The organism is Microvirga arabica (assembly GCF_016811235.1).
GTDB lineage: Bacteria > Pseudomonadota > Alphaproteobacteria > Rhizobiales > Beijerinckiaceae > Microvirga > Microvirga arabica.
On sequence record NZ_JAFBID010000003.1, the window covers coordinates 110,449 to 166,241 of the forward strand.

Sequence of the window (55,793 nt, forward strand, 5' to 3'; positions counted from 1 at the left end):
CGCACGCGCATCTGCTGCTCCAGATCGACAGGGTTGAACTGGTAGGTCATGAGGTCGCGCTTCTCGATGCCCACCCCATGCTCGCCGGTGAGACAGCCGCCGACCTCGACGCAGAGTTTCAGGATGTCCTCGCCGGCCTTCTCGGCCTTTTCCATCTCGCCCGGCACGTTGGTGTTGAACATGACAAGCGGATGCAGGTTGCCGTCGCCCGCATGGAATACGTTGGCGACGCCGAGCCCATAGGACTTCACGATCTCGTCGATGCGCTTGAGCACATAAGGCAGCTGGCCGGTCGGGATCGTGCCGTCCATGCAGATGTAGTCGGCGACGCGGCCCGTGGCGCCGAAGGCCGATTTGCGGCCCTTCCAGATCGCCGCGCTCTCGGCCTCCGACTGCGAGACCTTCATGGTCTTGGGCTTGAACGGTTCGGCGATGGCGACAATGCGGCGCAGCATGTCGTCGATCTCCTGGTCCGAGCCCTCGACCTCGACGATCAGCATGGCCTCCACGTCGAGCGGATAACCTGCATGGGCGAAAGCCTCGCAGATCTGGATCGCCGGCTTGTCCATGTATTCGAGCGCCACCGGAATGATGCCCGCGCCGATGATCGCCGCCACGCAGGCGCCCGCATCCTCCGCCTTCTCGAAGCCGAAGAGTGCTGGCCTCGCGCCTTCCGCCGCGCGCAGGATCCGCACCACCGCTTCCGTGACCACGCCGAGCTGGCCTTCCGAGCCGCAGACGAGGCCGAGGATGTCGTAGCCTGCGGCATCGAGATGTTCGCCCCCGATCTCCACCACGGTGCCATCGAGCATCACCAGGGTGACGCCCAGAAGGTTGTTGGTGGTCACGCCGTATTTCAGGCAATGGGCGCCGCCGGAATTCATCGCGATGTTGCCGGCAATCGTGCAGGCGAGCTGGCTCGACGGATCGGGCGCGTAGAAAAAGCCCTCATAGGCCACGGCCTGGCTGATGCCGAGATTGGTGATGCCGGCCTGTACCCGCGCGGTGCGCCCCTCGAAGCTCACATCGAGCACCCGGTTCATCTTGGCGACGCCGAGCACGATGGCGTCCTCCTGCGGGATCGCCCCGCCGCAGAGCGACGTACCGGCCCCGCGCGGCACCACCTTGACTCCATGGTCGTGGCAGAAGCGCATGATGGCCGAGACCTCCTGCGTGGTGGAGGGCAGCACGACCGCGAGCGGCATCTGACGGTAGGCGGTGAGGCCATCCGTTTCGAAGGCGCGGCGCTCATCCTCCGAGACGATCAGGGCCTCCGACGCGACAAGGCGCCCCAGCCCCTCGATGATCTCCCGCCGGCGCGCCAGAACAGCCTGGTCCGGTTTGGGAAATGCAATGGTCATGGAAGCCTCCTTTGAGGATCGTCGCCTGCGCCCGAGGAATGGCTACCTTAACAATAAGGCGGCTTTCCCCGTGAGCTTTTTCCAATAATGTAGAATCTCTCTAAGATGGGACAGGTGTCCAGCAAAGGAGTTTTTGATGCGTTCCTTCGTTCTATCCGCCGCGCTCGTCCTCCTCGGCCTCAATCAGGCCCAGGCTCAGGATGCCGCCGCCGGCGAGAAGGTCTTTGCCCAGTGCCGCGCCTGCCATCAGGTAGGCGAGAACGCCAAGAACGCCGTAGGCCCGGTTCTGAACGGCCTCTTCGGTCGCCCGGCCGGCACGGTGGAAGGTTACAACTACTCCCCGGCCAACAAGAACTCGGGCATCACCTGGGACGAGGCGGTTTTCCGCGAATACATCCAGAACCCGCGCGCCAAGATCCCCGGCACCAAGATGGTCTATGCCGGCCTCAAGGACGAGCAGCGCATCACTGACCTCGTTGCCTATCTCAAGCAGTTCAACGCTCAGGGCCAGAAAGCCACCCAATGAGCGCCATGCCCTTCCCCGCCCGCCCGGAAAAACCTCGGGTGGGTCTGTTCGTCACCTGCCTCGTCGACCTGATGCGCCCCTCCGTGGGTTTCGCCGCCGTGAAGCTTCTGGAGGATGCCGGCTGCACAGTCGAGGCACCGGTCCAGACCTGCTGCGGCCAGCCGGCCTACAACTCCGGCGACCGGGGCACCACGCGCGATCTGGCAATGCGCATGATCGAGGCGTTTCAGGGCTACGACTATGTGGTGGCCCCCTCGGGTTCCTGCGCGGGCATGATCAAGGCCCATTACCCGGAACTGTTCGAGGAGGATCCGAACTGGCGCGCCAAGGCCGACGCTCTCGCAACTAAGACCTATGAGCTCACGAGCTTCCTGGTCGATGTGCTCGGCGTCACGAAGGTAGACGCCTCGTTCAACGGTGCCGTGACCTATCACGATTCCTGCTCGGGCCTGCGGGAGCTCAAGGTGAAGACCCAGCCGCGCAGGCTGCTCGCCAGCGTGGAGGGCCTTACCCTCGTCGAGATGAAGGACAGCGACGTCTGCTGCGGGTTCGGCGGCACCTTCGCGGTGAAGTACAGCGACATCTCCGGCGCCATCGTCGAGGCCAAGGCCAAGAACATCGAGGAGGCTCAGGCCCCAACCGTGCTCGCGGGCGATCTCGGCTGCCTGATGAACATGGCCGGCAAGCTGAGCCGTGACGGCAGGCCCGTTCAGGTGCGTCACGTTGCCGAGGTGCTGGCCGGCATGACCGACGAGCCGCCGATCGGTGCTGCAAAAGCCGATGCGATCAAGTAGACATCATTCATGACCGTTCATTCCACCTCCCCTCAGTTCAAGCAGAATGCCGCGCGGGCGCTGAACGACGATCAGCTGCAGAAGGCGCTCGGCAACGTGAAGCAGGGCTTCATCGACAAGCGCCAGATGGCGGCCGACAAGCTGCCGGAATTCGAGGCGCTGCGGGACTCGGCGCGCGACATCAAGAACCACACGCTGGAACATCTCGACCTCTACCTCGAGGCTTATGAGGAGAAGGTGAAAGCGTCCGGCGGACATGTGCATTTCGCCCGCGACGCGGCAGAGGCCCGCGACATCATCCTGAGCATCTGCCGCGAGACGGGCGCGAAGACGGTGACGAAGGGCAAGTCCATGATCTCGGAAGAGATCGGGATCAACCACCACCTGGAGGCCAACGGCATCACGCCTGTCGAGACCGATCTCGGCGAATACATCATCCAGCTGCGGGGCGAGTTGCCGAGCCACATCATCGCCCCCGCCGTCCACCTCAACGCCACCCAGGTGGAAGAGGATTTCCGGCGCGTTCACACCCATCTCGATGCCAAGCGCGATCTCTCCGAGCCCGTGCAGTTGCTGACCGAAGCACGCGCCGTGCTGCGCGAGCGCTTCCTCGCGGCCGATGTGGGCATTACCGGCGCCAACTTCCTGGTGGCCGAGACCGGCACCTCGATCATCGTCACCAACGAGGGCAACGGCGATCTGACGCAGATCCTGCCCAAGACCCATATCGTGCTCGCGTCCATCGAGAAGCTCGTGCCGACGCTGGAGGACGTGAGCCAGCTCCTGCGCGTGCTCGCCCGCTCGGCGACGGGCCAGGAGCTGTCGGTCTATACCACCTTCTCCACCGGCCCCCGCCGCAGCACGGATGCGGATGGGCCGGAGAACTACCATGTGGTCATCCTCGACAACGGGCGCTCTTCCATGCTCGGCACGGCCTTCGAGGAGATGCTGCGCTGCATCCGCTGCGGCGCCTGCATGAACCATTGCCCGGTCTATCACGCGGTCGGCGGGCACGCCTATGGCTGGGTCTATCCCGGCCCCATGGGCGCGGTGCTCACACCCTCGCTGATCGGCGTCGACAAGGCGGGCCACCTGCCCAATGCCTCCACCTTCTGCGGCCGCTGCGAGAGCGTGTGCCCGGTGCGCATTCCGCTGCCCAAGCTCATGCGCCACTGGCGCGAGCGCGAATTCGAGCGGCACCTGACGCCCGCCACCGTGCGCTCCGGCCTCCAGCTCTGGGGCTTCTTCGCCAAGCGCCCGGCCCTCTATCGCTTCGCAACCCGCGCGGCGATGGGTGCGCTGGCCCTGGCAGGCCGCCAGCGCGGCCGCTTCGCGTGGCTTCCGATGGCGAAAGGCTGGACGAAATACCGGGACTTCCCGGCCCCGCAGGGCGAGACGTTCCAGCAGCGCTGGACGCGCGAGCGCAAGGGAGCCCGCGCATGAGTTCCCGCGACGACATCTTCGGCAACATCCGCCGCTCGCTCGGCGTGAAGGGCACCGAGACGATCCGGCGCCAGATGGTGGAGGATCGCCTGGAGCGCTCGCCCCGGGGCGTGATCCCCAAACGCGGACAGGTTTCCGGCGAGGAGCGGATCGCTCTCTTCAAGACCATGGTCGAGACCTCGCTGGCGACCGTCACAGAGGTCGCTTCCGCGGCGGAGGTGCCGCAATCCATCGCGCTCTTCCTGCGCAACCACAACCTGCCCGCGACCCTGCGCATGGGCGACGATCCGCGCCTGAAAACCATGCCGTGGTCGGATACCACCCTCGACATCGCCCACGGGCCGAGCGAGGGCCGCGACCTCAGCGCGGTGAGCCATGCCTTCGGGGGCATCGCCGAATCCGGCACGCTCGCGATGGTGTCGAGCGCGGACAACCCCTCGACCCTCAACTTCCTGCCCGACAACCACATCGTCGTCGTCTCGGCCAAGGACATCGCCAGCGACTACGAATCCGTCTGGAACCGGGTACGCTTCGCCTATGGCAAGGGCTCGATGCCGCGCACGGTGAACTGGATCACCGGCCCGTCCCGCTCCGGCGACATCGAGCAGACGCTTCTGCTCGGTGCGCATGGACCGAGGCGGCTGCATGTGGTGGTGGTGCGGGAGTGAGGTCAAATCTCAAGCCGCATTGCTGCATGGCGCGCAGCGGCGTCATAACCTTCTCTCGTCATCACCGGCCTTGTGCCGGTGATCCACGTCTTTGCCACCCACCCTCTCCATCCTCATCCTGAGGAGCAGAGAGAGGCAAACTGCTTGAAGGTGTGGATGGCCGGCACAAAGCCAGCCATGACGAGGTGAGTGTCATCCCCGGCGCACGAAGTGCGGGAAGGGGATCCACGATCAGGCTCAGCGCTATGAATTCCCTTTCCCTCCGCTGCGCATCCTTCCGGGAATGACACTGCCCCCTTTCCGCACGGGGCAGCCGCGCAGAACGTTCATGCCCCAGCCTTCTAAGGAACCGGCAGTCGACAAGCCCTCCAGCTGAGCCATAATCTCTTGGCAATGCAGGTGGAACGCTTGGAGACACGCATGTCCATCCCGACCCTGATCTTCCGCACCATCCGCTGGTCGGCCTGGGACGGCTGCGAGGCGGGGCTGGAACATTTGGATGTGCGCCCGGCCGATGGCGGGCTCGACATCTCCGGCGTGGTGATCGCCCAGGAGGAGGACGCCCAGTTCGGCCTTTCCTATCGCCTGAAGCTCGATGCCCTGTGGCACACGAAGGAGGTCCAGTTAAGAACCACTTCGGGCCATGTGCTGCATCTGGAAAGCGATGGTCGGGGACATTGGCAGGAAAACGGCCGAGACCGGCCGGATCTCCAGGGCTGCATCGACGTCGATATCCAGGCTACCCCGATCACGAACACCCTGCCGATCCGGCGCCTCGACCTGGACACCGGCGAGAGCATGGAGATCCGCCTCTGCTACATCACCCTGCCGGATCTGACTGTCTTTGCCTCGAACCAGCGCTACACCGCGATTGAGGCAGGCTCGCTTTATCGCTTCGAGAGCCTGGAGGACGACTTTACCGCGGACCTGCCGGTGGATGAGGACGGGTTCGTGCTCGACTACCCCGGCTTGTTCAAGCGCCTCGGCTGACCTGACTTTCCCCGCCGTGACATCTGGGCACAGGAGATAGCGCTGGCGCACACCTGTCTTTTCAGCTAAGTCTTTGAAATCGCATGTAGTTTTTAGTAATTCTAAACTAGAACACCAAATGATCGTCTGCTCCTGCAACATCCTCTCCGACGGTGATGTCAAAGCCTGCCTGAAGCCGGGACCGGATTGTCCCCGCACCCCGGCGCAGGTCTATCGTTGTCTCGGCTGCAGCCCCAATTGCGGGCGCTGCGCCCGGACGATCCGTGCCATCATGGATCAGGCCCTGACTGCGGCGGGCGTGGAGCCCATTGCCGCCTGCAACCGCGGCTGCTGCCCGACAACGCTGGAAAAAGCGGCCGCCGAACCCACCCTTTGAACAAAGGGGCTTCCACCCTAGTTCACAAATCCTCTAAGGAATGATCCGGCGCATCGGCGCCGTTTGGACGAGAGGGTAGGATGAAGGGTGATCCCAAGGTAATCGAGTATCTCAATCGCGGCCTGCGCAGCGAGCTGACGGCGGTCAACCAGTACTGGCTGCACTACCGGCTCCTGGACGACTGGGGCTACAAGGAGCTTGCGAAGACCTGGCGCAAGGAATCCATCGAGGAGATGCACCACGCGGATCGCTTCATCGAGCGCATCATCTTCCTTGAGGGCTTTGCCAACCTGCAGGTGCTTGATCCCCTGCGCATTGGCCAGAACATCCAGGAAATCCTCGAATCCGACCTCGCGGCCGAATACGAAGCCCGCAATCTCTACGGCGAGGCTGCCGCCTATTGCGACAGCATCGGCGACCGGGTGTCGAAGAATCTGTTCGAAGAGCTGATGGCGGACGAGGAAGGCCACATCGACTTCCTCGAGACCCAGATCAACCTCGTCGAGCAGATCGGCGTCGAGCTCTACGCCCAGAAGCATATCGGCGGGCTGGACGACGATCACTAAGCCCTCGCTCCACGAAACCAACCTCATCCTGAGGAGGCGCAGAGCGCCGTCTCGAAGGAGATTCTAGAGAGCACCGGAGACGCCCTACCCTTCGAGACGGATTGCTCACGCAATCTTCCTCAGGATGAGGCTTCTGGAGGAACTGAAGGCCCGCCACTGGCGGGCCTTTTGCTTGTCAGGTTGACTTCTTCAGGTTGACTTGGCGAGCTTGCCGGGCTCCTCGATGGAGGCGATGGGCAAGGTTACCAGCCGCAGTTCCGGATCGTCGGGATCGATCCGGATCGAGAAGCCGAGGCTGCGGCACATGTCGAGCATGGTGGAGTTCTCGCGCAGCACCTGGCCCTCGACCTCGCGCAGGCCCTCCGCCTTCGCCCACTCGATCATGAGCCGCATCAGCTCCCAGCCGAGACCAAGCCCCTTCAGATCGGAGCGGAGCAGGATGCCGTATTCCCCGGTCTCGTGGTTCGCGTCCGCATGGAGGCGCACCGCGCCCATCATCTCGCCCGTCTCCCCGTCGAAGGCCACAAACGCGATCGCGCGGGCGTAATCGAGCTGGGTTAGGCGGGCTAGGAAGGTGTGGCTGAAGTCCCGTACCGGCGCGAAGAAGCGCAGGCGCAGATCCTCCGGGGTGATCTTCTCGAAGAAGCGCCGGAACTCGTCCTCGTCCTCCGGGCGCACAGGCCGTACGAAGGCATTTTTGCCATTGCGCAGCCCGATGGTGCGCTCCCATTCCTTAGGATAGGGCCGCACCGCAAAGCGTGGATGGCCGCTGGCCTTGCGGGTCTCGGGCGCAACCGCCACGCGGGCATCGACGGCGATCACGCCGGTCTCGTCAGCCAGCAGCGGGTTGATGTCGAGCTCGCGGATCTCGGGGATGTCGGCTGCCATCTGGGCGAGCTTCACGAGGGTCAGGGCAATCGCCCCCTCGTCGGCCGCCGGAACGTCGCGATAGGCTTTGAGGCGGCGCGACACGCGGGTGCGGGCGATGAGATCATGCGCGAGCTTCAGGTCGAGGGGCGGCAGGGCCAGGGCCTTGTCGTTGATCACCTCCACGGCGGTGCCGCCGCGCCCGAAGAGCACCACGGGACCGAAGGACGGATCGTCGGCAATGCCCATGATCAGTTCGCGGGCCTTGGTTCGGCGCACCATCGGCTGCACCGTGACGCCGGTGACATGCGCCCCGGGCTTCAGGCGTGCCGCGCGCTCAAAGATGTCGGCGGCGGCTCTTCGCACCGCCTCCTCGGTGGTGAGATCGAGCTTCACGCCGCCGATGTCCGACTTGTGCACGATGTCCGGCGAGAGAACCTTCACGGCAACCGTTCCACCCTCCGCGATGATCGGGCGTGCGGCTTCCGCGGCCTCCTCCGGGGTCGTCGCGAGCACGACCGGCGCGGTGGGGATGTCGTAGCTTTTTAGCAGCGCATTGACCTCAAGCGGATCGAGCCAGCGGCGGTTCTGCGACACCACGTGATCAACGATGGCGCGGGCGGCTTCCGGATCCGGCTCGAAATCGTGCGGCAGGTCGTCGGGCGTCTCCATCAGCTGGTTCTGCGCCTCGCGGTAACGCACGAGCTGCATGAACCCGCGCACCGCATCGGCCTCCGTGGCGAAATGCGGAATGCGGGCCTCTTCAAACACCCGGGCGGATTCCGGATCCTCGCCAATCCAGGCGGCGAAGACGGGCTTCTGCCGGTAGCCCCTCGCCCGGTCCTTCTTCACAACATTCACAACGGAAGAGGCCACCTCCGAGGCCCCGGCGACGGCCGTCGGCACGTTGAGGATGAGAACCGCGTCGTTTTCCGGGTCAGTGAGCAGCGCCTCCAGGGCTCCCGCATAACGCTCAGGATCCGCATCGCCGATGATGTCGATCGGGTTCGCCTTCGACCAGGTCGGTGGCAGGATAGCATCGAGCGAATTGCGGGTGGCTTCTGAGATCGCGGCCAGCGTTCCGCCGAGATCCACCAGCCGGTCGACGGCGAGAACCCCGATGCCACCGCCATTGGTCAGAACTGCCAGTCGATTGCCAGGGAAAGGCTTCTGCCGTCCCAGCGTTTCCGCAGCGGCGAAGAGCTGGTCGAGATCAAGCACGCGCAACAGGCCGGCCCGGCGGAAGGCCGCGTCATAGACCGCGTCGGAGCCCGCCAGCGCACCCGTATGCGTCGCGGCCGCCTTCGCTCCTTGCGCATGCCGCCCAGCCTTGATCACCACCACGGGCTTCACACGCGCTGCAGCGCGGGCCGCGGACATGAACTTCTTCGCGTTGTCGATGGACTCGATGTAGAGCAGGATCGCCCGCGTGCCGCTGTCGGCAGAGAAGAAATCGAGGCAATCGCTGAAGTCCACATCGACCTTGTCGCCAAGCGACACGATGGCCGAGAAGCCCACATTCCGCTGCGCGGCCCATTCCACGAGTCCAGCCGCGATGGCGCCCGACTGGGACACGAGCGCCAGATCGCCGGGCTTGGCGCTATGAGCCGCAAAGCTCGCGTTCATCTTCGCCCGGGGAGCGAGCACGCCAATGCAGTTGGGTCCGACGATGCGAAGCCCATGGGCACGCGCCGCAATCCGAACCTGCTCGCTTAAGGAACCCTCGCCATAGCCCATGCCGGCCGTTGCCACGATGGCGACGCTCACACCGACACGCCCGGCCTCCTCGATCACGCCGAGCACCCTTTCCGGGGGCACCGCAACAACGACGAGATCGGGAACCTCCGGAAGCTCTGCCAAGGAGGGAAAGCACGGCCTCCCTTCGATCTCCACATGGTGGGGATTGACGGACACGATGTCTCCCTCGAACCCCCCGGCAATGAGATTGCGCAGGAAGGTCAGGCCGAGGGAGCCGGGTCGGGGGCTCGCGCCGACAACCGCGATGGAGCGTGGGGCGAGCATCTTGTCGAGGCGATAGGTGGACATAAGGATCCTTCGTCTCGTGGACATTCCGGGGCAGAGTAGGCCACCAGAACCTATTGCGGCCAGCTATAAGCGCAAGTCACCCCGGCGGCTTTGATCCATCGCACAGGATCACGAGCAGGTGTCAGCCGCATGAACGCGATGGATCACCGCCCTACCCGGCTTGATGGCGTGTCCATTGATAGTGAGCATCCGGGGTGCGTTCCTCGTTCCCGGAGCCGTCGGTCAGTTCCACAAGCCTGAAACCGTAGCTTTCATAGAACCGGCGCGCCTGCAGATTTGCCTGGAAGGTCCAGAGGTTCAGCTCCTGCGCGTCCTGCCGGGCAGCTGTCAGAAGGGCCAGCCCAACCCCGCGGCCATGCCATGTCGGGTCGACATAGAGATGATCGAGCCAATCCTGCTTCGAGACCGCAAATCCGATCAGCCGGCCTTCATTCTCGGCCAACCGGATCGTCGAGGATGGAAAGACGTGCCCCTCGAAGAACGCCAGATCCTCCTGCGGCGTGTGAAGCTCGGGCAGGTACGGGAGGCAGGTTCTGCGCACGTGGCGGTGTAGCTGGGCAACAGCCTTCATGTCGTCAGAGGAAGCATGCCGCAGAACGAAGCTGGACACTATTCAGCCCAAACCCGCGTCGGCGGGAAAATCACCTCGACCAGCGTTCCCTCGCTGGGCTGGCTGGAGATCTGCAGCGCTCCCTTGTTTGCCTCAACCAGGGCCTTGGTGAGAGGCAGGCCGAGACCCGTACCGCCGCGCTTGCGCGACGTGGCGAGCTGCCGGAAGGGTTCGAGAGCGGCCTCGACCTCCTCGGGCGTCATGCCGATGCCGGTATCGCGCACCCGGAAGGCCACCTCGCCCCGATCCGTCATGGCCGTGGAGACGATCACCTGCCCGCCCGCATCGGTGAACTTGATGGCGTTCGACACGAGATTGAGCACGATCTGGCGCATAGAGCGCTCATCGGCCACCACCGGCGGGAGCTTGGGCGCGAAGCTCATGCGCATGACGATGCGGTCACGGGCGGCCTGCGGCTGAAGCAGGGCGACACAGCTGGAGACCAGATCGTTCAAGCCTACACCCGTAAAGGACAGTTCCAGGCGTCCTGCCTCGATCTTGGCGAGGTCCAGAAGATCGTTCACGAGGCTGATCACATGGGAGCCGGAGGCGTGAACGTCCTTGAGGTATTCCTTGTAGCGATCGTTGCCGACCGGGCCGAAGCGCTCCTCGAGCATAACTTCGGCGAACCCGAGAATGGCATTCAACGGCGTGCGGATCTCATGGCTGATCTTGGCCAGAAGATCGGATTTCTGGGCGCTTGCTTCCTCGGCCGCATGCTTGGCGCCGATCAGTTCGCCTTCGGTCTTCTTGAAGGCCGTGATGTCCCGCAGCACGGCGCAGAACCGGCGCTCCGGACCGTCGCCGAGGCGGCCCATGGTCATGAAGAGCGGGATGGGCCCGCCTTGGCGCTCCCGGCCGAGCACCTCGCGCCCATCATTGAGCAGGCTGCCCACACCCGGCGAGCGCAGGCGCTCAAGGTAATCAAGGGCGACGATATGGCTCTCGGGGGCCAGCAGAACCGTGATGGCATCGCCCGCCACCGCCGGCTCATCGTAGCCGAAGAGCGCCTCGGCCGAGCGGTTGAGGGAGAGGATGCGGCCCGTCTCGTCGAGCACGATCACGCCGTCGGTGGCCGTATCGAGGATCGCCTCCAGCTCATGGACGCGGCGGTCCTGTGACGAAGGTGGGGGAAGATCGGCATTGGAGGCCCTGCGGATCACCAGAAGATCCGCCTCCGCGCCCTCCCACTCGGCCGATGAGGCACGTACTGTGACGGCGATGTTCTCATTGCTGCGGGTCGTCAGGGCAAGGGCCATGTCCCCCTCGACTGGACCTGCGAGAGCCGGCGATCCGCGAAACAGGTGCACGAGGCCGCCATCGGCCCGGATCTGCTCGACCGTCTCATAGCCCGTGAGATCGAGCAGGAAGCGGTTGACGAAGAGGATGCGCTCACCACGGTGGATCAGGATGCCGATCGGCAGCCGGTCCAGGATGGGATCCCCGCTCGCAGGAGGACCGGCCGGCCCGGAGGGAGCATCTCTCTCGACGGCCGGTGCGGTCTCGTCGGGCTCATCGGCGGCCTTGTCCTGAGATGGCGCCTCCTCCAGCCGGGCGCCGAGCGCCCGCGCAATTTCGCGAAAGGCGTTTCGCTCGGCGTCGGAGAGAGTCGATCCGGGTGGCTGTCTGTCGGCGAGCTTGCGCTGCGGAGTGGGCTCCGGCGGCGTGGTGCTGGAGAGAGCTTCCGCGACATGCTCCCGAAGATTGGTGAACCAGTTTTCCTCATCGGAGGAGACATCTTCCGGCTCCGGCTCCTGCGGGGGCATTTCCTCCGGAGGACGGAAGGGGAAAGTGTCGTCAGGGACGAGGCTTTGGGCGATCAGATCGGCCTGGCTGCTTCCCTCATCCGCCATCGGCTTCTCGATGATCTCCCGCTCGCGCGCCGCGTCCATGCGCAGCAGGCCGAAGCCCCGGAAGCCGATCAGTTCCCTATCCATGCTGAAGACGGGCATACCGGCCAAATCGACGGGCACCTGCAAGGAGGCGTTGCCGATATTCCAGAGGACGGTTCGTCCGCTCCAGGTCTCCCGACGGGCGAACAGGTCTGCAACGGCACCGTCCGGATCCTCGACGGCCGAACGGCACACCTCATTCCAGGTCCGCCCGATGATATCGGCCGCAATCGGTCCGACGGCTTGGGCGAGCTCCGGCGAGACTTCAGTGAAGCGTGTCTGCGCATCGGCCTGCCAAATAAATCGAATCGTGCCGCGGGGCTGGTCCGGCCGGAGAGCGGAGTCGCCGGAGATCTCTGCAACTTGGCTCTGAGCCGGCGAGTTCTCGTCGGCAGCTTGAAGAGCACGGGAGCGCCCAACCCTGTTTGCCGATCCGGTGAATGCCGTCACCAGCACCGCTTCGCCGTTGTCCAAGGCCGCCAAGCGGCAGGCACAGGCGACCGGAAGCCAAGGGCGAGCCGGGTCGAGCCTCAGGCGCTCCATCCGGACACCCTCGTGGGGTGCAAGGCCGCCGGCCAGAGCCTTGATGCGTTCACGGGTACGGACATTGTGGGTTACCCGCTCGAAGCCCTCGGCAAAGGCAAGCCTCAAACCTTCAGCGCCAGGCGATGCCCAGAGCAGCCTCTCCCCTGTCCGGTCCCAGATGAACACGACCGCACCCGGCTCAGCGAGCAGGCCAAGGGCCGGCTCGGCGGCAAGCCGCGCGATCAGATGTTCAAAGGGATGGGGACCACCCGTCATAACGGTCCTTACGAGGAATACCGCGAAAGCTCTTCTGCTTGAGCTTCTAGACTAATATCTGCGGTCAAGCATGCAAGGCGGAACCCTTGAATCCGTTTACTTTCAGGTAACCTTAATAACGCAAGGCACAAAGGAGTTGATTTTGCAGCGCACAATGTGATATTGCACTGCACAAATGCCTTACAACAAGGAGCATGTCATGGCAGCGAACCAGCCCCAAGGTTACGAGATTCCCCCGGAGATGCGCGATTTCGCCGAGAAGAGCGTCGAGCAGGCCCGCAAGGCGATCGACGGCTTCATGAGCGCCGCTCAGAAGACGGCCGACACCTTCGAAGGCTCAGCCGCGACGGTCCAGACCAGCGCCCGCGACGCGGCCCGCAAGACCTTCACCTACACCGAGCAGAACCTGAATGCGGCCTTCGACCTCGCCCAGAGGATGGTTCGCGCGAAGGACATGCAGGAGGCCATGCAGATCCAGGCTGAGTTCGTGCGCAGCCAGTTCGAGGCGATGCAGACCCAGATGAAGGAATTCGGCTCCATGGCACAGTCGGCCATGAAGCAGCCGGGCTCCAAGAAGTAAGACACCCTCCAACAGCCCCGCGAGGATCTCACGATGGCGGAAGCGAAGAAGCCACGAGCCAAGAGAGCAACGAAGGCCGCCAGCCCCGAGCTGAAGGCCGATCTCATCGAGCTGGCGGCCGCTCCCGCCGTCACGGCTCTGGAGGTGGTCACGGCTGCAAAGCCTGCGACGCAGCCGAAGGCGCCCGAGGTGAAGCCCGTCGCACCTGAGGCTCTCTTCTCCTCGGCGAAGCAGCAGGGCGATGCCTTCCGCCAAGCCGTCGGCGAGGCCGTCACCGCATCCGCCAAGGGCGCCCTGGAGGTCAACGGCAAGATCATCGACGCCCTGAATGTCCAGAGCAGCGCCGCTCTCGACCTCTGGCGTTCGGCGTTCAGCCCCGCTCCCCTTCCCGAGGCCCTCAAGGCGCAAAGCCAGGCGACACGCCAGGCCTACGAGGCAGCTTCGGCCCAGTGGAAGGACATCGCAGAGTCGACGGCGCTCTGGTTCACCAAGAGCCTGGAGCCCCTGCACTCGGCCTTTCAACGGCCGGGGCGTTAATCGCGCTATCCGACCGCCGGATCATGCGCTAAGGCTCGGCCACATCGGCCGAGCCTTTTTCATGTCTTCATCACCCGTTCCAGCGGTCATTGCCGTCGTGATCCATGAGGAGCGGACCCTTCTGGTCCGCAGGGCCAATCCGCCCGATGCCGGCCTGTGGGGCTTCCCCGGCGGGAAGATCGAGTTCGGCGAAACGGTTCGGGCGGCAGCCACCCGGGAACTCTTGGAGGAGACCGGCGTCCATGCGGAAGCTCAGGACGTCATCACCACGCTGGACATCCTCGTGCCGGATTCGTCCGGAGCGGTTCACCAGCATTACATCCTGATTGCCGTCCGCTGCCGCTGGATTTCCGGAGAGCCTGTCGCGGGCGATGATGCACTTGAGGCCGGCTGGTTCTCTATGACCGACCTCGAATCCGGCAAGCTTGCCATGAGCGCCGATGTGGACGCGATTGCCCGGCGGGCTCAGGCCCTCGCGTCGAATGCGCCCTGAACGGGTTTAGCCTGTCGAACCAACAACCTCCCGCGTTAAGAAAAAGGCCTCACCCCTGTGCGGATGAGGCCAAGTTGCTGTCTCTTAACTTGAGGCTGGAAGGCCTGACGTCACCGGCAGATTTGCACATAATCGCCATCCGATCTCAACCCGCCCAGCCGCATCATGGTTGATGAAGAGTAAACATTCATAAAGCATCAATCATATTGCAAACGGTTACATCCAAACGTATTGCAACATTCTCTCATATTCTTCTATGACCTCAGGGACGGGCAATTCATGCCTAGCGACTTCTAGCTCACAAGTACGGAATACAATCATGCGTAAATCTGCTCTTGGACTGCTCGCTGCCACCGCGGCTCTCGCCCTTGCGGCTTCGAACGCCCATGCGGCCGATCTTCCGTCCCGCTATTCCCCTGCCCCGGCCTACAACGCGCTTCCGGTTTTCACCTGGACCGGCTTCTATGCAGGCCTGAACGCCGGCTATGGCTGGAACATGGGCGACAGCCGCTTCTATGACCCGACTTTCGGCAGCATTCCCGGCCGGCGGCATGGCGGCTTCGTGGGTGGCGCGCAGGCCGGCTACAATTATCAGTTCGGCATGTTCGTCGGTGGCGTGGAGACGGATCTCCAGTATGCCGCCGTCGGCAACAAGGGCGCGTCCTACGGCACGACCTACTATCCGGGCGACTCGGACGGCTTCTTCGGCTCCATCCGGGCCCGCGCCGGCGTGGCCTTCGACCGCGCCCTGGTCTACGGCACGGGCGGCTTCGCCTATGGCGATGTAGGCGGCAACAGGGGCGTCGACCCGGTTCTCGGCCATCACTCCGGCGATGAGATCAACTGGGGCTGGACCATCGGCGGCGGCGTCGAATATGCGATCACCAACAACTTCACCGCCAAGCTCGAAGGCCTCTACGTGGATATCGACACGAAGGACAACTTCGATCGCGGCGGCCGCTTCAATGTCGAGCGCGATGCGGAGTTCGGCGTGCTGCGTGCGGGCGTGAACTACAAGTTCAACTGATCGTCCGACATCCCTCGAAAGACAAAGGCTCGGTGACAGCACCGGACCTTTTCATTTTGCCGGTGGCCAGCAACTGCTTCAGGGATCGTTGACCGCTTTCGGCGCCCGGAGAGGCTCCGTCTCGCTTCGCTTGAGGGCAAGCAGCCGCCGGGCGGCGGTTCCACCCGGATCGGGTGAGTAAAGCCTGCCGTTGAGCACTTCGATCTGCCAGCGCTGCAGCTCGAGCAAAGCTCTCAGAGACCTCACCCGATTCTGGAGATCGAGGGCATCCTTCAAGGGATCTGGATCGTCGCCTGTCATGGAACCATGACTGCCAATGTCGCGATGAATCATGTCTGAATGCGCAAGAGAATGAATGTCAATCGGAGGAGCCTGCCACGAACAAGCCCGGCAGGGGGCTTACGCAAAACGATACTGGTCACGGCCTGAAACAAGGCTCGTGGTTCGGCAATCAGGAGGGCTCTGCTTAATGGATGTAAGTGTCTTACAATTCCAGAAGGCTGGCAAGCCTCTACGGGTGCATTCCACGCCGCCCTAAAGCTCAAGCGGGGCGCTTTTGAGGCGCAGCCCCCATCAGCCCGGAACCTGAGGTGAAGTTCAGCAGTTCCACCAGCAGAGCTTGGAAAGAGAAGACCTCATGCCAGACACTCGCCATGAAACGGAAGCGGACAAAATTCTCTCGGCCTTGAGCCTCACCGCCCCGGACGAGCAGGCCCTGCTGCAAGGGCGGCGCCTTCTGGCCGAAGCCCTGGAGCAGGCAGAGCGGCGCGGACGCCAGATCCTTGGAAACCAGAAGGAATCGAGCGGCTGAAGAAGAGCCTCAGCCGTGGCGTCAAGCTTTTCAGCGCCGGGATTCAACTTCTGCTAACGGCGGCCGGGTAGGTTCCATTACACCCGGCAGACATCCCCTGCGACATTGACGGCGAGGAACGGCCCCAGGCTGCGGCACGTTCCTTCCCTGTGCGATAGAGCACAGCGGGAAAACCTCGGGTGTGATGATCATCCGGGTGTTGGAGAATAGGTCGATGCGCTCCTTTCTGATGGTAATCTTGGCTAGCACCTTTGGCATGGCAGCGATTGGTGGCGCTCAGGCTCAATCCTCCGATACTCGCATCGTATCCATGCCCTTCGGTGAGTGCCTTTCCATCATCAGCGAAGCGGCGCAGGAGACGGACGAGGAGCCTGTCAAGCTCGTGAACACGAGCGATGTCGTGACAGCCCGCATTCAGGCTTCGGACGGATTCGTCACCGTCTCGTGCGACCGGAGCGCCAGCAAAATCACTCTTACGAAGAGTCCTGTTCCGGAAGCCGCCGGAATGACCGCAGCACGCTGATCGCAGCTGCCACAGCCCGCTCGCGAAATGATTCACTCAAAGTCTGCTCTTCTGCTCGTCATCTGGAGCGGATGAGATTTTCTCCCGCGTCGTTGTGGGAAGCCCGATCTTCTCCCCGCATGCTACAAGCATGGGTTCCAGCCGACTCTTCTAGCTGGCACAACAGCCTTCCATGCCGCTTGAGTTTTCTCTCGGCCGTTGTCTTGCATAGACGGCACTTCTCATGAGCCCTGTCATAGTCAGGTCATGGGGTGCTGGTAAGGTTGACGGTCAAGGGTGAAGGGGCTGTGGTCTAATCCACAAAGTCCCGGGAACTTGGCGTGACGCTTGACGATTCAGGCAGTGACGCATGACCCACGAGCGTTCGAGTTTATTCATTTTCCCCCTACCATGATGAGGCCAGACAATGCCTGCGAAACATTTCAGCCAGACGCCGCCCGATAAGGCCAATGACCTTTTTGACAAGATTCTTGCGACCTCGGACACCGCGACCAAAACACGTGAGCGCCTCTTCGCAGATCTGAAGGACGAACTGGAACTCCTCGCCAGCCTGCAGGAGCAGCATCTCTTCCCCATTCTGCAAAGGCATGGGATGCAGGATCTGCTCAGCGCTTCCATGAGCGACAACGAGGAGACGGCCTCGTTGCTGGGAGAACTCGAGCGCATGCAGAAGAGCAGCGGCGATTTTCTCGGCAAGGTTGCCGAGCTCCGCAAGGCGTTCCAGCGGCATATCCGAGATGATCGGAAACAGCTTCTCCCGGCGGTCCTCGAGGTGCTCAGCGATGAGGAGGCCCAAGCTGTTGCAGAGCAGGTCGAGGACGAGCTGGCTCACCTCAGCGACGCAAAGCAGGTCGAGCCGCGCGCTCCCGTCGCCATGAACCCTTTGGCCCGGCGCAGACTGGACGGAGTCGACGATGTCGTTCGCCTAGGAACAGACAGCGCGCATACCGTCACCACCAGCGTGCAGGATATCTCGCAGGAGTGCCTGCGCATGAGCCAGAAGCGGCTTCAGACGAACCTAGACGGATGGAGCAAACTCGCCGAGTGCCGGTCGCTTCAGGACCTCACCAGGACTCAGGCCTCGCTGATGCAGGACAACCTTGAACTGACTCTCCAGAACAGCTTCCGTCTCGCTGACCTCGCCGTGAAGCTCGCAGAAAAAACGGCATGGTACGGCAATGCGGGAAGAACGGCCGCCTCGGCGGCGTCTCTCCGGAAGCCCGCATGAAAGCGCCCTCCCCTGACTGAGGCGAGGGATTAATCGAGCGTGGAACGGCACCAGGATCCTTGCACCGGTGCCGTTCCCATATTTTCGGAACCAATGAACGCGCCATCCCAAAAACGGCATCCATGACTTGCCTATGATGGACAGCCAGCTAGCGCGGCCTATATGTGGAGCATTCCTGACGAGGCGCATTCATGCCTGAGAGCGACAAGCAGATCGACGAGGAATTGGACGAGCTCGACACCACGAGCCGCGTCAATTTCCGGGATTACCCGAGTTCCGGTCTGGTCGTGGTTGCCGCCATCAGCTCGGGACTGGGTTGGATGCTGTACAGATGGCTCGGTCGGAAGCGCAAGGCCCGCAACGATGCGTCGGATACCCCGGCGCGAGCGAATGCCCCTCCGCACACCCCAACCCAGCCCGTCGATAAAAACACATGAACCCTGTACGGCAGTTTCCCGACGTGCTTCAGCACACCGCCGCCTGTTAAGCCCTGGTTTACCTTCTGATGATCGGCAGGAGGCTTTCATGGCTCAGAGTGCTGTTTCATTCGTCCTTGGCATAATCGCTCCCTTGGCCCTGGTGAGCTGGCTGCTTGTGCTGCACTGAAGCAGGAAAGACCAAGCCTGCCCGCAGATGCTCTAGGGATTCGGCGCGTATTCTTCCCTTGCGTAACCAAGCATTCACCTTTCAGGCGCAGCCTTCATCAGTGCCTGACTGGCACGGTCCTCCCTCCTGGCTGCAACAGCGGCCCTCCTAGAGCGCCACCCAAGAAGGCGCTCTTTCTTTGCGGTTCGCAAAGGGAGTGCGTGCCACATGAAGCGCATTCGCCCTTCGAAGCAGGGACTGACCAGCATGCCCGCAATCCTATTCCGTTTCGGAAGCATGGAATAAAAACACCTTCGTTGCCACGATGTTGCCTTATTCAACAATCAGAACAGCGGCAACGGATAACAAGAACTTGATTCTGCAATCCGCAATATTATGAGCAACGCCAGAAGTGCTCACTTGTATCTATAATTATCAAGCGTTTCCTTCCTGCGTATTCGCAGTAGTTCTACACAGAACCGCGTAATTATTATTCAGAGACCTCGGAAAGAGGCTCGATCGATTTTGGGGCAGATAATATGGCTTTGAATCCTTCAGTCGCACCTGGCGGCAACTTTGACTTGTCCAATTGGAAGATCACCCTCCCCATTGACGCCAATGGCGGCTTCAGCGGCTCCGCCATGGAGGTGAAGAACCTCTCCACTTACCAGCACTCCAAGTACTTCTACACCGCTGCCGACGGCGCCATGACGTTTGTGGCTCCGGTTGATGGCGCCACCACCAGCGGCTCCTCCTACGCCCGTTCCGAGCTGCGCGAGATGAACGGCACCGCCAATGCGGCTTGGAATCTCAGCACCGGCGGCTTCATGAGCGCGACCCTCGAGGTCGATTCCGCTCCCATTCGTGATGGCATGGGCGGCCGCATCATCGTCGGCCAGATTCACGGCAAGGACGACGAACTGGTCCGTCTCTACTGGGAGAACGGCAAGCTCTACTTCGCAAACGATCAGGCCGGCTCCAGCAACAGCGAGACGAAGTTCTACTTCGTGAATGCATCCGGTCAGCAGCCAAGCGTCTCCCTCGACGAGCGCTTCTCCTACACGATCAATGCCAAGGGCGACACGCTCGAGGTGACGGTCTTCGCCGATGGACAGATCTACAAGTCGGTCAGCAAGATCAACAGCGTGTGGCAGTCGGATAGCTTCTACTTCAAGGCCGGCGCCTATCTCGGCGCGAATGAGACCAATGGCACGGGCTACGGCCAGACCTCCTTCTACGCTTTGAGCTTCAACCACAACGGCACGGTCACGACCCCGACGCAGCCGACAACCTCGACGCCCGCACCCGCTCCGACCCCTGAGTCGAAGGACAATGCGGTCACGGCCGCGGACGATCGTTATGCGGCCGTCGAGGACAAGGTTCTGACCGTCAGCGCATCACAGGGCGTTCTGGTCAACGACACCGCCGCCGATGGCGGCAAGGTGGCCGTCGCCGGCACGTTCGCCACCGCTCAGGGCGGCAGCGTGAAGATCAACGCCGATGGCTCCTTCGTTTATACCCCGAAGGCCGATTTCTTCGGCTCTGACAGCTTCAGCTACACCGCCAAGGACGCTGACGGTGACTCGGATGTCGGCACTGTGACTCTCGCCGTTGCCGATGTGGCGGAGACAAGCACCCCCGCGGTTCCGACGACGCCGAGCACTCCGACGACGCCTACCACGTCGCAGCCGACCACAACGAAGACGATCTCGGGCACGAGCGGCTCGAACAGCCTGACGGGCACGTCCGGCAATGATCGCATCGACGGCAAGGGCGGCGACGACAAGATCTGGGCCAAGAACGGCAGCGATGTGCTGATTGGAGGCACGGGCAAGGACACTTTCACCTTCGACACTACGCCGAGCAGCAAGAACGTGGACGTGATCCTCGACTTCAACGTGGCCGACGACACGATCCGCCTCAACGACACCGCTTTCACCAAGCTCACATGGGGCAAGCTGTCGGCGAGCAGCTTCGTGATCGGAACCAAGGCGCTCGATTCAAACGATCGCATCATCTACAACGACAAGACTGGCGACCTGTCCTACGATGCGGACGGATCAGGCTCGATCGCAGCGATTAAGTTCGCCGAAATCAGCAATCTCGCCAAGCTCACGGCGGCCGACTTCCTCGTCATCTAAAGGCAGTAGCCGACTGCATCAACTGTGACGCGGCTCCGGGCAACCGGAGCCGCTTTTCTTTGCGTGTCGTACAACATCTTCTGCTTCGGACGGATCGGACGGCACGGGATCAACAAAGGCATAGCCTGCCGCATGGATTATCCGTTGGACGCAGACCTCAAGGCGCTTGCCGTGTAAACCGCCAGGGCTGTCCAGATCAGACCAAAGGCGACGGCGTCCACCCATCCGAAGGCTTCCCCGTAGACGAGAACACCGAGGGCCAACTGCCCGGACGGTGCCAGATATTGCAGCAGGCCGATGGTGGACAGCTTCAGCCGCTGGGCCGCGGCGGCAAACCAGATCAGCGGCGCCGCCGTGCTGAGCCCCGTGAGCACGAGAAGCAGATCGAGACCCACTTGTCCTTGGAACGCGGCAGCGCTGCCATCGGCAAAAGTCATGGCCAGATAGCCAAGCGCCAGCGGTGTGAGCAGGAGCGACTCGATGCAGAAGCCGACGAGCGGAGGCACCGGTACGACCTTTCTGACCAAGCTGTAGAAGCCGAAGCTGCAGGCGAGGGCCAGCGCAACCCACGGCATCTCTCCCGATGATACGCCGAGGACGAGAACGCCGCTCCCGGCGAGCAGGCAGGCTGCCACTTGGGCCGGCCGAAGCCGCTCCCGGAGGAAGAGCACTCCAAGCACCACGTTCAGGAGCGGATTGATGAAGTAGCCGAGGCTTGTCTGGACCAGATGCCCGGAATTCACCGCCCAGATATAGATCAGCCAGTTGATCGCAATCAGACCCGCTGAGACGCCGAGCAGAAGCAGGTGCCGACCGGAGAGAATGACCTCGGCAAGCTTTCGCCCTTGCCTGAAGGCAACAATCAGTCCAAGCGCGAACAGGCTTGCCCACACGATGCGGTGAGCCAGGATCTGGAGCGGCGGCATGGATGAGAGAAGCTTGAAATGCAGAGGCACGGCCAAGCCCCACATGAAGAACGCCGCGAGCGCATAGAGAACGCCAATCCTCGTCCGGCGCAACTCGGCGGCCTCATGTTCCGGTGCCATTGACATCAACCTGCTGGAGAGCGTGAGCGCAGTGGCCTGCGACGATCCTCATCGAGGGTGGTAATCGAAATCCCGCGAACCGTATAGCCGCGGCCTATGCTGGCTCCGATCGAGAGCAGGACACGATGAGCCGCCACGCTTCTGGAAGGCACATCGGACTGGATGTCGGGGAGAAATGCCTCGAACCTGCGAGGCCTAAGTCATTGGACTTTGAAGTGGTACAGCCGCCCCGGCTCGAACGGGGGACCCCCAGATCCACAATCTGGCAGTCACAGTGATCAAGGGGGATCAGTAAGCATCAATCCGCCCAATTTTCCTTGACATATCAATAGTTACCACCAGACTATGTGATCCAATATAATCATTGGTAAGCACCGTCCTGCTTACCATATGCTTACCAGCAGGCTCACATGCGCTTCTCACAGCAGTCGATCTCCAGCCTCAGAATTCCGGCTGGCAAGCCCTACCATATTGAATGGGACGAGGCGCTCCCTGGCTTCGGGGTCCGCGTCAACCCAACGGGCAAAGTCTGGGTGGTGCAGTACCGCGCCGGTGGGAAGTCGCGTCGCGAAACTATCGGACGTGTCGATACAGTTTCTCTTGATGCAGCCCGCCAGACGGCAAAGAAGACGCTTGCAAAGGTCCAGCTGGGATCGGACCCACATGCCGAGAAGGCACAAGCCAAAGCACGTGCAAAGATCACTTTCGAGGCTGTCGCTGAGCGATACCTGAAGCATGCCCAGGACCGCCTGAAACCGCGCAGCTTCGAGGAGGTGGAGCGCCACCTGAAGAAACATTGGCAGCCCTTGCACGGACTCCCCGTCAGTGAGATCGGACGGGCTCTCGTAGCTACCCGGCTAGAGGAGATTGCCGAGCAGAGCGGGCCTATCGCGTCCAACCGCGCCCGCGCCGCCTTATCCGCGCTTTTCGCCTGGGCAGTGGCAGTTGGGCTCGCTGAGTCCAATCCAGTTATAGGCACCATTCGGGTGGCCAGCGAAGTCTCCCGCGAGCACGTCATCATGGACGATGAGTTAGCAGCCATCTGGAGGGCCTGTCGCGATGACGATTATGGCCGTATCGTTCGGCTCCTGATCCTAACAGGCCAGCGGCGCGACGAAGTGGGGGATATGAAGTGGTCGGAGGTGGACCTCGACCGAGGGCTCTGGGCGATTCCGCGCGAGCGTACGAAGAATGGCTTAACCCATGAGGTGCCGCTCAGTGATGTTGCTCTGGAAATCCTACGGAACATCCCACGCCGCGAGGGTCGAGAGTTCGTATTTGGCGAGGGCCAAGGCGGATTCAGCGGGTGGTCAAAATCAAAAAGTCGTTTGGACGTCCGGATCGCGAAAAATGAGACAGTGATGCGTCCTTGGCGCCTCCACGACCTAAGACGAACCGCAGCTACTCGCCTGGGTGAACTCGGCACGCTTCCTCACGTGATTGAGGCGGTGCTCAATCATATTTCAGGCCATAAGGCCGGGGTGGCAGGCATCTATAACCGTGCCACGTACCAGAAGGAAAAGCGCGCCGCCCTTGGTGCATGGGCAGATCGTGTTCTTGGCCTCACCGGTAGAGCTTCGATCAGAAATCTCGAAGATGTGCCAGTGCAGAGCGCGCATGGTGAGCGTTAGACGGTATTGAATGAAGCACGAAAGCGATGGAGATGCCTCGCTCTGCGAACCCTATTATCAACTACGTCAACGCTCTTTGTGATAGACTACATGAAGAGCCGTTAGGGCAGGAGTTGACTCTTGCGATCATCGAGGAAACTGGGCTCGCGCTGAAGACTCCTTGGCAGGAATTAGCACGCCACCTTTCCAACCTGAGGACCATGGTTTCCTATCGCTATGACGTTCCTCGTCAAAGGGAGCGGGAAGCGGAGGAGCGGAAAGCGTTCTCGAAACTGCAGAAACTCGTTACATCGTTTTCTGAAGAGCTTCAGACCACCTCGGTACCGGACTCGCCGCTGTCCCGTGCCCTGAGCAAGGCCGCATTTCTTGCCGAGACTGCTAAGGTACAGCAGTCACTCAGCTTGTCACGACTCATAGAATTTATCGACTCAGAGCCTGTCGTGACCGCCGACCAACAGCTTAAGGACGATATTAATGATGCCCATACGGTGCTCGCTCGGCTAGCCAGATACACCAACCAGAATTTCCGCAAGGTTCCCGCAATCAAATCCGTCGCCCGATGGAACACGATCTATGTCGGCGAAGTCCTACCCGCCCTGTTTGAGCATCATTTTGGACGGCCTTTCCGGGTTTCGAAGCATCCAGAGAAAGGCGATCTCAGGGGACCCGGTGTGCGCTTTCTTAGCGCAACCGCCGGGGCGATCGGTATCTTAGGGCCTAACGGAGAACCGTACTCCGCCAGCAGGCTTGTTGGGTATTGGAAGTCTGCCAAAGATAATCCGTTACAGGACGACGATTGGGCCAACTTCGCCTTCCACCACTCTTAACTTTATATCGTGATAGGCACACGCCCGCTGTTGCTCAGGTCGAAATAAGCTGGCTTCTTAGGTCAGTCCCAGCGGTTATCCGCCCACTTAATGGCTAAAGATTTTCTCAGGTTTATATTCCGGCCATTTAGCCAGAAACGCTCCGACTCCTCATGCTCTCATTTGATCGATGTTGGTCGCTCTTGAGAACGGAGATGAAGTGGAGATGATCCTCATAAGTGCACTGCCGGAAGAAGTCTCGCGGCACCGCGTCTTAAGCACCGCCGAAGCAGCGGCGCTCTGCGGCTTCAGCATTCCGCATTTCCGCCGTCTCTATCGCAGCGGCGTGGTGCCCTCGCCGATTCAGCTCAGCACCCGCAAGCTCGGCTTTAAGACCGGCGATCTGATCGACTGGATCGCCACGCGCCGGCATCGTCCTCTGGCGACCTAAACAGTCCTCACAATCAACGCCTTAAAAGGAGCCCCACGCGGAACGTGGTCTGCTCCGGTGGGGCGTAAAGGTATATCAATGAAAATTAAAAATAGCACGCGGCTCAAGCGCCGCAAAGCGCCCGCATGCCTGAATCACACCGATCGGCAGCGCGATCTTGAACTCCTCGCCATCCCGGTGGTCCGCGCAATCGTTCGCCGCTCCCGCGTAAGCCCCGTCACGGCGGCCCTGCTCGCTGAGCTCTCCGGCCTGTCTCAGGAGGCGTTCCGCGATGGTGCGTAAGGCCTCCTCTCGCAAGCGCCGCTCCAACTCGGAGCATCTGACCACCATCTTCGCGACCAGCCATCCCCTCCTGCCGCGGGAGGTGAAGGAACTGGCCAAGTATGGTCCTCCGGTCGGCGTGCCCGCGTCGGCTCCCACCCGTGCCGGTTTTGGCGAGTTCACCGATCACGGATTTCAGCTCAAGGAGGGGGGCGTGCGCGCCCTTCTCTTCCTGATTATCAATAAGCGCGGCAAGGTGATCGGTATTCTGGCTTGGGCACCTTTGATCGGCCGACTTTCGCCGTTGCATCGCAACAGCTCGGTGTTCACGGAGCGCAAAACCGTTCGCTCGAACCTCGGCACCAATCGGTCCGGCATTGAGGGGGCCACATGAGCCGTCCGTGGATGCCATTTTACGTTCGCGATCACCTCGCTGACACCGTCCATCTAAGCGCTTTTGAGCAGGGGGTCTACCTCCTGCTCATTATGTACTACTGGCTGCATAAGGGTCTGCCCACTGCCGACGAGAAACTCGCCCGTATCGTCCGCCTTTCCTTCGATCAGTGGATGGAGATACGCCCGATCATCGTGGAGTTCTTCGAACACGATTGGCGGCACAAGCGCATCGAAGCCGAGCTGGCTGTGGCAAACGAGAAGTACCAGAGGCGTGCAGAAGCCGGCCGCCGAGGTGGCCGTGTGTCGGGCCAGACGAGGCAGAGGCGAACCAATGCTGAAGCAATGCTTCAGCACGAGGCAAGCAATGCCGAAGCCGGGCCGAACCAACCACAACCACAAGCACAAGCACAAGCACATAAAAAAGAGATACAGAGCGGGGCTCACGCCCCGGATGTAGTTTCGGATGAGGACAGATTCTGGGCTCGTCTGAAAGGGCTCGAAGTCAAAGGCATAGGCCGCACGGACTGCAAGAAGCTCCTGAAGCTCAGTGACAACGACTTCATGAAAGCCAATCGCGTGCTCGACAAGGCAGAGCAGGCGGACAGGCCGAAAGCCTATTTGGGCGGGGTGTTCCGCAACCTGCAAGAGGGCAGCCGAGCACCTCCGCCCGACTCCAACCCGCAAGTGCCGACCTGGATCAGCGACAAACGGGCCGCAGGAGTTCCGGTGGAACGTGATGGCAAGCACTGGCGCTGCCAGGGTCGTGTTTGGACCGATTCAGGCGAAGAGCTCGGATGATGACTAGCGATCCTCTTCGAGCACTCGGGATCGTCGTCCCGAACCGCCTCGGCGAGCATCGCATACAATGTCCGCGGTGCTCGCCAACCCGACGCAAGAAATTTGATCGATGCCTTTCTGTAAGGATTAAACATGATGGAGCAGTCTTCCACTGCTGGCACTGCAACTGGTGCGGAGGCACTTCCGAAGCTCAGCGCAGCGGCCATGAGCTACGCCGAGACCGTGCGCAAAATCAGCCGGACGACTTTGGAGCGGCTCGGCGTCGGCTCCGGTACGGTGTTCTTCCCTGATCTGCATCGTGAGAGCGAAGCACTTCTCTTCCCGTACCGGGCCGCAGGCGAGGTCTTGAACTGGAAAGCCGCAGCCTTTCCCGTGAAGGCTTTCACCTCCAAGAAGGGTGGCAAGCTTCAGTTCTGGAACATCGAGCGTGCGATCGGCTCGGGAACGGTGTTCATCACCGAGGGTGAAATGGATGCGGCATCTTTGGTAGAGGCCGGCATTCCCGTCGAACAGGTCATTAGCGTACCCAATGGTGCCCGCTCCCGCACGTCCGATGCTTCTGCCGAGTTGCGGGGCTATGGCTACGTGGAAGAGGCGCTTCGAAATGGCCTCAACCGGACAAAACGTTTCATCTTCTGCGGCGACAATGACGATCCAGGCCGTGCACTTCGCGCCGATCTGGTACGGCTGTTTGGGGCGGCCCGGTTCCACTATGTCGATTGGCCGGAGGGCTGCAAGGACGCGAATGAGGTGCTTCGCACCTACGGGCCATCGGCACTACACGACTTGGTTACGCAGGGAGCCCGACCCTGGCCTGTTGAGGGCCTCTATCGCCTAGAGGATTTGCCTGAGCCCCCTCCCCTGACCTTGTGGCACCCCGGCTTTTCGGAATGGGAGAGCAAGGTTCACCTCGCTCCGCGCACACTGAGCGTCGTCACCGGCCATCCTGGGCATGGCAAGACGACGCTGTTCATGCAGATTTGGTATCAAATTTGTAAGCAATACGGGCTTGCAGCCGCCATCGCATCCTTTGAAACGCGGGCCAAGCCGCATCACCGCCGCACGCTCCGGCAGCTCCATGCAGGCAAGTTCGAATCTGCTATGACAGAAAAGGAAATCCGGGCTGCCGATGCCTGGATCAATGATCGCTTCTTTTGGGTCCTCCATCCAGAGCAACGGCCATCCCTCGAGTGGTTTCTGGAGATGGCGGAGGTTGCAGTCATCCGGCACGGCGCTCGCATCATTCAGGTTGATCCCTGGAACCGCTTGGAAGCAGCACGCGGCCCTGGCGAGAGTGAAACCGAGCACATCGGGCGCTCCCTGCGCACGCTGCATGCCTTCGCGCATGACCTGAACTGCCATGTGCAGGTGCTAGCCCATCCTTCCAAGATGGACGCAACCCGCAAAGGCAAAGCGCCGGAGCTGGAGGACATCTCGGGCTCGAAGAACTGGGACAACATGGTCGACCAGGGCTTTGTCGTGCACCGACCGAAGTTCGTCGACGAGAACGGCCGCAACACGGAGGCCGAGTTCTATCAGCGCAAGAGCCGGTTCGAGGAGCTGGGCTACCCTTGCAAGCTCAAGATGAGCTTCGATCTGAAGACCGGCCGCTACCATTCGGCTGATTATCCTGCTCATGCTGGCTGCAATAAGATGCCGGTTGAGAAATAGCCATTTCAGGGCCAAAGCCGCTGCTACTTACCAATCTTCAAAGCCGCTTCTCCATTCATAATCTCGCAGCAACCGATTCTAATAGGACGCCCACAATGGCACGATCGAAAACGCGGAAACAAATGTTGCAGGGTAAGCCATCTCTCCAAACTCAACCTAAGCCGATTGAACAAGAGAAAGCGGCCGTGGCTACCGCCCGTCAGAGCGATGGAAGACGATCTCGACCAGCGCGGATAGCCATTCTGCCGTCGGATAACGGCCTCCCCAGTATCGCTCCCGCCCACGGTGACATAGGAGCATGGCTGGACCAGTTGAAGGAGATGTTCGGCTCCGGCTCTTCCGAGTTTGCCCTGGAGCAGCTCCAGATGCTGACGAAGTTTACCAATGGTGGCTGGTCCACTGAGAGGGAAGAAGCGGCAGTCAATGCGATGCTGGCGACTGTGGCTGGTGCGCAGCCACAGAACGAGATGGAAGGTGTATTGGCTGTGCAAATCGCCGCCTCTCATCAGCTTGCCATGACACTTTTGGCCCGTGTGGGACACGCAGAGCACATTCCGGTGCTGGAGAGCAATGGCAACATGGCCCTGAAACTGCTCAAGATCAGCAGGGAGCATGCGGAGGCCCTCGCCAAATTGCAACGCGGCGGCAATCAGACCGTAAGGGTTGAACATGTGCACGTTCACTCTGGTGGCCAAGCCATCGTGGGAAACGTCACTCAACCCGGAGGTAGGGGGCCCGACACCAATTCCGATGATCAACCCCATGCACCCGGAGCAGAAAATGGGAAAACCTGATTTTTTACGCCTCAACCTGTCGCCACGCTGCGGAGCGAAGACCCGCAGCGGGAGCCCGTGCCGGTCACCCGCAGTGAGTGGACGAACACGATGCCGGATGCACGGCGGCGCAAAGGGTAGCGGCGCACCGAAGGGGGCCGCAAATGGCAACTATCGGCATGGGACCTTTACCTGTGAGGCCATTGAAAGCCAACGCGCAATCCGGAGACTGATCCAGCAGGCTAAGAGCATGCTCACCCGACTTGCTTGAACCCAAGCCCGAAAAGGGCGATTTCAGTTATCGCAGCCAAGGCGAGCAACGGGTAGGACCACTTAGGGCGATGGTGCCCAGGCGAAGCGTTACGCTTTAGAGATAGCACTATAACTCTCTAATCCTACCCAATTCCCGGCCAGAGAAGGTTGTCTCAGCGTATTGTAAGTTGACCGACCGCCCATCACCGCAGGAGCGCACTGTGCCTTACGACCGCTATATAGAAGGTGAGATTTATCCCCGAGAGATTATCAACGACGAACTAGGCACCCGAACAGGTGAAGGAATCTTTCGAGAAAGGTATTCGACTCGTTCGAAGGAAGGTCGTGTTACGGCGTTTTCAACGAAATTCGGTTTGCTTCAGTATTGCTATGAGGATCGTTGCGAAGGTGACATCTACCTCTATTATGGCATGGGGAGTAAAGAGGCTGATATAAGCTCGCTGCAAAACCAATATATAATCCAACATCGGGAACGCGGCGACGACCTAATAGTCTTTTCGGAGGCTGAGAACGTACCAAACTACGTGCGGTTTCTAGGTCAGTTCGATTGCTATGGATATCGTCATCCCGTAATGACGCCCTTTGGAAGAGCAATAGTCTTTGAGCTTACCCCGAAGTTACCTGACGTTTTCAGAAGCCTTGGCATCTCAGAAAAGTGCTCTGAAATCGCCAGACATAGAACATGGCGTCATGTGCCAACAAGAGGCCCGAAAGACTGAGCCCTTGTTGCCGTGGCACATTCAGGCGGAAGAATCATGACGACACTTCCATTAGAAGCATTCCGTGACCGAAGCAGGATGCTCTATTACCGCGATGGTTTTGGCGTGACATCCATCATCCTGGTGGCTGGTTGCGTAGGTCGTCGCGATAGATTGAGCCCATCATGAACACACAGTGGCGCGGTGCACTTTGCCGAACAACTCCCTAACGATCGCGAATAGAAATTGGCTTCGCAAACTCTTGCGCTCACTTGTTACCGATTGGCCTGAAAGAATGGTCTCAGCAAGCTTTTCGGATGAGACAGTAACGAGCTTGACCAGATTCTGAATGTCACCGCCAACTTTGTAGGCTAGGTCAATCAGACTGCTGAGCGCTCCACCTACTCAGGGTACGGTTGAAGCGCCATCTCAGCGCATCCAAATGGGGTTGCTGACTCGTTGGGGTCAGCTTCAGAGCATGAATCCCGATGCTTTCACAAGAAACACCTGGAGCCGCGGCAATGGAAAGTGTATCAGGCTCGATCGCGAAGAGATGAGCATCAAAGGCATCGTGATGCGTTGAGCAAAGGGGGATGCCGTTCCGCCAATCGTCCGAACCCTTATCAGCTTTGCCGCGGATATGAGCAGCCTTAATTAAGCTTGGATGGGTGATTGAGCAGACAGCACACTTGCAACCGAATTGCGCCATGACGTGAAATCGGAAGCGTTGTTGTCCTTTGCGAACCTTCGTTTGAGCAGTACCCACCGGTGAGTTGTCAACAAGCTGAAATGGTGAGCTTATGGGTGCCGGAGGGATGTAGGCGGGTTCCTGCGCCCCAAACAGGATAAGGAACTGTTTGCTGGCATCGTCAGCGTCCACAACCCAACCAATTTTGACGGAACGCCTAGTGGCTCGCTTTTCACCGGGCAAAATCACAAAGATTGGCATATTCGCCTGAGCCGCATTTTTGGTGGCTTGGACCTCAGCGGCATCACGCGACGGCGGTCTTCGCGTGACCGGATAGTGGTAAATCATCCCGTCATCTGACAGGTCATCAGGGTAGTGCAGGCCAGTATGCAGGATGCTGACCGTTATGCCATTTCCGTCCTTAGAGACGCTTCGGGTCCTCGCTTTATCGACCCAGATGCCTTGGGCACCACCGTAAACCCCAAGCTGGCGAAGATACCCTGGTTCCAGGTCAGTAACACCCGACGTCTGTAGCTGCGACCAGAGACTAAGGCGTCGGCTTCGTTCCTCAGCAATCGCCATCGATACCCCCTGACTGTCTATCATTGTTATTCCACAAGTATGTTGTCGCCGTCCTTGGGTTCACGCAGAGATTTCGTCCTCTGTGTTTGATTAGGAGGCGAGGGAGTTGCCACAAGCTCGCGACCTCGAGGTAAGCTTGGAGCGGTGGAGCTGGTTACCGCTAACCAGCGGTCCCTTTCTAATGACCACAGATGCTAAATCAGCCAATGCTTTGCGCCATTGAGAGCAGTACATCCTGAACGGCCGGAAAAGCGGCTGTACCGAGAGCGACAACTTGCAATCCAGCAATTAGGTAAAGCTGGGTCCGGAACGGCTCTTTTCTCGTCTTATGGCGCAGGCTGTGCTGGGCGAGGATTGCTCCAAGCGTTCCGCCAATAAGCGCCATTCCAAGCAATGTGCGCTCTGGAACTCGCCACATTCCGTTCCGAGCGCAGTGCTTGTCCCAAGCGAAAGCCGCCAGGGTCGCTAGATTGATGAGGCAGAGATAAATCCCCAGAAGGTAGAGTATGGACTGGATGGACATCACTCTGAGTTCCCCTTGAGCCCTTTGTCGAGCCTCGCATTCAGCCTGTTACCCCAACGATAAATGGGTGCTCGGGAATGTACAGCCCCGCTATCCTAACCAAATAGTCAGGTTTATAGTCCTCCCGGGGGCTTCAGCATGGTTTCACACAAAGATTGGCACATTCACTTTGGACGCCATCAACGGGCAGCGAGGCGACGCCGTTTGCGCCGTCAAGTCGGTTTGCCAATGGTGGCCGCACTTGCTGGCTTCGGCCTTGTTTGGGGCTGGGCCAACCCGGGACCTATCAGCTCCAGTTCCACACCAGAAGGCCGCGTGTGGACTGGTTCCAGCCAGGTCTCTTACCGGAACTGTGCTGCCGCACGAGCGGCAGGAGCGGCTCCTCTCTACAGAGGGCAGCCAGGTTACGCGCCACACCTCGACCGGGACAATGATGGCATTGCCTGCGAGCCTTATCGTCGCCGATAGAAGGGGCATTGTGCATGAGAGCGTTGTTCCTTCCTCTGAGCCTCGGGCTCTGCCTGATTGCGCTGCCTGTCACAGCTCAAAGCCTGTCGGGCCAAGCCGACGTGATAGATGGGGACACTCTTGCTCTTCGGGGCGAACAGACTCGCATTCGGCTCTACGGCGTGGATGCGCCGGAGGGGAAGCAGACCTGCAATGATGCGGAAGGCAAACGCTATCTCTGCGGCTCCCGAGCAGCGGATGCTCTGGCCACGCTGATAGGCCGGAACGGGCGGGTGACTTGTCATGAAGAGGACCGGGACCGGTACGGGCGGGTGGTCGCTGTCTGTCATGCCAATGGCCGGGACATCAATGGCGAGTTGATCCGGCAGGGCTGGGCGGTGGAATACGGTCAATACTCGGACGGGCGCTACTCGAACGAGGAAGCAGAAGCCCGACAGGCCAAGCGTGGGCTCTGGGTCGGAACGTTTGTCAAGCCGTGGGACTGGCGACGGGGTGAGCGCCTGCCTTCGGAAGCGGCGGGTGAAACTGCCGGAAGCGCCGAGCGGAAATGCGATATCAAGGGCAACATCTCAGGTTCGGGCCGCATCTACCATGTTCCCGGAAGCCGACACTATGAGAACACGCAAATCAACGAAGTAAGCGGAGAACGCTGGTTCTGTTCAGAGGACGAGGCGAAAGCAGCGGGATGGCGAGCTCCGAGGGGGTAGAAGTAGAGCTGTTCCTCCGGGGGAATCGGGCCGTCCGAAAGGCTCATTTATCTTTCAGACGCGTCCTTACCTTATAGCCTCATGGCACAGTTGTTTCCTCTGAGAGATCGCATTGACAGCCTACCTGATGCGCGAGCTCAATAGAAGCTCCTTTTCAGGCGACGTAGCGATAGCCGAACGGCAGGCGGCATTTCAAAGCAGGCTGAGAACCCGCACCCCTCGCCCTTCGGAAGCTGATCCGACAGGCGCGGAGCACGCTTAGCCAAATTACTTGCGATTGAGCCTCAAAGTTCCCCACTGCTCCTTCAACCGCGATCGCCACAAAACGATTGCTCCCATGCGATTAGAAGCATCACAGGTGTTATGCGGTGCGCCTGAGCACTGAGGTATTTCCAGCATGCAGCACTTCACCTTCAACTCTATGAAGGAAGTCCCACCATGCTTCACAGACACGATTTGCTCCTTTGAGCAGGTCAAGGGTATGGCGATCGTCTAGGCCGGTGAGCTGAGCGAGATATCGGTTATGCCGTTCCTCCGCGCCCTCACCAAACAATCGGCTCAGAAATGATCGAAGATTAATCGGATCGGCAGTCATATCACCGGCTGCCGAGCGGCTGTTCGCCCGTATGGGACGCTCGATCAATTCAGCTGCTAACGAGACAGTCCGGTAAACAGGGTCATTCTGGCGGAATTCCTTTTCACGTTTAAATCGTGTCCGGAGCTTTTCGACCTGCTTTGAGCTAAGGGCAGGGTTTCGATCGGCAGGCAGCTCAGACTGCACGCGCAACTGTGTCATCAACCAAATCTGGAGACAACGTTCTGCCTGTGGGCGATCGCCGAACAGCTCACGCCCAATCTGCGCTAATTCATCTACGTGTAATTGGCCGCCTTCAGCATGGGCTATTTTTTCGATCTGTCTCAGCCCCGCGCGGGAAGTGCGTATCCGCCCGAATACATCTCGGATTTTTTGGGGCGAGTAGCCTCTTTCACTCAGAATTTCGATGACGTGCTTAGTTTCCACATCAAACTCGGAACTTGTCTCATCCAAATCTGGCAGGGACCGGATTTTCTCTATCCATCCGCGAGGGACTCGGCCGAGCTTCTTATGCTCCTCAATGGTTCTGGTTGTTACGCCAAGCACATCAGCTAAGACGCGATTTGGATTTTTTCCAAGCGGAACCTTTGTGCTCGCCATGTCGAAGAGATTGTCAAAGGTTGGCTTTGCATCCTTTCGAGCATCCCTTAACTGCTCAGCTAATCGAGTAGTCAGGTCGCCAAACGTGATCGCAAGATCGGTCATGTGAAGACTGGCCGATCTCGTTACTTGTGAGACGATGTTGACGAACAGCTGCGGGTTGTCAGGAGCTTGGTGTAACGCATGAGTAAGCTTTCTTGCCAACTTGGCTTTCTGATCGATATCCATCATAATGTTCCTGCGGTGAAGGACCGGGCGGGTGCCATCCACCCGGTCCGCATGTAAGCCGTTCAAAACAGGGCAGCGTCCTCAGTTAGTACGCTGGTGGGCGCTGCCTCTGTCTTTGTCGCCGTCATCACTTCCGGGCATTGGCGCGCCTTCGCCAAGGCTCTTCCCGAGAACCTGCTCCATAATTGCGAGCAATCTATTATTGGTCCGTCGGAGATCATCTGCATGTCGCTCGGCCTGCTGAAGGCGGGCCTCCTTTTCCTCCATGAGACGGGCCTGTACTTCCATCTCATGCATCAACTCCTCGACACTCTCGCCCACGATAGCAGCCGAGTGTTCATCTAACTTCCGGTTGGCACGACGAGCCAGCATAGTGCTGATGGAGCTAACAGCCTCGCGGGCGATGTCTGGGAGGAACTCGTTTGCATCCATCGCCTCGACCATTGCTCGTGTCGTTTCGGTCTCGGGCTCGAATGTGCGTTCCACTCGCCCTTTTTGAAGCCCAGCCTCCTTTGCCCATTGTTCACGCTCATAAGCCCATTTCCTCCCAGTAGTCAGATGAGCGTGAGAGCCACTTGGCGGCTTGAGCCTTGCTCGGATAGCACGCAGAGCCAAACTCGCCTTATAAGGATCATATTGCCCAGCTTTCGTTACGTGATCACGTAGCGTCTCTGGTGTTGAAGGATCGGCTGCTTCGATCTGTGCGAGCACCCGGTCTACAGTTTCTTCGATTGTGACTGTCTTTGCTATCGTAGTCATTTTGTCCTCCAAAGAACAAAGCCGCCTCAAACAAGATCACGGCAAAGACAAAAGCTACTCTTCTACGAACTCATGACAAGCAGATCACCACATCCAAAAGGGGTACTTTCGCTGAATTATTCTGAGTCAAACGTGATCAAAAAGGATTGCGGCGGTTGATTGAAGACAGGTGGCTCACATAATCCCATGCGATGACCGTACAGCGATCTGACCCTGACCAAGCTGAGCTATGGCTCAGTATTACTGGGCAGTACTCCCGGGTTGGGGGCAAGACGATCTGGAATGAGGTATGTATTCCTAGATTTGTTCAGTTCGATGGCTATTGGCCAATCCTAAAGCTAAGCTTTACTCGGCAGCAGAGGAGATCAACTCGACAAACCTCGATGCAGCTTCGGAAGCTTTCCTGGCACGCTCATCTTCCCAGGTCCCGCTTAGGCATCCCTCGGAAATTTTCAATCACTGCAGAAGAGTCTCGCAGATACTGCCATCACGAGGGCGATTACTACATCTTCGACTTTACTGGAATGACGCCCCTGCCAGCGGATGACATAGAGCGTCGACTACTCGTCCTGCTCGACGAAGTGGATGCTTTCAAGAGATATCACCCGGAAGTCCTGGCCTCACTCGGCGTGGAAATTCAAATCGTCCTTCAAGAACGTTCTGAAGATGACTAGAGCTGAAGCCATGAGCCATTCAGGGCAACGCCCATGAAGCCTATCCCATATTGATTCAGGCCAGTGCTTATCGAGGTATACTAGAAGTCCTCAGGCGGACCTATATCGATATATCAGTAGACCTATTAGGCAGGTGATAAGAGACTGCTTATCTTGGATGTCCCACTCGAACATTTCTGATCTACACAGGCTCATACCCGTAGATAATGAGTTGATGCTGGCATTTCTCGGCTCGGAAACCGACGAGCAGTTATCCAATCCACGCACCGGAGCAGAAATGAGGAAACCCGATTCCTTGCGGTCTAACCTATCACCCGCGATAGGGCCCAGACTCGCGGCGAGTATTTGTATCAACCACCCGCCTCGAAGGAGAGAGCGAGGTGCTGGATGCACGAAGGGTAGTGGTGCGCCGAAGGGGCACGTCAATGGCAACTATCAGCAAGGCTCTTTCACATATGGGGCCATTCAGGTCCGCCAAGCAATTTGAGTGCCGAACAAGTCCCGCACCCAGCCGTTCAACAGCACTCTCAGACCTCCGAAGCAATATTTAGTCGGCCCGTGACGTAATCCTTTACTAAGTTACGACGGGCGACGCCCTATCGGGCGGACACTACTGACCATGAGCTCTAGCAATCGCAAGGGCTTCAAGAGCGGCATCACTTCTGTTTCCTTGCGCCGTCCGCTCAATGCCCTGACCCTCGTCAAAGCTGTTTACTTCGAGCTCCTTCAAACCAAAATAGTCGTATGTGTAGCGGCCCTTCTCGCTCTGATTGACGATCGCATAGATAACAAGAAGCTTCCTGTTGGATTGCTGGGACACACGGTCTAGATGTTGTTCCCATTCATCGTAGTTCGGATGAACAATGCGATAGTTGCTACTATCTTGAAATTCTGCACCATCCTGCTTGTCGACGACGAACTCATCGTCCTCAATCTTAAACTGCATGTTGCAACGCTTGCATGATACAGAGAGATTCCAAATCTCGTAGGCGAAGCGCTTGTACTTCCCCTTCGGTAGCACATGCTCGCGGTCGATCATGAAGTGGCCGCCACCATGAAGATTGGTTCTGCAGTAACAGCATGTATCGCCATGGCGCTCGAGATGATGAGCCCGGATTTTGTTTTTGACGCTCTTGACTAATTCATTCTTTACATCCCATGGATGTTCGTCCGTCATTGCCGCGGTAATCGCCTCAAGCTCCTCTTCGCTCATGACGAAGGAGTCAAGCGTAGGCTCATAAGCATCACTCATTACGTCGCAGGTCTTCCGTTATTATTGTGGCTCGCCTTACGAGTTTCGACCTTTTCAACAAGAGTGCGGATTGCGTCGAAGAACTCTTCCTGCTTCGGGTCAAAGCTCCTAGCCCGCATTCGAGCTATCAGAGTGAGGACCGCGCCTTTATTGATTTCGTCACGTTCATATTGGTCGATCGCTTCGACGATCTCTTCACTCACAAAGTGATTGGCCGGGGTCACGACATCAAACGCCTTCCACAACACTGCCTCAATTCCGTTATCCCCCGCCGCCATACCATTGATGTTCAGGCGGTCAGGATTACCATTTCTGACTTGGTAAACCGTAACGTGGTTGGGCCGTTGTGTAGTCGCTCCCGTCACGACCAACGGGGCGTGCGTAGCGACGACGATTGATGCGTTGCGATACATCAAGGCGCCGAGGACTTTGTCTATGTAGTCACGCTGCCAGCTCGGATGGAGACTGTTCTCGGGCTCGTCAATGAGAACGATTGCATTATCTCCGACAGTCGTGATCAGGAAAACGAGTGAAGATATCAAAGACAACTCGCCGGAGCTTGCATGCTGCAGCTCAAACGGTGCGCCATATTCTTTTTCAAGGTACACATGGATTCGACGAAGCAACTTCGCCTTGTAGAGCAACTGCTCACTGCGGAGCACAGCCGCAAACTCGCGACGGCGAGAGAATTCAAGAACCGAACTCTTCGAATCGATCCAAATGATTTCGTCCTCCCGCCATCTCTCGAGGAAATGGCGCGAGTCTTCGAAATCCTGGTACTCCTCCTGAGAACGGAAGAATGGCCCATATCTATCGGAGGGATCGAAGGATGCTTCCCTCATCGCTTGTGACCGTTCAATCCTGAAGCCAATGCGAGGGAGATATCCGCAAAACTCAAGGGTGGCACTGATCTGGTAGAATTCCGATCCCTCACGATCGAGGGTCGCAGCTACCGCCCGTTTTATGGTCGCCTTCGGAGATTGGCCGGTGCGCCCTGAAGAGTGTCGATTTATCCCTCTAATTCCCAAAAACCTATCGTAGGTCGTATTCGATATTACCGTAACATCACGATGGCTGTGATACTCAATGGCAATCTTCCGCAAGTGATTGCTTTTTCCCGAACCGTTAGGACCCACAAGGATCGCAACGGCCTCATCTTCAGCGTTGGCTTCATTAAAGCCGAGATTTCTCAGCAGCATGGGTAAGCCTTTAGCATCTCTATGATTGTCTCAGTTTTATTGCCCCAGTCTCTTTATCTCGCTTAACGCAAGCGGAGACCGTCTTGAGTCGGCGTTTAACTAGGCAATGCTGCTTATTTCCAAGGCCTGTGATAGGATTGCATGCGTACGACCTATAGTCCTCGTTTCGATCAGCTCACTGGGGCGTCTCATGGCTCCCGAGGAGCATGTCTCGAAGAGCTGGAGATTTGAGAGCGATCGGCTTCAGGGCTAACAGTTCTGCACTATGAGCCAGAGGATGGGTTATCGTTCTTAGCGCCAGGCGCAACAGGAAGTTCGCCTGCTGATCCATCTGCTGGCCCTTGATCTCTAAACGCACTCCCTTTTTGTGCACGGCTTCGAGCCACCTCTACGATACGTTCAACTATACGATCAGGATCGCGCCACTTAGTGACGAGTTTGGTTGTATCCATCCCGTAGTCTGCGACGATATCGCGGAGTTGCTCAATATCGAGCCGGGAAAGCTCCGTGCGCAGAACGTCGTCTCCCTGTTTGGCTAGATGGACAGGGTCCAAAACTGCGGGCGGCCGCCGATTGCTCGGCCGCTTCGGCTGAGACGAGCCTACCTCCCGCAGCTTCGTCGTGGGCTTCACCCCTCCCTCCTCACTGAGGCCGAGTGCAGCCTCAAGACGAGCGCGGAAGGCTGGGTTGGTCTCAGCCTCTTGGATCACTTCCTTGAAGAGCGCATTCAGTATCTTTTTCATTCTCAGCGACCTCAATCCAGCTCATTCCAGATTTCACGCGCGAGTTCGTCATACTGGTTGGCTAGCTCTGATCCATACTTCTGCTTCAGAGTACGGGGATAATTCTGGAATTCGGCGGCGGCGGCAACCTGATTGGCCTGTCGGATAATGGTGTCCATCACGATCGGCACATCTGCATCGTCCTGTAGCTGCTTCAAGACGTTGTTGTGGACAGTAGAATTCGCCTGATACTTAGTAGCGATAATTCCTATCGGCTCAATCTTCTCGGAGATCGCCTGGGAAAAATCGCGAATGCGCGTGACGATCTGCGGGATACCGTAGGTCGACATGTGGTCTGGAATAGTGGGGATGATGTAGCCGTCAGAAATCCGCAGTCCGTTCAGGGTGATGATGCCAAGATTGGGCGGGCAATCGACGATAACGATATCATAGTCGTCGATTCGGGACTTCACGGCACGCCAAAGGAGCTCGATGGGGTTAGCGGCGTAGAACTTGCCCACTGGCGCAGATGCCAATTTATCCTGGACATCGATAAGGTCGAGACTGGAAGGCAGGAGATCAATCGTCCTCGCTGCGCCTACATCCGACACGCGCTTCTGAAGGGTCTTGTCGAGGTCGAACTTACGATTGTCAGGGTCCATCGCGTCTTTGAACAGGCGAGCAAGCGTATGCTCCTTGCTGTTCAGTTCGAACCATCTCTCTTCCCCAATCAGCATCAGGGTCGCGTTAGTCTGGGGATCAAGGTCGATCACCAGGACGCGCTTGCCCATGTTGGCTGAGAAAGTCTCAGCAAGTGCTACGCTCGTCGTTGTCTTGGCCACGCCTCCCTTAAGGTTGATCGTCGAAAATATATGCGTCATCGGCTTTCCTTTACGTTTGTTACGTCGAAGCCAAGAGCGAACTTGTGAGCGCCTAAAGATTGGTCCGGACGCTAGTTCACTCACTGGCTCAGGGAAGTCTGAGGCACGCACTCGCCAGTTGGCGACCGCCTGTTTCGAGACGTTCGCCATAAGCGCAATTTCGTTAATCCCGACGAAATCATCCGTGTTCGTGGCCACCTGGACTCCTGTGAACATCATTCACAAAAACTGTTTACATCGTTCACAGAGCGGCTGTCAACAATATTTATTCCTCCTATTAGGGACAATGTCCGCCTCCTCTAATCCGCTTTAATCGTCTTGTGGGAAAGCACTCCAAAACAGAGCTACGTTAGATTATTTCTCTCAATCCCGCCAATCGGCTCAGAGGTGTGAAGCCAAGTAATAACGGCAATGGCTATCTAATAAGGTGACCTTGCCGTCTTTCCACGAAGTGCACACTCCCAAACCGTCGGAACCCGCCAGCCCTTCTTCAGAAGTAACACAGTCTTTTTCTGGTCGCGAAGGTGGTTCGATTCGAAGTTTTTGAGCCAACAATCGCGCCGGCTCCTCGGAACCATGCAGCGATAACGTCCATGGAAGTGCCAATAGCACCCGTGGAGGATGAGAACCGCTTCGAAGCGAGGGAATACGTTATCGGAGCTTCCGGGCAATGACCGATCATGAAGTCTGTATCGGAGGCCGTTCCGGTGCAGCGCACTTCTCAACAGGAGTTCGGCGCGGTGTTCTTCTGACCGACACGCGACATTATTCTCGATCTCGTCAGGATTGTGTCCCTGGCAGTGCAACATGAGGAACTAAATGCTGATCTAACGCATAGGTATTCCTAGCAAGCCTGGTGAGTAGGAGGCCGCACCGGTAGTCCTGCAAATGTCAGGGAGTACAAACCCGCGCGGATTACCCAATGCTTTGATTATGTCGAGACGATATCATTACCACCGGATGACAGCTCAGCAGTTTTCAGACGCGCTGAACGCGCTAGGAGTGACGATGCGCCAGTTCGTGCGAATCTCTGGAGCCTCTGAGGCCAAAGTTGAGCGCTGGATAAAAGGTGATGAAGATATCCCCCATTTCGTTACGATTCTCTGCGCACTTCTGACGCTCCCTAACACAATGGAGATGGCCAAAAGCGTCACTGACACCATGCTGAAGAAGGATAACCATGACTAGCTCCCCCTCCACATCTGAGGCTGCGCCTTGTGGTCGAGTACCTGACCCTCTCGCAGCCCTTGAGGCGCTTGTCCGGCAAGTCGACAACGGTGGCCTCCTCGTCGCTAATGAGCAGGGTGACAATGCTGTGATGGCAGCTCATCTCGCCATTGCGGTAGCGAAGAATGAGCCTGTATCTGTTCCCAAGAGCTACAACTGAGCAATCATGAGGCCCCCACCCAAGAAGCCAAGCAAGTCGCGGCGGTTTGAATATGATCGAATGACCGGAGAGGAATTCCGTGCTGCACTCGATCAGCTTGACATGACGACAGTTTACTTCGCCCGGATTTCAGGGGTTAACCCGCGGAACGTCGAGCGATGGGTAAACGATGAGAGTGACATTCCCCACTATGTGAACTTGATTTGCAAGTTGCTAACCCTTCCTCGAGCAAAGGAAATGGCGAGTACGCTGACGAATATAGTCATTCACTTCCACGCCGAACACGAGGCAGCTGATCCTTGAGGACGATCTCCGTCAGCTGCCGGATTATGGCTAATCGGTAAAATCTCTATGGCAAAGAAAACTAAGCCATCGCGGCTGGACGAAGAAGCGGTTGTCTCGGCGCTCATTCAAGAGGGTTACCCAGGTGAGTTTTCGGGTAAGCTCGCCTTTGAGTGCTTCAGAGATATGCTCGACGACGAGCGTCGCTCTATTTTGGATAACTCTGAGCTGTTTGACGACAGTAGTCGCCTGCGCACTTGGTATCGCCTCCCGCGCTCTCCGAAAGAAGCACACATGCTCTTCGGGATGGACGCTCCCCGGGTGCTAAAAACTTTCTTGAAGGTTCTCGCCATATTGCCGTCGGTGGCACCGTTTCGAACGATTGTTGATCTTGGAGCTGGAACAGGATCGCTTGCTCGACTGATCTCGCAAGATTGGCCCGACTGCAGGATTATTTGCACTGAGCGGGAAAGGAATTTGGTTGATATCGGACGTGCCGCGTCTAAGGAATTCCCCAATATCGAGTTCGTTGAGGCGGATCACTGCAGTCTGCCGGAGACAGGTGTTTCTGGCGATGTCCTGATATCAGTAATAGGCTTTGATCTTGTGCCCCAGACGTCTAACGCAGCGTCAGCTCCTTCCCAAGTTGAGGGTATCTTCAAGGCCTGGCACGAAATCTCTGAGGCTGATGCTAAGCTAATTTGTATTGCGCGTATTCCGACGCCCGACGCTCTACGCTCCTTTTTAAGTGAAGCGAACCGGGCAGGCTGGGCTGTAGACTTGGGTTTTTCCGATTTCGTTTACGCTGATCAGGAGCGATTTCCCGCACTACTTTTCACGAGAACTGAAGCTGACACTCAAGATGTTGACCCGCAGGAGGTCGATTTTTTCTGGACGCTATTTGGATTTTAAAGCAGGCTCTCTGGCTTAGCCAGGGAATATATAAGCTTCGCTTAAGCATGACCGGGCCTCATCGAGATCACGGTAGGTGCCTAATAGCGATCGACGCACGCCGGAAAAGCTATGGCCCTCGCAGGCTACAATGGCAACCGCAGACCCCACGCTTCCCTGCAAATCCAACGTCCATAGTCCAGGAGTGATATCGTCATCGGGCCTCTGAAAAAGCGCCTCGATCAAAACGTCACGCAGAAGGCCGATTTCCTCGGCTGTCGGCTCCTGTCCGGCGGCGAGTTGCTCGAGTCGATCCTCTGAAATCACATCTTCTAGAAAGTCCCAATTCAGCCGGTTTTGCGGCTTCTCTAGAATGTTGCTGTCCCTGGGCAATACATGGGTCCAGAATTCACCATTGTCAAAGCTAAGCTCGGCAGCATTGGCTCTCAAGAGGGCAATGTCCTCATCGCTCGGAGGCTCGCCAGCGAAAATCGAGTCCGCAATACAACCAATGAATTGGCTGAGAGGATCGCCTCGATGCTCGCCCTCGGACGCACGTTTCTCATCCAATTTCTAGTTCCCCAGTTGCTATTCGGGTTCGATAGAGTTGAGAGGCGCAGAAGCCGAAACGACATTGTTGGAGGTCGGAGTAATGCCAGCGCGCCCGTCGTTTCGGCTTCCTGTTTCTTGGACAGCTATGCGAAGTTGATTGGCTGCATACGAGAAAGGATATTTTCTAAGCTCAACTCCTCTTCATCCTCAGCGAGTTCCTCCCTGAGCTGATGTGCAAAACTACTGTCACAGGTGAGAAGAGAGCGGACTGGTCCCCACCAAACAATTGAGAAGGACCCACTGGACTTTTCATTTATCGCCTTCGCCGCAGCTACGTAGTCAAGCGACCCATTCCGCACCCGGCCGACTATTGAATTCAAATGCTCGGGTATGCCGTCCAATTTTCGCTCGCCACCACCAGGATTATAGAAGCAAATTTCCTCTACGACGGCAGAAAGCATTGCCTCTTCACTTTGGAAGGCATGAGGCCAGAGTGTCGGATGGACCATCGCGGGAGATGAGTCATCGTCAATCACCACTACATAGTCGGTCGGCTCGGGATTTCGCTCGCTAGCTTCCATCAACCTTGGAGCCTTTGAATGAATGTCATCCTCGTTATCGCTACTCACAGGACACCCTCATATTGTTGTTAGGTTGATATTCTGCCTTCAAATTGGTTCCTCATAGTTCTTCCTGGACCTCAGTTCTTGTTGCTTGGATATTTTGAGCTCGACCTTTAATGTCAGCAGTCAGACTCGAATTTGTACCGGCCAATAGCTCATATTTAAGGGTAAAGAGTTGGTGGTCGAGATCATCCTCATCCAACTTCGAAGCAAGCCAAATAAGGTGAGCACGAATTGCCTCACGCTTTACCTCATCCGTGATTGAACGGTTTGTGACTTCAACCCGATACCAAGAGTAGCTATCACTCTTGCCAGCACCGGCACTGGTAGCTCCCGATTTCGCATCTGGATTATCGCTACTCTGACTGCTGCTAGTCCCAGCGCCAGTGGACTTAGTCGTAGTATGTTCACCGCTCTGCTGAGCACCACCGGCTCCAAGGCCCGCAGTATCCGAGTCTTGGAGCTCAGCGCGCTTTAACTGCTGTTGAATTGAGCTAATCGCGAGCTGCTTTGGGCTTTCGACTTGCAAGCGTAAACCGTCTGAACCAACGAGTTCCCATCCTCCTGTGCCAGGACCCGCATGCTCAGCAGGTTGCAATAGGTCGTAGAGCACCTGTCGAATCTCATCGAGGGTAGGCACTAGTGGAAATCTCGGGTCTCTGTAAAAGGACGAGACAACATCTTTGAGTGTAAGATGCCGATCGAAGCTATCCAGAAGCAGTGAAAGGAACACCTCTGACAGTCGCATTCTCTTACGGCGCTTCTCAGTCGTGTCGGTGTATTCACCCACGGCACGATTGGCGGAAACTAGGCCGCCCCATACATCATTGCCATTGAGAGACGAGAGCTTGTCATCATCGAAATGGGAGAACACCACCTCCAACTGATCACCCTTGCGCGTCAGATAGATGTAGTGCCGGTAAGCACCTCGAACCTTTTGTTTGAGTTTGGCCTCAGCTTCAGTGAGCTTGCGCTGCACCTCAGCCTTCTCATCATCCTCAACGGTGTGGCTCGCAACCAATCGCCATGTTAGAACATCTTGGGCTGCTTGGACGGCGTAACGGCGTTGATAGGTGTTTACCGCTGCAAGCACACAGCTCGCGGCATTGTCGACGAGTAGACCATCGTCACCTAAGCCAAACATCCGACGAATTTCATTGCGCGACTTACTGTCATCGCCATTCAGTAATGTCCACCATCGAGGGTCAAGCACCACGAGGCGATTAGCCTGGCCATCTATACCACTTGCAACATCGCGAAGCACTTGCTTGTCGGTAGGCTCATGTACAAAGTGCACCTCCTCAAATTGCCCCTTGACGGTCAGTGCTTGTGCTGTCTCCCAGACTAAAGCTAGCTTGTCCTTCTCTGAGATTTGACTTTTCGCAGAATTAAAAAACATCCGCAGAGTCTGCTTGACTGTCAGCCAGTAACGCTCCGCAGAGTTTGCTGGCTTATTTACCTCAAGGGCACCTAAACCATCTTCACCAGTGAGAGTCGAAAATACCTCCTCGACAGCTGAGAAGGTTTTTGTGGGATCGTTGGTGGGCAGCATCAGAGCTGCCATAAGCTCTGCCTTAGTTGCGCCTCGGCGGCCCTGCCCTCGCCCAACAAGACTGTAGTTAAACAGGGCGGTAGCCATCCGCACTGCTGGGTTAGGCTGATCCGTAGCAAGTTTAGCATCAGCTAGCTTACGGTCGAGCTCAACAGCTCGGCCACTAGTGGCATCAGCAGAGGTGATATCGGTAGTAGCGACTGCGCGATAGCCTTGAATTGCTCGGTCGTTGCCCAACAGCAAGCCTGAGTTCAGCAGAGCATCGAGGCAACGCGCTTGCGGCACCTTGCCAGTTCCTCTGAGCCCTCCCAACGGCAAATCTCCGACGCCAATCAACGGAGGGGTCCACTCTCCCGCCTGTGCTGCACGGGTCCAGTGAAGTGCAGCTAGAGCAAATATCGCAACGGTCGACCGAACTCGCTGAAAGCCTTGCGCCTTGCCCCATTCGTTCTGGACCAAGTCCATCAGATCGGGGTGAAATGGATAGTTTTCTGCAATTCTATGACCGAGTGCAGCTGTGCCTTTACCTGGACCGAGGCGGGTGAGCACTTTCTCATCCCAGGCAGCTTCATTTTCGACAGTAGCCAAAAAGCCCTCGGTCAGCTGGGTTATAGGCAGACTCGCACTGTTTTGCTCGAAAATTCTCCGCCTTATGATTGCAGCAAAATCTCCAGTCTCGGTAACTGCTACAGTAGTACCATTGCGATTTAGGCGCCGAGTTATGTACTCGCGGAAGCTCTCTGCGAGTGGCGTGTAGCCCTCTGGGTCCAACTCGGAGCGTATCATCACTACGACGAACGCGACGTTTGGGACATCATCACAGGCATCCATCAAGGCGTTCAGGAAAGCCTGCTCTCCCGGCATCGTATCAACGACGCCCGCATTCGAGAGCTCCATAGCATAATCCATGAGCTCATCCAGAAGGATCAGCACAGGCTGCTTCCGAGACGCTAAAGCCTTTTGCAACGTCGCCTTGTTGGCGCCCATAGCAACATAGGTGTCATACTGAGCGCGATCACCCTTCAAAAGGGCCCAGAGGAATCGCTCGAAGAGATTTACCGCAGGCCCAAATAGCTCAGTAGCTTTGCCAGGTGAGAAGTGGTCCGCAGTCAACGTCACCACGTGAGCACCAGTAATGTCAATTTTCGCGCCACCAGCCTGAGCTTCGGCCAATACCTCTTTACCTAACTCACTGGCAAAGAATCCAACCGGGTTAGCGGCCATGTGATACAGGCCGACTAGCGAGTGCGACTTACCACCACCCATTCCTTGATCGAGATGATAAAGGGCAATGGTTTCTCCAGCGCCGGCCAACCGCCGCGCAATTCGGGAGAAGAACCCTACTAGATGCGGGGTCGGTTGAGTGATGTCTGAGTAGTATTCAACTGATCGGTAGGGCACCTCGACAGTTTGATACACTGCCTTGTGAAGGCTCATCTGAAGGTCGCCGATACCGCCATCAGCCGCGACGACCTCAGGACGCAGTGGTAGTAACTCGGTCCAACTCTGAACATTGGTCATTACGGTTTATGCCTCTAACTCGTCGAACAACGTGCGTTGAACTTTGGATTGGTGCACGCTTCCAATTAGGGTTGAGATAGTAGACGAAGTGCGCTTGATAGCCGCTAGTGCTTTGGCCACTTTGTCTGAAGCTGGTAGGTGACTTGCAAGGTCGCCGACAACTGCCCAAAGGTGCTGATCGCTTGCGTCGCGATCAGCCTGAGCGATTATGGTCGCGACGGCCTCAGTGCCGCCCTCGTCCCAAGCATGTGCCATCGCCCGCACAACCTCGAATACCGACGATCCAGGAGTTACTGGACTGGGCTCATCCAATCGAATGCGAAATCCCGCTTTTGACTCTGCTAGAATTCTATCCCTCAAATCCGAGAGTCGAAGTTCGTCGGCCTGTGCGAAGAAGCGGGCCTCCCCCTTCGGCACTTCCGCTCTACCTTTCGCGCGTAGCCAGAAAACGGCGAATCGGGTGACCACGTCAAAAGTCTCTAGCGGAAGCTGATCCACTCGAAGGCGCATTGCGTCGCGAACGGCACGCCTCGCAATCGTTAAATAGCGATCGAGATCAGCGTCAGTCCCATCGGGGTTAACCACCCTACTATAGCGGCCGTACACCTCCATTGCCGGGCCGTAAGACGCCATAAGTTGATCCTCAAGTGCTAATCCATCGGCGTCCCATTGGCGCACTCTCTCCGTAACAGCCTCTACCACCTCGCGATCAACTTCAGAGGCCATACCAAGCGGCCGTCGAGCAGGGGCGACTCGACAACCGATCGTCACAGTGACCTTTATCGATGCCACTCCGGTATTCGCTGACTCAGTGCGAGACGGCCATGCTGATGTCACAACGAAACCGGCCGTTTGGAGAGCTCCCAACAAGCGCCTCCATGCATCGGGATCAGAGTGGCCGAAAACCACAACGAGATGCCCTTCTGCCTTGAGAACTCGTCGTGCCTCACTGAACGAGGCAGCGAGCATGCTCTCATAGAACTCTGTATCGTGCTTAATACGATTTGGCTCGTGCACACGACGAACAATGATCTCTTGGTTCTTATCTTGGAGGCCGTCTGGATGCTGGCTGCCGGGTCCAAACAAATCTGGTTCGGCACGATACAGGCATCGCTTCAGCCATACGTGCAAGAGGTCTGACGCATCGGCGTACTCGATCATATCATAGTAGGGAGGGTCCGTAATAATTGCGTCGACTGAACTGTCCCTTAGAGGCAGGGCAGTTGCTGAGGCACGTCGGAGCTTAACCGGCCGCCCTTTCGGCTCACGCAAAACTTTTGCTACTGCCTGTACGGCGGTCGTAGAAACTGATGACCAAGTACCAGCGCCCGCACCCGGCCCGGTTTCGAAATAGTCAAACTGGAAGTTGACGCTCGCCTCGTTGGTGAAAATATGGTCAACCTGAAGATTATTGTTCTTAGAGCCATCAGCACTCCCGTGTTGACGGAGGCGCGCACCACGGGTTGCGTGTTTCAGCCACCGGACAAGGACCGATGCAGCGAACGAGCTAAGAGCTGCCGCATAATCGCTTGAGAAGCCGGCCGCAATGAGCTCATCAAATATCGATGCAATAACAGAGGTAGCCTCGACAAACATCCGAGTTTGTCGATCACACATGAGCTCGCCGAATGTCCGATAGCCGTAACCACTTGCCATCACAGTGTGCACATTGCCTGGCGGAATTCGCTCGGTCGGAAAAGCTGAGTATGGACCGCTGTGATCTGCTCCCGGTTTGGTGCCTGTCGCTGCGGCACGTTCGTCTTGGGACGGCAAACGGAATATTCGTTTTCCCGTTTGGTCTGTGTCAGCAACAACGAGGAGAGAATCCTGATATTGACCCGCTTCACCCTTGCCTTTCACCACCTCGAGCGGATGGACGAACCCACAAAACAAACAGCGTGCAGCCTTCCCTTTTTTCTTCCCACCATCAGCCTTCAGGCCAGACGAATATGTTGGCTGTTGAACAGGTGGACCGTCGATAACATCAACTCGCCATGTGTCTTTCTCGGGAATGAGCCACAATGATTGACCGAGATCATTTGTCTTTTTGTATGGATGGCGCAGTGCAAGTGACCCAAGCAGGGGAAAGCGGCGCTTGCAACCATCGCACGGGATAGTGATCGCCCATAGATAGCCCCAAGGAAACTGGCCCAATTCATTCTGCGGATAGAAAGGCCTCACCCTTTCAGATATGCGGCGACCGACTTCGCTGAGGATGACCTCAATGTCACGGACAAGGCGATCCTTTCCGCCTACCTCCAAGTCCAATGAGCCAGAGATTGTTGAGTATGAGATTGGAAGATTTGGCTCTGCCGACCAATCTCGTGCAGGATAGTCAGCCAGGAGCCGACCTGCTAATGTAGCCACCGGAGAAAGGTCGACGCCGATCGCATCCGCTCCTGCTCGCGCTGCCTCGAGTGGAATCATGGCGCGGCCCGAAAACATATCCAATACGACAGGCCTCTTGCCTGAGTGGGCTGCCACCACCCGTTTAGCCAACTCTCCTATCGCCTGTTGATCACCGCTCCGCACCGCTAAATCGATCAGTGGCTTCAGGGCATTATCGAACGGTAGGAGCGATGTTAGTGCGGCGGCTCGGGCCTGTGCGATTGGCCGCGAGGCAAACCACGTGAAGATCGCTTTTTCGACGCGACCCGATCCTTGAGGGGTACCGCAAGCCTCATCAACCGCGGCAACCGGGAACCATCGGTCAATCATCCGTGTATTAGTCATATCAATCACGCTGATGCTATGTGAGCTTTGAGCTGAGAAAGCTTGATCTGAATGCGCTGAATTTTTGCGGCGTTGCTCCCGAACAATTCGGCTGGACTTTTGGCTCTCACCCGCACTGTTGGATGCGACGCACAATCGTCGACTACATAAAGCCAATAGTCGTCACCGCGCTGGAGTGCCTGGGCCCACTCATTCTGCTCGAGCCAAACTGGGCCCATAGCACCTGTGAAGCCTTTGACCTCAATACACCGCTGATCTCCATTGTGGCGGTGTCGTGCGAGTAGGTCATAACCAACGCCGGCCGTCTGGCGATCATCAACCACGTAATCAAGTGCCTTGAGCTCGGCAATAACTGTCGCTACGGCAACTTTTTCTGCGTTCGGCTCGTAACCAAGCTCATTGAGCGTGACCCCCGCAGTGACTTCTGCCCATCCAATCAATCGAACTGCTGTCGCTTGAACATCTTCAAGTTCCGCAAGCTGCGACAAGCGATGGCTTTTGAGGGTCAGAAAGGCTGCTTGGCGATGCTGCCGTTCAGATTTCGGAAGCTCCGCAATTTCTGCAAGAAACCGGTCTTCGAGGTCGTTGAGCTGCAGACGAGCCTTCTCAACCCATCCAAGACGCTCCGCTTTCTGTCTATCGAGCTCACGCTTCAGCGCTGCCTTCGCCTCAGTCTCACCGTCGGTGAGCTGTGCCGGGGTGGGCTTACTCACAGCCGTCCCAGTCGCGGGACTAAGGCTCATCAGTGACTCCCAGGACACCTCGAACGCTCCTGCGCCGGACCAGCGCACGAGCAACGGTGCTGGGCGGGCGACCTGGCGTACGCCGTCGTGTACGCGCACCTCCGCTTCGTAGATGAGTAAGGTGTAGTCTGTGATTGAGCCTGTATCAACGAGTCGGGTGCCTCGCAACAACTCTGGCCGACCAACTTCAACAGCAAGTTGCACCAACTCTAGAAAGGCTTCCTCGGTAGGTCCGAGCACGACAACGTCGTCGAGATCAGCGGCACCGTCTGCACGTGCTTGTTGAAGGGAGCGGCCGTCAGCTGCGACGTAGCGGCTGCTGGCGGCACCGAGTGCCGCTGGGAGTGACTTTGAACTTTTTACTCGGCGAATTCCTGACGCAGGGCCGGAGGTTAACGTCCAGCCCTGAGCTTGAGCAAGCGCCTCAAGGAATCCATTTACAATCACCGGGTTGATTGCTTCTAAGCGGTCAGAACGGAACCGAGCCTCAGCAGCTGCATGATCTACTCGGGCTCGCAGATGCTGATCTTCATTTACTAGCGCTTCACCAGCTTTCCTAAGTGCGGCCACGTCAGGCACGACGATCTCTACACCTGGTTGGGCTTGCGCTTTGGATAGCGCCCGCGCGAAATCGAATTCGGCCGATAGTCGAGCAACTGTTGCATCTAAAAGGTCAAATATCCGGCCGCCTAGGCTCTCCGCGGCGGCTTCGATATTGCTGAGCATAACCTCTTGGACCCGTCCTTCGCGGGTCTGAGGCGCAACTAAGTGATAGATATAGACGTCCCTCTTTTGTCCAATACGATGCAATCGCCCCATCCGCTGTTCAAGGCGAACCAGTGACCACGGTATGTCCCAGTCAATCATGACATGGGCACTTTGGAGATTAATGCCTTCGCCGCCTGCATCCGTAGATACAAGCACTTGGAACTCTCGATTTAAGAATCGCCTTTGTAACTCGTGACGGGTCCGGTGATCGACTGCACCCTCTAAGGTTTCAACACTGTAGCCTGAATCAGAAAAGCGGGATGCGAGCCAACGCGCGGTATCACTAAATTCTGTAAAGAGGAGAAGCTGGCCATCACCAGGCCTTATCCCGTGGCGCTCCATCAGACGTTCGGCGATCACCCATTTCTCTGGGGTCCCACCGTCATCGATGGCAGCACGGAGCTGTGCCAGGAGGGTCTCGACAGCTTCAATTTCACCTAATTTGTCCCTAGTGGCAGCTCCTATAATTACGTCTTCCACCTGGGCGAGGCTTGCCGGGTCTTCGAATGCATCTGATAGCAAGCGGTCGCCTCGTAGCCCCTCAGCGAGCGTTTCCGGCACTTGCCCGAGGCCGCGCTTGGTTGCTGAACCCGATAATGCTGCTAAGCGACGCTTCAACGTCGCCTCTGCGGCCGGGAGGCAAGAGGCAGCTCGCTTTCCGTAAATAGAAAGCGCTAGTGTCGAGTTCTCGCCGTACCAAGTTTGAGCGTAATTCATCACTGCCTGATAGGCATCAAGCTCCAGGTCACCCAACGACACTGTAACAGTTTCGGCGAAACGATCCGGAAAAAGACGAGAGCCATCAAGGTTTCGCAATTCTTCCTTCATTCGTCGCAGGAACGACAAGCGGCTCGGCTTGAGCCGGCCAGTATATTGGTCTTCGTCTGGCTCCCACGGGTACATCGCTGGGTCGAGAAGATTGCAGAGCCCTCGGAAGAAGTGCTCTTTACCCCGATGCGGCGTCGCGGTCAGCAAGAGCAAATGGTGAGTTCGGGCTGCGAGCTCCTGTGCTGCAGTCAAATAGCGTGACGTTGGCGTAAGGCGATGCGCCTCATCAAAGACTGCGAGTGACCAAGATGCCCTTGATCCGGCAGCCTTGCGCCGAACATCAAGGTTAAATGTGAAGAGATCGAGACTAGTCACCCAAACATCTACTCGGGGATCGAGGTCTTTAGGGTCCCTCGCTACTTCTGGGGTCAAGCGACTCGCACGTATTCCGAAAAAGTCCTCAAGTTCTTCCTGCCACTTTTGTACCAGATGAGCGGGCACAACAATCAATGATGGACCTGGAATAAGGCCACGACGACGCCCTTCGACCAGATACATCCCGGTCATGATCGTTTTGCCCGTTCCAGGCTCATCCGCCAAGAGAAAGCGAAGGCGGGGCTGAGGCAACATATGATCAAAGACCGCCTCGTCTTGGTGCGCAAACGGCTTCAGTGATCTGGTGGCTAAGGCGGCCGAGCGGAGACGAGGCGACGCATACTGCATCCAACGCCCCCACAAGCCAGCGAGTGCTTGGGTTGGCGCTCCCTGGCCATCGTTCTCCGGAACTCGGGCTTGGGCGAGCTGCGACCAAGTCATAGTGCGATCGGTTAGTGCGCCATCAGGCCGCCGTACAATTAGGTCTGCGGCGTCGTCGGTTACGTTAACCATCTCGACCGTAACGAGCTCACCGTCGATTCGTAGTTTGTCACCTCGTCTTGGAGCTTGAGTCATAGCGCACCGCCTGGACAATTGCTCCACAGGCGCAGCATGCGCTGCTTTGTGGCGACCTGCTCAACCACTCTTCGCCCCCCTCTATGTCAGACCCGCAAATGCTGCTTGTTGCAGCAGCGGTTTGAAATATCTGACTCTAGAGCCGATGCACGCCCCTGCCGACAAGCCAAGCCCGCCATTCTGCTCAAGCTCTACAATATAAGGCCGACAATGCTAAGTCACTAAGCAGTTGGCCAAGTCGGCATCAGCAGCATATGTGTGTGGATGCGTTGCAACTATTCCGAGACTGGTGGCAGACTGGCGTCTAGTGATGCGCCAAGTTTCTTAATAACACTTCTCAAAAGGGAGCCTTGAGAATTGGTAGGGCACTCATCCACTATGTTCAAAACGGCGGCTCTTAAGCGCAATTCGCGTTAGCGGATGTCGCGGCTCCCTAGCAAAAGCAACGCAACAGTAACTGATCCGGCGCGCTAGCTAACCGATACATATGATAACATTTCTGCTAGCTCTGAGGTCAAACTCCTCGCGATGTGCGCGAGCATAAATGGCTTTGACCTCGCTTACCCTTGATATGTAACGCCCGGTGCTAATGGCCCATATAAAGGCGGCGCTCTATGCTTACCATACGCTTACTAATTGAGTTTTCTGGTAAGCAGCCCTCGAACCTACGAGGGCTAAGTGCTTGATTTTAATGGTACAGCCGCCCCGGCTCGAACGGGGGACCCCCAGATCCACAATCTGGTGCTCTAACCAACTGAGCTACGGCTGCACGTGAGGCAGGGTGTAATCGCCCGGGCGAGCAATTTCAAGACCTGATTACGGCCCGATGCTCCGGAAATGAACGCGGCGGGCGCCAGGCCCGCCGCGTCGCGTGCTCAAGCTTGAGAACGCTTATTCCGCCGTCGCGCCGGCGGCCTTGAGGACCGGGGTCCAGCGGGCGACCTCGCTCTCGACGAGCTTCTGCAGGGCTTCCGGCGTCCGCTCCGTGCTGCTCGGGATGACGCCGCCCAGTTCGGAAAGGCGCTTCTTGGTGTTCTCGTCGTCCAGGGACTTCATGAGGGCGTCGCTGAGCTTCTTGACCACATCCGGCGGGGTGCCCTTGGGGGCGAAGACCGCGTTCCAGGCGCTGACCTCATAGCCTTCAAGGCCGGCTTCCTTGGTGGTCGGCACGTTTGGCAGCACTGGGGAGCGCTCAGGTGTTGCGATGGCGTAGGCCTTGATGTTGCCGCCCTGGATCTGCGGGGCCACGTTGACGATCTGGTCGGTCATGAAGTCGACCGTGTTGGCCATCAGGTCGTTCAGGGCCGGGCCGGTGCCACGATAAGCCACCATGGTGGGCTTCGCCTTGACCACAGAGTTGAAGAAGATGCCCGTGGAGTGGGAGACAGAGCCCACGCCCGCATGGGCCATGTTCACCTTGTCGGCGTTCTTGGACAGATAGTCGAGGAAGCCCTTGAGGTCGTTGGCCGGGAAGTCCTTCTTGGCCACGATCACGATCGGGGTGCCGGCTGCCAGGCCGATGGGCGCGAAGTCCTTGGTCGGATCATACTTGAGGTTCGGGTACAGGGCCGGAGCGGCGCCATGGGTACCCATATGACCCATCATGATGGTGTAGCCGTCCGGCTGAGACTGGGCGGCGCGGGTGATGCCCGTGGTGCCGCCGGCGCCGGCCACGTTCTCGATCACGATCTGCTGGCCCAGCGTACGGCTCATGTTGTCGGTCACGATGCGGGCGACCACGTCCGTCGGGCCGCCGGCCGCGAACGGAACGATCATGGTGATCGGGCGGGTGGGATAGCCTTGGGCCTGGGCGCCCGTTGCGGCCAAGCCGGCGACTGCGGCCAGAGCCAGTACAACCTTGTTCATCAATTTTCCTCCCTTGGAAAAGTTATGGCCTACCATGTGGGCAAGATGGAGTTGAAGGCAAGCTACTCGGTGAAGACCTCGTCCCTTCCCTTTCGGATGGAGGGCAGAAGGGCGATCACAAGTAGGACAGCGGCCACCAAGAGCAGGCCGGCGCTGACCGGGCGCTCGATGAAGGTTTCCAGCGAGCCGCGCGAAATAATCAGAGCGCGCCTGAGGTTTTCCTCCATGAGCCTGCCGAGCACGAAGCCGAGCAGCATCGGCGCCGGCTCGAAGCCGAACTTGATCAGCATGTAGCCGACGAGGCCGAAGAACGCGATGAACATCACGTCGGTGGGCAGAGAGTTGATCGAGTAGATGCCGATGCAGCAGAACATCAGGATCGCCGGGAACAGAAGGCGATACGGCACTTTCAGCAGCCGCACCCACATGCCCACCAGCGGCAGGTTGATGATGAGCAGCATCAGGTTGCCCACCCACATCGAGGCGATCATGCCCCAGAACAGGGTTGGGTTCTTGGTCATCACCTGAGGGCCCGGGATGATGCCATGGATGGTCATGGCGCCGACCATCAGGGCCATCACGGCATTCGGCGGGATGCCCAGCGTCAGCAGCGGGATGAAGGAGGTCTGCGCGCCGGCGTTGTTGGCACTTTCCGGCCCTGCCACGCCCTCGATGGCGCCGCGGCCGAAGCGGCTCGGGTCCTTGGCGAGCTTCTTCTCGAGCGTATAGGCTGCGAACGGCCCGAGCACTGCGCCGTTGCCGGGAAGGATGCCGAGCGCCGCGCCGATGAAGGTGCCGCGCAGCACCGGCTTGTAGGACTGCCTGAAGTCGTCCCGGTTCGGCAGCAGGCGTCCGATGGCCTGGCGCACCACGTCGCGGGTCTCGGTATGATCGAGATTGCGCATGATCTCGGCGATGCCGAAGATGCCCATGGCCAGCACCGCAAAGTCGATGCCGTCGGACAGGAACGGGAGGCCGAAGGTCATGCGCTCCTCACCGGTTTCCAGATCCGTGCCGACCGTGGAGAGCAGGATGCCGACGAGGATCATGGCGATGGCCTTGAGGATCGAGCCCCGCGCCAGCACGACCGCGAAGACCAGGCCCATGACCATGAGGGAGAAATACTCGGTGGGTCCGAAGATCAGCGCCAGGCTGGTGAGCGGGGCTCCCAGGGCCGCGATGACAAGCGTCGCCACAGTGCCGGCGAAGAACGACCCGATGGCCGCGATGCCGAGCGCCACGCCGGCCCGGCCCTGTCGGGCCATCTGGTGACCGTCGAGCGCCGTGACCACGGAGGTCGCCTCGCCCGGAATGTTGACGAGGATTGCCGTGGTCGACCCGCCGTACTGGGCGCCATAATAGATGCCGGCCAGCATGATGAGTGCACCGGTCGGATCGAGTCCGAAGGTGATGGGCAGCAGCATGGCGATGGTGGCAATGGGCCCGACGCCGGGCAGCACGCCGATGAGGGTGCCGACGAGACAGCCGAGGAAGGCCAGGCCCAGGTTCTGCAGGGTCAGGGCGACCCCGAAACCGAGGCTGAGATTGGAGAAAAGGTCACCCATCAGATCCTCCCGTTGTGGTCGGCGACATCAACCGGACCGCGACG

Annotated in this window: 52 protein-coding genes and 1 tRNA gene (1 of these 53 running past the window's edge); 30 read left to right on the forward strand and 23 right to left on the reverse strand. The window is 58.4% G+C overall.

What is annotated here, in order from left to right:
• Positions 1-1,361 carry the 5' portion of an FAD-linked oxidase C-terminal domain-containing protein gene (locus JQC81_RS02805; protein WP_203270196.1) on the reverse strand. It extends 73 nt beyond the left edge of the window, so 1,361 of the gene's 1,434 nt are visible here — the first part of the coding sequence; its start codon is at positions 1,359-1,361; its stop codon lies off the left edge, out of view.
• Between the two features lie 136 nt (positions 1,362-1,497).
• Here JQC81_RS02805 and JQC81_RS02810 point away from each other — a divergent pair, with 136 nt between their 5' ends.
• The 7 genes from JQC81_RS02810 to bfr all read left to right on the forward strand — a co-directional run bounded on the left by JQC81_RS02810 (position 1,498) and on the right by bfr (position 6,724).
• Entirely contained in the window at positions 1,498-1,887 is a 390-nt protein-coding gene (locus JQC81_RS02810) for a c-type cytochrome (protein ID WP_203270197.1), read from the forward strand.
• Positions 1,884-2,681, forward strand: a complete 798-nt coding sequence (locus JQC81_RS02815) for a (Fe-S)-binding protein (RefSeq protein WP_203270198.1) — start codon at positions 1,884-1,886, stop codon at positions 2,679-2,681. Before JQC81_RS02810 ends, JQC81_RS02815 begins: the two co-directional genes overlap by 4 nt.
• A gap of 9 nt (positions 2,682-2,690) precedes the next feature.
• Positions 2,691-4,124 carry a LutB/LldF family L-lactate oxidation iron-sulfur protein gene (locus JQC81_RS02820; RefSeq protein WP_203270199.1) on the forward strand — a complete coding sequence of 478 codons (1,434 nt, stop codon included), beginning with the start codon at positions 2,691-2,693 and terminating at the stop codon, positions 4,122-4,124.
• Positions 4,121-4,792 (forward strand): LutC/YkgG family protein, encoded by a 672-nt coding sequence (locus tag JQC81_RS02825; RefSeq protein WP_203270200.1) that lies wholly within the window; start codon positions 4,121-4,123, stop codon positions 4,790-4,792. Before JQC81_RS02820 ends, JQC81_RS02825 begins: the two co-directional genes overlap by 4 nt.
• A 420-nt stretch (positions 4,793-5,212) precedes the next feature.
• Entirely contained in the window at positions 5,213-5,782 is a 570-nt protein-coding gene (locus JQC81_RS02830; RefSeq protein ID WP_203270201.1) for a putative glycolipid-binding domain-containing protein, read from the forward strand.
• Between the two features lie 118 nt (positions 5,783-5,900).
• Positions 5,901-6,158: a (2Fe-2S)-binding protein gene (locus tag JQC81_RS02835; protein ID WP_203270202.1), complete on the forward strand. Its 258-nt coding sequence runs from the start codon at positions 5,901-5,903 to the stop codon at positions 6,156-6,158.
• Positions 6,159-6,238: 80 nt separating this feature from the next.
• Positions 6,239-6,724, forward strand: coding sequence for a bacterioferritin (gene bfr / locus JQC81_RS02840; RefSeq protein WP_201861607.1), 486 nt, complete (start codon positions 6,239-6,241; stop codon positions 6,722-6,724).
• 189 nt (positions 6,725-6,913) lie between these two features.
• Here the strand turns inward: bfr and JQC81_RS02845 are convergent, their stop codons facing one another.
• From JQC81_RS02845 to JQC81_RS02855, 3 genes are all read right to left on the reverse strand, one after another.
• Positions 6,914-9,637 (reverse strand): bifunctional acetate--CoA ligase family protein/GNAT family N-acetyltransferase, encoded by a 2,724-nt coding sequence (locus JQC81_RS02845; protein ID WP_203270203.1) that lies wholly within the window; start codon positions 9,635-9,637, stop codon positions 6,914-6,916.
• A 151-nt stretch (positions 9,638-9,788) separates the two neighbouring features.
• The gene (locus JQC81_RS02850) at positions 9,789-10,247 is read right to left on the reverse strand and encodes a GNAT family N-acetyltransferase (RefSeq protein WP_203270204.1); all 459 of its coding nucleotides are present in this window, start codon (positions 10,245-10,247) and stop codon (positions 9,789-9,791) included.
• The gene (locus tag JQC81_RS02855; protein WP_203270205.1) at positions 10,247-12,940 is read right to left on the reverse strand and encodes a PAS domain-containing sensor histidine kinase; all 2,694 of its coding nucleotides are present in this window, start codon (positions 12,938-12,940) and stop codon (positions 10,247-10,249) included. Before JQC81_RS02855 ends, JQC81_RS02850 begins: the two co-directional genes overlap by 1 nt.
• A 199-nt stretch (positions 12,941-13,139) precedes the next feature.
• Between JQC81_RS02855 and JQC81_RS02860 the strand changes: the two genes are divergently transcribed.
• The 4 genes from JQC81_RS02860 to JQC81_RS02875 all read left to right on the forward strand — a co-directional run bounded on the left by JQC81_RS02860 (position 13,140) and on the right by JQC81_RS02875 (position 15,577).
• The gene (locus JQC81_RS02860) at positions 13,140-13,520 is read left to right on the forward strand and encodes a phasin (protein ID WP_203270206.1); all 381 of its coding nucleotides are present in this window, start codon (positions 13,140-13,142) and stop codon (positions 13,518-13,520) included.
• Positions 13,521-13,553: 33 nt separating this feature from the next.
• Positions 13,554-14,057, forward strand: a complete 504-nt coding sequence (locus JQC81_RS02865; protein WP_203270207.1) for a phasin family protein — start codon at positions 13,554-13,556, stop codon at positions 14,055-14,057.
• Positions 14,058-14,118: 61 nt separating this feature from the next.
• Entirely contained in the window at positions 14,119-14,550 is a 432-nt protein-coding gene (locus tag JQC81_RS02870) for an NUDIX hydrolase (RefSeq protein WP_203270208.1), read from the forward strand.
• A gap of 319 nt (positions 14,551-14,869) precedes the next feature.
• Positions 14,870-15,577, forward strand: coding sequence for an outer membrane protein (locus JQC81_RS02875; RefSeq protein ID WP_203270209.1), 708 nt, complete (start codon positions 14,870-14,872; stop codon positions 15,575-15,577).
• A 78-nt stretch (positions 15,578-15,655) separates the two neighbouring features.
• Here the strand turns inward: JQC81_RS02875 and JQC81_RS02880 are convergent, their stop codons facing one another.
• Positions 15,656-15,910, reverse strand: coding sequence for a hypothetical protein (locus JQC81_RS02880; RefSeq protein WP_203270210.1), 255 nt, complete (start codon positions 15,908-15,910; stop codon positions 15,656-15,658).
• A 304-nt stretch (positions 15,911-16,214) separates the two neighbouring features.
• Between JQC81_RS02880 and JQC81_RS02885 the strand changes: the two genes are divergently transcribed.
• The 5 genes from JQC81_RS02885 to JQC81_RS02905 all read left to right on the forward strand — a co-directional run bounded on the left by JQC81_RS02885 (position 16,215) and on the right by JQC81_RS02905 (position 20,865).
• Positions 16,215-16,388, forward strand: coding sequence for a hypothetical protein (locus JQC81_RS02885; RefSeq protein ID WP_203270211.1), 174 nt, complete (start codon positions 16,215-16,217; stop codon positions 16,386-16,388).
• Between the two features lie 214 nt (positions 16,389-16,602).
• Positions 16,603-16,911: a hypothetical protein gene (locus JQC81_RS02890; protein ID WP_203270212.1), complete on the forward strand. Its 309-nt coding sequence runs from the start codon at positions 16,603-16,605 to the stop codon at positions 16,909-16,911.
• Between the two features lie 406 nt (positions 16,912-17,317).
• Positions 17,318-18,139, forward strand: coding sequence for a phasin family protein (locus JQC81_RS02895; protein ID WP_203270213.1), 822 nt, complete (start codon positions 17,318-17,320; stop codon positions 18,137-18,139).
• Between the two features lie 191 nt (positions 18,140-18,330).
• The gene (locus tag JQC81_RS02900; protein WP_203270214.1) at positions 18,331-18,576 is read left to right on the forward strand and encodes a hypothetical protein; all 246 of its coding nucleotides are present in this window, start codon (positions 18,331-18,333) and stop codon (positions 18,574-18,576) included.
• 687 nt (positions 18,577-19,263) lie between these two features.
• Positions 19,264-20,865, forward strand: a complete 1,602-nt coding sequence (locus tag JQC81_RS02905; protein WP_203270215.1) for a polysaccharide lyase family 7 protein — start codon at positions 19,264-19,266, stop codon at positions 20,863-20,865.
• Positions 20,866-21,002: 137 nt separating this feature from the next.
• Here JQC81_RS02905 and rarD read toward each other — a convergent pair whose 3' ends face one another.
• Positions 21,003-21,869 carry an EamA family transporter RarD gene (gene rarD / locus JQC81_RS02910; protein WP_203270252.1) on the reverse strand — a complete coding sequence of 289 codons (867 nt, stop codon included), beginning with the start codon at positions 21,867-21,869 and terminating at the stop codon, positions 21,003-21,005.
• Between the two features lie 452 nt (positions 21,870-22,321).
• Between rarD and JQC81_RS02915 the strand changes: the two genes are divergently transcribed.
• From JQC81_RS02915 to JQC81_RS02955, 10 genes are all read left to right on the forward strand, one after another.
• Entirely contained in the window at positions 22,322-23,542 is a 1,221-nt protein-coding gene (locus JQC81_RS02915) for a tyrosine-type recombinase/integrase (RefSeq protein WP_203270216.1), read from the forward strand.
• Between the two features lie 113 nt (positions 23,543-23,655).
• Entirely contained in the window at positions 23,656-24,369 is a 714-nt protein-coding gene (locus JQC81_RS02920; RefSeq protein ID WP_210347055.1) for a hypothetical protein, read from the forward strand.
• 205 nt (positions 24,370-24,574) lie between these two features.
• Positions 24,575-24,799, forward strand: a complete 225-nt coding sequence (locus JQC81_RS02925) for a helix-turn-helix transcriptional regulator (RefSeq protein WP_203270218.1) — start codon at positions 24,575-24,577, stop codon at positions 24,797-24,799.
• Between the two features lie 78 nt (positions 24,800-24,877).
• Positions 24,878-25,081, forward strand: coding sequence for a hypothetical protein (locus tag JQC81_RS02930; RefSeq protein ID WP_203270219.1), 204 nt, complete (start codon positions 24,878-24,880; stop codon positions 25,079-25,081).
• Complete coding sequence (locus tag JQC81_RS02935; protein WP_203270220.1) at positions 25,071-25,454, forward strand: hypothetical protein; 384 nt, start codon at positions 25,071-25,073, stop codon at positions 25,452-25,454. Before JQC81_RS02930 ends, JQC81_RS02935 begins: the two co-directional genes overlap by 11 nt.
• A complete protein-coding gene (locus tag JQC81_RS02940) occupies positions 25,451-26,254 on the forward strand; it encodes a YdaU family protein (RefSeq protein WP_203270221.1) in 804 nt (267 codons plus the stop codon). Before JQC81_RS02935 ends, JQC81_RS02940 begins: the two co-directional genes overlap by 4 nt.
• A gap of 132 nt (positions 26,255-26,386) precedes the next feature.
• Positions 26,387-27,925, forward strand: a complete 1,539-nt coding sequence (locus tag JQC81_RS02945) for a DnaB-like helicase C-terminal domain-containing protein (RefSeq protein WP_203270222.1) — start codon at positions 26,387-26,389, stop codon at positions 27,923-27,925.
• Between the two features lie 95 nt (positions 27,926-28,020).
• The gene (locus JQC81_RS02950; RefSeq protein WP_203270223.1) at positions 28,021-28,719 is read left to right on the forward strand and encodes a hypothetical protein; all 699 of its coding nucleotides are present in this window, start codon (positions 28,021-28,023) and stop codon (positions 28,717-28,719) included.
• A complete protein-coding gene (locus JQC81_RS33745) occupies positions 28,706-28,969 on the forward strand; it encodes an HGGxSTG domain-containing protein (RefSeq protein WP_281400215.1) in 264 nt (87 codons plus the stop codon). Before JQC81_RS02950 ends, JQC81_RS33745 begins: the two co-directional genes overlap by 14 nt.
• Positions 28,970-29,171: 202 nt before the next feature.
• Positions 29,172-29,690, forward strand: a complete 519-nt coding sequence (locus JQC81_RS02955) for a hypothetical protein (RefSeq protein WP_203270224.1) — start codon at positions 29,172-29,174, stop codon at positions 29,688-29,690.
• 355 nt (positions 29,691-30,045) lie between these two features.
• Here the strand turns inward: JQC81_RS02955 and JQC81_RS02960 are convergent, their stop codons facing one another.
• On the reverse strand, positions 30,046-30,939 hold the full coding sequence (locus JQC81_RS02960) for an HNH endonuclease (RefSeq protein WP_203270225.1): 894 nt from the start codon (positions 30,937-30,939) through the stop codon (positions 30,046-30,048).
• A gap of 199 nt (positions 30,940-31,138) precedes the next feature.
• Positions 31,139-31,462: a DUF1294 domain-containing protein gene (locus JQC81_RS02965; protein WP_203270226.1), complete on the reverse strand. Its 324-nt coding sequence runs from the start codon at positions 31,460-31,462 to the stop codon at positions 31,139-31,141.
• Between the two features lie 228 nt (positions 31,463-31,690).
• Here JQC81_RS02965 and JQC81_RS02970 point away from each other — a divergent pair, with 228 nt between their 5' ends.
• Together JQC81_RS02970 and JQC81_RS02975 are read left to right on the forward strand one after the other, a co-directional pair.
• Positions 31,691-31,930, forward strand: a complete 240-nt coding sequence (locus JQC81_RS02970; RefSeq protein WP_203270253.1) for an excalibur calcium-binding domain-containing protein — start codon at positions 31,691-31,693, stop codon at positions 31,928-31,930.
• A 14-nt stretch (positions 31,931-31,944) separates the two neighbouring features.
• Entirely contained in the window at positions 31,945-32,637 is a 693-nt protein-coding gene (locus JQC81_RS02975; protein ID WP_203270227.1) for a thermonuclease family protein, read from the forward strand.
• Between the two features lie 361 nt (positions 32,638-32,998).
• On the opposite strand, the gene JQC81_RS02980 is transcribed toward JQC81_RS02975, so the two are convergent.
• The 7 genes from JQC81_RS02980 to JQC81_RS34245 form a co-directional block, all read right to left on the reverse strand.
• Positions 32,999-34,060, reverse strand: a complete 1,062-nt coding sequence (locus tag JQC81_RS02980; protein ID WP_203270228.1) for a hypothetical protein — start codon at positions 34,058-34,060, stop codon at positions 32,999-33,001.
• A gap of 81 nt (positions 34,061-34,141) precedes the next feature.
• The gene (locus tag JQC81_RS02985) at positions 34,142-34,819 is read right to left on the reverse strand and encodes a hypothetical protein (RefSeq protein ID WP_203270229.1); all 678 of its coding nucleotides are present in this window, start codon (positions 34,817-34,819) and stop codon (positions 34,142-34,144) included.
• 1,284 nt (positions 34,820-36,103) lie between these two features.
• Positions 36,104-36,745 carry an HNH endonuclease gene (locus JQC81_RS02990; RefSeq protein WP_203270230.1) on the reverse strand — a complete coding sequence of 214 codons (642 nt, stop codon included), beginning with the start codon at positions 36,743-36,745 and terminating at the stop codon, positions 36,104-36,106.
• Entirely contained in the window at positions 36,745-37,944 is a 1,200-nt protein-coding gene (locus JQC81_RS02995; protein WP_203270231.1) for an AAA family ATPase, read from the reverse strand. Before JQC81_RS02995 ends, JQC81_RS02990 begins: the two co-directional genes overlap by 1 nt.
• A 263-nt stretch (positions 37,945-38,207) precedes the next feature.
• Positions 38,208-38,687, reverse strand: coding sequence for a hypothetical protein (locus JQC81_RS03000; protein WP_203270232.1), 480 nt, complete (start codon positions 38,685-38,687; stop codon positions 38,208-38,210).
• A gap of 11 nt (positions 38,688-38,698) precedes the next feature.
• On the reverse strand, positions 38,699-39,745 hold the full coding sequence (locus JQC81_RS03005) for an AAA family ATPase (protein WP_312887462.1): 1,047 nt from the start codon (positions 39,743-39,745) through the stop codon (positions 38,699-38,701).
• Positions 39,746-39,966: 221 nt separating this feature from the next.
• Entirely contained in the window at positions 39,967-40,356 is a 390-nt protein-coding gene (locus JQC81_RS34245) for a very short patch repair endonuclease (protein ID WP_203270233.1), read from the reverse strand.
• A 151-nt stretch (positions 40,357-40,507) separates the two neighbouring features.
• Between JQC81_RS34245 and JQC81_RS03015 the strand changes: the two genes are divergently transcribed.
• A complete protein-coding gene (locus JQC81_RS03015; RefSeq protein WP_210347056.1) occupies positions 40,508-40,735 on the forward strand; it encodes a hypothetical protein in 228 nt (75 codons plus the stop codon).
• 550 nt (positions 40,736-41,285) lie between these two features.
• Positions 41,286-42,128 carry a class I SAM-dependent methyltransferase gene (locus JQC81_RS03020; RefSeq protein ID WP_203270235.1) on the forward strand — a complete coding sequence of 281 codons (843 nt, stop codon included), beginning with the start codon at positions 41,286-41,288 and terminating at the stop codon, positions 42,126-42,128.
• Positions 42,129-42,143: 15 nt separating this feature from the next.
• Here JQC81_RS03020 and JQC81_RS03025 read toward each other — a convergent pair whose 3' ends face one another.
• From JQC81_RS03025 to JQC81_RS03060, 8 genes are all read right to left on the reverse strand, one after another.
• Positions 42,144-42,677, reverse strand: coding sequence for a hypothetical protein (locus JQC81_RS03025; RefSeq protein ID WP_203270236.1), 534 nt, complete (start codon positions 42,675-42,677; stop codon positions 42,144-42,146).
• Positions 42,678-42,802: 125 nt separating this feature from the next.
• Positions 42,803-43,288: a hypothetical protein gene (locus JQC81_RS03030; RefSeq protein ID WP_203270237.1), complete on the reverse strand. Its 486-nt coding sequence runs from the start codon at positions 43,286-43,288 to the stop codon at positions 42,803-42,805.
• Positions 43,289-43,340: 52 nt separating this feature from the next.
• On the reverse strand, positions 43,341-46,355 hold the full coding sequence (locus JQC81_RS03035) for a DUF499 family protein (RefSeq protein ID WP_203270238.1): 3,015 nt from the start codon (positions 46,353-46,355) through the stop codon (positions 43,341-43,343).
• Between the two features lie 6 nt (positions 46,356-46,361).
• Entirely contained in the window at positions 46,362-49,088 is a 2,727-nt protein-coding gene (locus JQC81_RS03040) for a DUF8807 domain-containing protein (protein WP_203270239.1), read from the reverse strand.
• Between the two features lie 5 nt (positions 49,089-49,093).
• Positions 49,094-52,090, reverse strand: coding sequence for a helicase-related protein (locus JQC81_RS03045; protein ID WP_203270240.1), 2,997 nt, complete (start codon positions 52,088-52,090; stop codon positions 49,094-49,096).
• A gap of 920 nt (positions 52,091-53,010) precedes the next feature.
• Positions 53,011-53,087: transfer RNA gene (locus tag JQC81_RS03050), tRNA-His, on the reverse strand.
• 122 nt (positions 53,088-53,209) lie between these two features.
• Positions 53,210-54,184 (reverse strand): tripartite tricarboxylate transporter substrate-binding protein, encoded by a 975-nt coding sequence (locus JQC81_RS03055; RefSeq protein WP_203270241.1) that lies wholly within the window; start codon positions 54,182-54,184, stop codon positions 53,210-53,212.
• A gap of 62 nt (positions 54,185-54,246) precedes the next feature.
• Entirely contained in the window at positions 54,247-55,749 is a 1,503-nt protein-coding gene (locus tag JQC81_RS03060) for a tripartite tricarboxylate transporter permease (protein ID WP_203270242.1), read from the reverse strand.
• Between the last annotated feature and the right edge of the window lie 44 nt (positions 55,750-55,793).

Coding starts and splice junctions, on each gene's coding strand:
- JQC81_RS02810 (WP_203270197.1), top strand. CDS start 1,498: ATGCGTTCCTTCGTTCTATCCGCCGCGCTCGTCCTCCTCGGCCTCAAT.
- JQC81_RS02815 (WP_203270198.1), top strand. CDS start 1,884: ATGAGCGCCATGCCCTTCCCCGCCCGCCCGGAAAAACCTCGGGTGGGT.
- JQC81_RS02820 (WP_203270199.1), top strand. CDS start 2,691: ATGACCGTTCATTCCACCTCCCCTCAGTTCAAGCAGAATGCCGCGCGG.
- JQC81_RS02825 (WP_203270200.1), top strand. CDS start 4,121: ATGAGTTCCCGCGACGACATCTTCGGCAACATCCGCCGCTCGCTCGGC.
- JQC81_RS02830 (WP_203270201.1), top strand. CDS start 5,213: ATGTCCATCCCGACCCTGATCTTCCGCACCATCCGCTGGTCGGCCTGG.
- JQC81_RS02835 (WP_203270202.1), top strand. CDS start 5,901: ATGATCGTCTGCTCCTGCAACATCCTCTCCGACGGTGATGTCAAAGCC.
- bfr (WP_201861607.1), top strand. CDS start 6,239: ATGAAGGGTGATCCCAAGGTAATCGAGTATCTCAATCGCGGCCTGCGC.
- JQC81_RS02845 (WP_203270203.1), bottom strand. CDS start 9,637: ATGTCCACCTATCGCCTCGACAAGATGCTCGCCCCACGCTCCATCGCG.
- JQC81_RS02855 (WP_203270205.1), bottom strand. CDS start 12,940: ATGACGGGTGGTCCCCATCCCTTTGAACATCTGATCGCGCGGCTTGCC.
- JQC81_RS02860 (WP_203270206.1), top strand. CDS start 13,140: ATGGCAGCGAACCAGCCCCAAGGTTACGAGATTCCCCCGGAGATGCGC.
- JQC81_RS02865 (WP_203270207.1), top strand. CDS start 13,554: ATGGCGGAAGCGAAGAAGCCACGAGCCAAGAGAGCAACGAAGGCCGCC.
- JQC81_RS02870 (WP_203270208.1), top strand. CDS start 14,119: ATGTCTTCATCACCCGTTCCAGCGGTCATTGCCGTCGTGATCCATGAG.
- JQC81_RS02875 (WP_203270209.1), top strand. CDS start 14,870: ATGCGTAAATCTGCTCTTGGACTGCTCGCTGCCACCGCGGCTCTCGCC.
- JQC81_RS02880 (WP_203270210.1), bottom strand. CDS start 15,910: ATGATTCATCGCGACATTGGCAGTCATGGTTCCATGACAGGCGACGAT.
- JQC81_RS02885 (WP_203270211.1), top strand. CDS start 16,215: ATGCCAGACACTCGCCATGAAACGGAAGCGGACAAAATTCTCTCGGCC.
- JQC81_RS02890 (WP_203270212.1), top strand. CDS start 16,603: ATGCGCTCCTTTCTGATGGTAATCTTGGCTAGCACCTTTGGCATGGCA.
- JQC81_RS02895 (WP_203270213.1), top strand. CDS start 17,318: ATGCCTGCGAAACATTTCAGCCAGACGCCGCCCGATAAGGCCAATGAC.
- JQC81_RS02900 (WP_203270214.1), top strand. CDS start 18,331: ATGCCTGAGAGCGACAAGCAGATCGACGAGGAATTGGACGAGCTCGAC.
- JQC81_RS02905 (WP_203270215.1), top strand. CDS start 19,264: ATGGCTTTGAATCCTTCAGTCGCACCTGGCGGCAACTTTGACTTGTCC.
- JQC81_RS02915 (WP_203270216.1), top strand. CDS start 22,322: ATGCGCTTCTCACAGCAGTCGATCTCCAGCCTCAGAATTCCGGCTGGC.
- JQC81_RS02925 (WP_203270218.1), top strand. CDS start 24,575: ATGATCCTCATAAGTGCACTGCCGGAAGAAGTCTCGCGGCACCGCGTC.
- JQC81_RS02930 (WP_203270219.1), top strand. CDS start 24,878: ATGAAAATTAAAAATAGCACGCGGCTCAAGCGCCGCAAAGCGCCCGCA.
- JQC81_RS02935 (WP_203270220.1), top strand. CDS start 25,071: ATGGTGCGTAAGGCCTCCTCTCGCAAGCGCCGCTCCAACTCGGAGCAT.
- JQC81_RS02940 (WP_203270221.1), top strand. CDS start 25,451: ATGAGCCGTCCGTGGATGCCATTTTACGTTCGCGATCACCTCGCTGAC.
- JQC81_RS02945 (WP_203270222.1), top strand. CDS start 26,387: ATGATGGAGCAGTCTTCCACTGCTGGCACTGCAACTGGTGCGGAGGCA.
- JQC81_RS02950 (WP_203270223.1), top strand. CDS start 28,021: ATGGCACGATCGAAAACGCGGAAACAAATGTTGCAGGGTAAGCCATCT.
- JQC81_RS33745 (WP_281400215.1), top strand. CDS start 28,706: ATGGGAAAACCTGATTTTTTACGCCTCAACCTGTCGCCACGCTGCGGA.
- JQC81_RS02960 (WP_203270225.1), bottom strand. CDS start 30,939: ATGGCGATTGCTGAGGAACGAAGCCGACGCCTTAGTCTCTGGTCGCAG.
- JQC81_RS02965 (WP_203270226.1), bottom strand. CDS start 31,462: ATGTCCATCCAGTCCATACTCTACCTTCTGGGGATTTATCTCTGCCTC.
- JQC81_RS02970 (WP_203270253.1), top strand. CDS start 31,691: ATGGTGGCCGCACTTGCTGGCTTCGGCCTTGTTTGGGGCTGGGCCAAC.
- JQC81_RS02975 (WP_203270227.1), top strand. CDS start 31,945: ATGAGAGCGTTGTTCCTTCCTCTGAGCCTCGGGCTCTGCCTGATTGCG.
- JQC81_RS02980 (WP_203270228.1), bottom strand. CDS start 34,060: ATGGATATCGATCAGAAAGCCAAGTTGGCAAGAAAGCTTACTCATGCG.
- JQC81_RS02985 (WP_203270229.1), bottom strand. CDS start 34,819: ATGACTACGATAGCAAAGACAGTCACAATCGAAGAAACTGTAGACCGG.
- JQC81_RS02990 (WP_203270230.1), bottom strand. CDS start 36,745: ATGAGTGATGCTTATGAGCCTACGCTTGACTCCTTCGTCATGAGCGAA.
- JQC81_RS02995 (WP_203270231.1), bottom strand. CDS start 37,944: ATGCTGCTGAGAAATCTCGGCTTTAATGAAGCCAACGCTGAAGATGAG.
- JQC81_RS03000 (WP_203270232.1), bottom strand. CDS start 38,687: ATGAAAAAGATACTGAATGCGCTCTTCAAGGAAGTGATCCAAGAGGCT.
- JQC81_RS34245 (WP_203270233.1), bottom strand. CDS start 40,356: ATGTTGCACTGCCAGGGACACAATCCTGACGAGATCGAGAATAATGTC.
- JQC81_RS03015 (WP_210347056.1), top strand. CDS start 40,508: ATGACAGCTCAGCAGTTTTCAGACGCGCTGAACGCGCTAGGAGTGACG.
- JQC81_RS03020 (WP_203270235.1), top strand. CDS start 41,286: ATGGCAAAGAAAACTAAGCCATCGCGGCTGGACGAAGAAGCGGTTGTC.
- JQC81_RS03035 (WP_203270238.1), bottom strand. CDS start 46,355: ATGACCAATGTTCAGAGTTGGACCGAGTTACTACCACTGCGTCCTGAG.
- JQC81_RS03040 (WP_203270239.1), bottom strand. CDS start 49,088: ATGACTAATACACGGATGATTGACCGATGGTTCCCGGTTGCCGCGGTT.
- JQC81_RS03045 (WP_203270240.1), bottom strand. CDS start 52,090: ATGCAGTATGCGTCGCCTCGTCTCCGCTCGGCCGCCTTAGCCACCAGA.
- JQC81_RS03055 (WP_203270241.1), bottom strand. CDS start 54,184: ATGAACAAGGTTGTACTGGCTCTGGCCGCAGTCGCCGGCTTGGCCGCA.
- JQC81_RS03060 (WP_203270242.1), bottom strand. CDS start 55,749: ATGGGTGACCTTTTCTCCAATCTCAGCCTCGGTTTCGGGGTCGCCCTG.